Source organism: Bradyrhizobium cenepequi (genome assembly GCF_020329485.1).
In the GTDB taxonomy this organism is placed as follows: Bacteria; Pseudomonadota; Alphaproteobacteria; order Rhizobiales; family Xanthobacteraceae; genus Bradyrhizobium; species Bradyrhizobium cenepequi.
Genome location: NZ_JAGKJI010000006.1, coordinates 1 through 57,051 on the forward strand (window position 1 = coordinate 1; position 57,051 = coordinate 57,051).

General features: G+C 63.1%; 55 protein-coding genes (1 of these 55 only partly in view). 33 read left to right on the forward strand and 22 right to left on the reverse strand.

Annotated features, from left to right (window positions below):
• Positions 1-583: 583 nt before the first annotated feature.
• From leuS to holA, 3 genes are read left to right on the forward strand one after another with little or no spacing between them, the layout of a single operon-like run.
• Complete coding sequence (gene leuS, locus J6497_RS09450; RefSeq protein ID WP_225703992.1) at positions 584-3,208, forward strand: leucine--tRNA ligase; 2,625 nt, start codon at positions 584-586, stop codon at positions 3,206-3,208.
• Positions 3,195-3,749, forward strand: coding sequence for an LPS assembly lipoprotein LptE (lptE, locus tag J6497_RS09455; RefSeq protein WP_225703993.1), 555 nt, complete (start codon positions 3,195-3,197; stop codon positions 3,747-3,749). Before leuS ends, lptE begins: the two co-directional genes overlap by 14 nt.
• Positions 3,750-3,755: 6 nt before the next feature.
• Positions 3,756-4,784 carry a DNA polymerase III subunit delta gene (holA, locus tag J6497_RS09460; RefSeq protein WP_225703994.1) on the forward strand — a complete coding sequence of 343 codons (1,029 nt, stop codon included), beginning with the start codon at positions 3,756-3,758 and terminating at the stop codon, positions 4,782-4,784.
• A 5-nt stretch (positions 4,785-4,789) separates the two neighbouring features.
• Here holA and J6497_RS09465 read toward each other — a convergent pair whose 3' ends face one another.
• The 7 genes from J6497_RS09465 to hemJ all read right to left on the reverse strand — a co-directional run bounded on the left by J6497_RS09465 (position 4,790) and on the right by hemJ (position 13,176).
• Entirely contained in the window at positions 4,790-5,671 is an 882-nt protein-coding gene (locus J6497_RS09465; protein WP_225703995.1) for a ParB/RepB/Spo0J family partition protein, read from the reverse strand.
• A 156-nt stretch (positions 5,672-5,827) separates the two neighbouring features.
• Positions 5,828-6,679, reverse strand: a complete 852-nt coding sequence (locus tag J6497_RS09470; RefSeq protein WP_225703996.1) for a ParA family protein — start codon at positions 6,677-6,679, stop codon at positions 5,828-5,830.
• A 31-nt stretch (positions 6,680-6,710) separates the two neighbouring features.
• Positions 6,711-7,373 (reverse strand): 16S rRNA (guanine(527)-N(7))-methyltransferase RsmG, encoded by a 663-nt coding sequence (gene rsmG, locus J6497_RS09475; protein ID WP_225703997.1) that lies wholly within the window; start codon positions 7,371-7,373, stop codon positions 6,711-6,713.
• Positions 7,374-7,542: 169 nt separating this feature from the next.
• Complete coding sequence (mnmG, locus tag J6497_RS09480) at positions 7,543-9,426, reverse strand: tRNA uridine-5-carboxymethylaminomethyl(34) synthesis enzyme MnmG (protein ID WP_225703998.1); 1,884 nt, start codon at positions 9,424-9,426, stop codon at positions 7,543-7,545.
• Between the two features lie 181 nt (positions 9,427-9,607).
• Entirely contained in the window at positions 9,608-10,942 is a 1,335-nt protein-coding gene (gene mnmE / locus J6497_RS09485; RefSeq protein ID WP_225703999.1) for a tRNA uridine-5-carboxymethylaminomethyl(34) synthesis GTPase MnmE, read from the reverse strand.
• A gap of 284 nt (positions 10,943-11,226) precedes the next feature.
• A complete protein-coding gene (gene rho, locus J6497_RS09490) occupies positions 11,227-12,492 on the reverse strand; it encodes a transcription termination factor Rho (RefSeq protein ID WP_225704000.1) in 1,266 nt (421 codons plus the stop codon).
• A 261-nt stretch (positions 12,493-12,753) separates the two neighbouring features.
• Positions 12,754-13,176, reverse strand: a complete 423-nt coding sequence (gene hemJ, locus J6497_RS09495; RefSeq protein ID WP_225704001.1) for a protoporphyrinogen oxidase HemJ — start codon at positions 13,174-13,176, stop codon at positions 12,754-12,756.
• Between the two features lie 448 nt (positions 13,177-13,624).
• Here hemJ and J6497_RS09500 point away from each other — a divergent pair, with 448 nt between their 5' ends.
• Genes J6497_RS09500 through dnaQ form a run of 4 tightly spaced genes read left to right on the forward strand, consistent with a single transcriptional unit; the run spans position 13,625 to position 16,449 of the window.
• Positions 13,625-14,464: a pyruvate, water dikinase regulatory protein gene (locus J6497_RS09500; protein WP_225704002.1), complete on the forward strand. Its 840-nt coding sequence runs from the start codon at positions 13,625-13,627 to the stop codon at positions 14,462-14,464.
• 10 nt (positions 14,465-14,474) lie between these two features.
• Complete coding sequence (locus J6497_RS09505) at positions 14,475-15,083, forward strand: Maf family protein (protein WP_225704186.1); 609 nt, start codon at positions 14,475-14,477, stop codon at positions 15,081-15,083.
• Positions 15,084-15,109: 26 nt separating this feature from the next.
• Entirely contained in the window at positions 15,110-15,709 is a 600-nt protein-coding gene (coaE, locus tag J6497_RS09510) for a dephospho-CoA kinase (protein ID WP_225704003.1), read from the forward strand.
• A gap of 29 nt (positions 15,710-15,738) precedes the next feature.
• Positions 15,739-16,449: a DNA polymerase III subunit epsilon gene (gene dnaQ, locus J6497_RS09515; RefSeq protein WP_225704004.1), complete on the forward strand. Its 711-nt coding sequence runs from the start codon at positions 15,739-15,741 to the stop codon at positions 16,447-16,449.
• Positions 16,450-16,455: 6 nt separating this feature from the next.
• On the opposite strand, the gene secB is transcribed toward dnaQ, so the two are convergent.
• Positions 16,456-16,950: a protein-export chaperone SecB gene (secB, locus tag J6497_RS09520; RefSeq protein WP_225704005.1), complete on the reverse strand. Its 495-nt coding sequence runs from the start codon at positions 16,948-16,950 to the stop codon at positions 16,456-16,458.
• Positions 16,951-17,367: 417 nt separating this feature from the next.
• Between secB and J6497_RS09525 the strand changes: the two genes are divergently transcribed.
• The 3 genes from J6497_RS09525 to J6497_RS09535 are packed head-to-tail and all read left to right on the forward strand — an operon-like array spanning position 17,368 to position 20,136.
• Positions 17,368-18,069, forward strand: coding sequence for a Tim44/TimA family putative adaptor protein (locus J6497_RS09525; RefSeq protein ID WP_225704006.1), 702 nt, complete (start codon positions 17,368-17,370; stop codon positions 18,067-18,069).
• Complete coding sequence (gene mltA, locus J6497_RS09530; protein WP_512699957.1) at positions 18,047-19,561, forward strand: murein transglycosylase A; 1,515 nt, start codon at positions 18,047-18,049, stop codon at positions 19,559-19,561. The genes J6497_RS09525 and mltA overlap by 23 nt, the downstream gene beginning before the upstream one ends.
• The gene (locus J6497_RS09535) at positions 19,558-20,136 is read left to right on the forward strand and encodes a Smr/MutS family protein (protein ID WP_225704007.1); all 579 of its coding nucleotides are present in this window, start codon (positions 19,558-19,560) and stop codon (positions 20,134-20,136) included. The genes mltA and J6497_RS09535 overlap by 4 nt, the downstream gene beginning before the upstream one ends.
• 111 nt (positions 20,137-20,247) lie before the next feature.
• Here J6497_RS09535 and hslU read toward each other — a convergent pair whose 3' ends face one another.
• The 3 genes from hslU to hslV all read right to left on the reverse strand — a co-directional run bounded on the left by hslU (position 20,248) and on the right by hslV (position 22,685).
• Positions 20,248-21,549: an ATP-dependent protease ATPase subunit HslU gene (gene hslU, locus J6497_RS09540; RefSeq protein ID WP_225704008.1), complete on the reverse strand. Its 1,302-nt coding sequence runs from the start codon at positions 21,547-21,549 to the stop codon at positions 20,248-20,250.
• 89 nt (positions 21,550-21,638) lie between these two features.
• Complete coding sequence (locus tag J6497_RS09545) at positions 21,639-22,124, reverse strand: GNAT family N-acetyltransferase (RefSeq protein ID WP_225704009.1); 486 nt, start codon at positions 22,122-22,124, stop codon at positions 21,639-21,641.
• A 3-nt stretch (positions 22,125-22,127) separates the two neighbouring features.
• On the reverse strand, positions 22,128-22,685 hold the full coding sequence (hslV, locus tag J6497_RS09550; RefSeq protein WP_225704010.1) for an ATP-dependent protease subunit HslV: 558 nt from the start codon (positions 22,683-22,685) through the stop codon (positions 22,128-22,130).
• A gap of 184 nt (positions 22,686-22,869) precedes the next feature.
• Here hslV and hisB point away from each other — a divergent pair, with 184 nt between their 5' ends.
• The 7 genes from hisB (at position 22,870) to coaA (ending at position 27,794) form a co-directional block, all read left to right on the forward strand.
• Complete coding sequence (hisB, locus tag J6497_RS09555; protein ID WP_225704011.1) at positions 22,870-23,463, forward strand: imidazoleglycerol-phosphate dehydratase HisB; 594 nt, start codon at positions 22,870-22,872, stop codon at positions 23,461-23,463.
• 109 nt (positions 23,464-23,572) lie between these two features.
• The gene (locus J6497_RS09560; RefSeq protein WP_225704012.1) at positions 23,573-24,103 is read left to right on the forward strand and encodes a DUF2628 domain-containing protein; all 531 of its coding nucleotides are present in this window, start codon (positions 23,573-23,575) and stop codon (positions 24,101-24,103) included.
• Positions 24,100-24,750 carry an imidazole glycerol phosphate synthase subunit HisH gene (gene hisH / locus J6497_RS09565; protein ID WP_225704013.1) on the forward strand — a complete coding sequence of 217 codons (651 nt, stop codon included), beginning with the start codon at positions 24,100-24,102 and terminating at the stop codon, positions 24,748-24,750. The genes J6497_RS09560 and hisH overlap by 4 nt, the downstream gene beginning before the upstream one ends.
• Positions 24,747-25,478 carry a 1-(5-phosphoribosyl)-5-[(5-phosphoribosylamino)methylideneamino]imidazole-4-carboxamide isomerase gene (hisA, locus tag J6497_RS09570; RefSeq protein WP_225704014.1) on the forward strand — a complete coding sequence of 244 codons (732 nt, stop codon included), beginning with the start codon at positions 24,747-24,749 and terminating at the stop codon, positions 25,476-25,478. Before hisH ends, hisA begins: the two co-directional genes overlap by 4 nt.
• Positions 25,479-25,486: 8 nt before the next feature.
• Positions 25,487-26,263 carry an imidazole glycerol phosphate synthase subunit HisF gene (gene hisF / locus J6497_RS09575; RefSeq protein ID WP_225704015.1) on the forward strand — a complete coding sequence of 259 codons (777 nt, stop codon included), beginning with the start codon at positions 25,487-25,489 and terminating at the stop codon, positions 26,261-26,263.
• A gap of 175 nt (positions 26,264-26,438) precedes the next feature.
• Entirely contained in the window at positions 26,439-26,762 is a 324-nt protein-coding gene (locus J6497_RS09580) for a phosphoribosyl-ATP diphosphatase (RefSeq protein WP_130225516.1), read from the forward strand.
• Positions 26,763-26,837: 75 nt separating this feature from the next.
• Positions 26,838-27,794, forward strand: a complete 957-nt coding sequence (gene coaA / locus J6497_RS09585; RefSeq protein ID WP_225704016.1) for a type I pantothenate kinase — start codon at positions 26,838-26,840, stop codon at positions 27,792-27,794.
• A 134-nt stretch (positions 27,795-27,928) separates the two neighbouring features.
• Here the strand turns inward: coaA and J6497_RS09590 are convergent, their stop codons facing one another.
• From J6497_RS09590 to rsmI, 7 genes are all read right to left on the reverse strand, one after another.
• A complete protein-coding gene (locus J6497_RS09590; RefSeq protein ID WP_225704017.1) occupies positions 27,929-30,172 on the reverse strand; it encodes a PAS domain-containing hybrid sensor histidine kinase/response regulator in 2,244 nt (747 codons plus the stop codon).
• Between the two features lie 155 nt (positions 30,173-30,327).
• On the reverse strand, positions 30,328-30,795 hold the full coding sequence (locus tag J6497_RS09595; RefSeq protein WP_225704018.1) for a hypothetical protein: 468 nt from the start codon (positions 30,793-30,795) through the stop codon (positions 30,328-30,330).
• Positions 30,796-30,928: 133 nt separating this feature from the next.
• Positions 30,929-32,467: a YifB family Mg chelatase-like AAA ATPase gene (locus tag J6497_RS09600; RefSeq protein ID WP_225704019.1), complete on the reverse strand. Its 1,539-nt coding sequence runs from the start codon at positions 32,465-32,467 to the stop codon at positions 30,929-30,931.
• Positions 32,468-32,578: 111 nt separating this feature from the next.
• Entirely contained in the window at positions 32,579-33,550 is a 972-nt protein-coding gene (locus J6497_RS09605; RefSeq protein WP_225704020.1) for an MBL fold metallo-hydrolase, read from the reverse strand.
• A gap of 256 nt (positions 33,551-33,806) precedes the next feature.
• Complete coding sequence (gene gshB, locus J6497_RS09610) at positions 33,807-34,754, reverse strand: glutathione synthase (RefSeq protein WP_225704021.1); 948 nt, start codon at positions 34,752-34,754, stop codon at positions 33,807-33,809.
• 28 nt (positions 34,755-34,782) lie between these two features.
• On the reverse strand, positions 34,783-35,193 hold the full coding sequence (locus J6497_RS09615; RefSeq protein WP_225704022.1) for a YraN family protein: 411 nt from the start codon (positions 35,191-35,193) through the stop codon (positions 34,783-34,785).
• Positions 35,180-36,133 (reverse strand): 16S rRNA (cytidine(1402)-2'-O)-methyltransferase, encoded by a 954-nt coding sequence (gene rsmI, locus J6497_RS09620; protein ID WP_376708190.1) that lies wholly within the window; start codon positions 36,131-36,133, stop codon positions 35,180-35,182. Before rsmI ends, J6497_RS09615 begins: the two co-directional genes overlap by 14 nt.
• A 293-nt stretch (positions 36,134-36,426) precedes the next feature.
• Here rsmI and J6497_RS09625 point away from each other — a divergent pair, with 293 nt between their 5' ends.
• Positions 36,427-37,644 (forward strand): penicillin-binding protein activator, encoded by a 1,218-nt coding sequence (locus J6497_RS09625; RefSeq protein ID WP_225704024.1) that lies wholly within the window; start codon positions 36,427-36,429, stop codon positions 37,642-37,644.
• A 10-nt stretch (positions 37,645-37,654) separates the two neighbouring features.
• Here the strand turns inward: J6497_RS09625 and hemW are convergent, their stop codons facing one another.
• Genes hemW through rph form a run of 3 tightly spaced genes read right to left on the reverse strand, consistent with a single transcriptional unit; the run spans position 37,655 to position 40,158 of the window.
• On the reverse strand, positions 37,655-38,812 hold the full coding sequence (hemW, locus tag J6497_RS09630; protein ID WP_225704025.1) for a radical SAM family heme chaperone HemW: 1,158 nt from the start codon (positions 38,810-38,812) through the stop codon (positions 37,655-37,657).
• On the reverse strand, positions 38,805-39,434 hold the full coding sequence (gene rdgB / locus J6497_RS09635) for an RdgB/HAM1 family non-canonical purine NTP pyrophosphatase (protein WP_225704026.1): 630 nt from the start codon (positions 39,432-39,434) through the stop codon (positions 38,805-38,807). The genes hemW and rdgB overlap by 8 nt, the downstream gene beginning before the upstream one ends.
• 10 nt (positions 39,435-39,444) lie before the next feature.
• Positions 39,445-40,158, reverse strand: a complete 714-nt coding sequence (rph, locus tag J6497_RS09640) for a ribonuclease PH (RefSeq protein ID WP_225704027.1) — start codon at positions 40,156-40,158, stop codon at positions 39,445-39,447.
• A 155-nt stretch (positions 40,159-40,313) separates the two neighbouring features.
• Here rph and hrcA point away from each other — a divergent pair, with 155 nt between their 5' ends.
• Together hrcA and grpE are read left to right on the forward strand one after the other, a co-directional pair.
• Entirely contained in the window at positions 40,314-41,402 is a 1,089-nt protein-coding gene (gene hrcA / locus J6497_RS09645; RefSeq protein WP_225704028.1) for a heat-inducible transcriptional repressor HrcA, read from the forward strand.
• A gap of 110 nt (positions 41,403-41,512) precedes the next feature.
• Positions 41,513-42,127: a nucleotide exchange factor GrpE gene (gene grpE, locus J6497_RS09650; RefSeq protein WP_225704029.1), complete on the forward strand. Its 615-nt coding sequence runs from the start codon at positions 41,513-41,515 to the stop codon at positions 42,125-42,127.
• A gap of 54 nt (positions 42,128-42,181) precedes the next feature.
• Here the strand turns inward: grpE and J6497_RS09655 are convergent, their stop codons facing one another.
• The gene (locus J6497_RS09655; protein ID WP_225704030.1) at positions 42,182-43,117 is read right to left on the reverse strand and encodes a hypothetical protein; all 936 of its coding nucleotides are present in this window, start codon (positions 43,115-43,117) and stop codon (positions 42,182-42,184) included.
• 418 nt (positions 43,118-43,535) lie between these two features.
• Between J6497_RS09655 and dnaK the strand changes: the two genes are divergently transcribed.
• The 13 genes from dnaK to dapB form a co-directional block, all read left to right on the forward strand.
• Complete coding sequence (gene dnaK, locus J6497_RS09660; RefSeq protein WP_225704031.1) at positions 43,536-45,434, forward strand: molecular chaperone DnaK; 1,899 nt, start codon at positions 43,536-43,538, stop codon at positions 45,432-45,434.
• 142 nt (positions 45,435-45,576) lie between these two features.
• Entirely contained in the window at positions 45,577-46,710 is a 1,134-nt protein-coding gene (gene dnaJ, locus J6497_RS09665; protein WP_225704032.1) for a molecular chaperone DnaJ, read from the forward strand.
• 117 nt (positions 46,711-46,827) lie between these two features.
• Positions 46,828-46,989, forward strand: coding sequence for a hypothetical protein (locus tag J6497_RS09670; protein WP_225704033.1), 162 nt, complete (start codon positions 46,828-46,830; stop codon positions 46,987-46,989).
• Between the two features lie 43 nt (positions 46,990-47,032).
• Positions 47,033-47,632 (forward strand): class I SAM-dependent methyltransferase, encoded by a 600-nt coding sequence (locus J6497_RS09675; protein WP_225704034.1) that lies wholly within the window; start codon positions 47,033-47,035, stop codon positions 47,630-47,632.
• Between the two features lie 48 nt (positions 47,633-47,680).
• Complete coding sequence (locus tag J6497_RS09680; protein WP_225704035.1) at positions 47,681-48,259, forward strand: NADPH-dependent FMN reductase; 579 nt, start codon at positions 47,681-47,683, stop codon at positions 48,257-48,259.
• A gap of 6 nt (positions 48,260-48,265) precedes the next feature.
• The gene (pyrF, locus tag J6497_RS09685) at positions 48,266-48,976 is read left to right on the forward strand and encodes an orotidine-5'-phosphate decarboxylase (RefSeq protein ID WP_225704036.1); all 711 of its coding nucleotides are present in this window, start codon (positions 48,266-48,268) and stop codon (positions 48,974-48,976) included.
• Between the two features lie 20 nt (positions 48,977-48,996).
• The gene (locus J6497_RS09690; RefSeq protein WP_225704037.1) at positions 48,997-49,299 is read left to right on the forward strand and encodes a DUF1330 domain-containing protein; all 303 of its coding nucleotides are present in this window, start codon (positions 48,997-48,999) and stop codon (positions 49,297-49,299) included.
• 484 nt (positions 49,300-49,783) lie between these two features.
• Positions 49,784-51,085, forward strand: coding sequence for a calcium-binding protein (locus J6497_RS09695; RefSeq protein WP_225704038.1), 1,302 nt, complete (start codon positions 49,784-49,786; stop codon positions 51,083-51,085).
• A 159-nt stretch (positions 51,086-51,244) separates the two neighbouring features.
• The gene (locus J6497_RS09700) at positions 51,245-52,933 is read left to right on the forward strand and encodes a type I secretion system permease/ATPase (protein WP_312010255.1); all 1,689 of its coding nucleotides are present in this window, start codon (positions 51,245-51,247) and stop codon (positions 52,931-52,933) included.
• A gap of 113 nt (positions 52,934-53,046) precedes the next feature.
• On the forward strand, positions 53,047-54,294 hold the full coding sequence (locus tag J6497_RS09705) for an HlyD family type I secretion periplasmic adaptor subunit (RefSeq protein ID WP_312010256.1): 1,248 nt from the start codon (positions 53,047-53,049) through the stop codon (positions 54,292-54,294).
• A 42-nt stretch (positions 54,295-54,336) separates the two neighbouring features.
• Positions 54,337-55,527: a helix-turn-helix transcriptional regulator gene (locus J6497_RS09710; RefSeq protein ID WP_225704041.1), complete on the forward strand. Its 1,191-nt coding sequence runs from the start codon at positions 54,337-54,339 to the stop codon at positions 55,525-55,527.
• A 50-nt stretch (positions 55,528-55,577) separates the two neighbouring features.
• Positions 55,578-56,555, forward strand: coding sequence for a M23 family metallopeptidase (locus J6497_RS09715; protein WP_225704042.1), 978 nt, complete (start codon positions 55,578-55,580; stop codon positions 56,553-56,555).
• Between the two features lie 158 nt (positions 56,556-56,713).
• Positions 56,714-57,051: the start of a 4-hydroxy-tetrahydrodipicolinate reductase gene (gene dapB, locus J6497_RS09720; protein ID WP_225704043.1), read on the forward strand. The gene runs 478 nt beyond the window's last position; 338 of the gene's 816 nt are visible here — the first part of the coding sequence; its start codon is at positions 56,714-56,716; its stop codon lies beyond the right edge, outside the window.

The following is a 57,051-nucleotide window of genomic DNA, read 5'->3' on the forward strand; positions in this document are numbered from 1 at the left end:
CGAACGTGCGGTGAGATGCGGTGGACGCGGGTGTTGCGACTGACGAGCGTGACTATCCGTGGACGGCGAAGTCGTGTGGTTCTGGCGCCCCGACGCTGGCGCTAAGTTTTTTGCGCGAAGCAAGTTTGCGCGAGAGGCGACGGTGGCAAGAAAGCCCGGTCACCGGGAAGAGCACGAAGTAAGCCGTAAACCACTGCGCAGGGAAAGCCGGAGTTGCTTCGGTTGACCTGTGGTCCTACCCCCGAGCTTTTTGTTGCACGGGGCCCACGGGTGCAACCGGCACCCGGCTTTCCCTGCGTCCTCTGCTATCGAGGAGGGCGAAACGAGACGCAAAGCTCGGGCATCTCATGCCGCGAGAATGCGGACACGCATCTGCGATTTGAATCAAGACGTAGGATGGGTAGAGCGAAGCGAAACCCATCGTTGCGCGGCTTGCTCCGAAGCCGATGGGTTTCGCTTCGCTCTACCCATCCTACGTAACGGGGGAGGGACTAGGCACCCAACCCGTTGACCCCGCAGCCAATTCTATGGCCTAGTCCGCCGTCTTTCTAAACGGCCGAACGGCCCTCAAGAGCCCTGCTCCATGACCTCCGAACGCTACAACGCCCGTGAATCCGAGCCGCGCTGGCAACGCCAGTGGGACGAGAAGGCGATCTTTGCGTCGAAAAACGACGATCCGCGGCCGAAATACTACGTGCTCGAGATGTTCCCGTACCCGTCCGGGCGCATCCATATCGGCCATGTCCGGAACTACACGCTCGGCGACGTACTGGCCCGCTATATGCGCGCCAAGGGGTTCAATGTGCTGCACCCGATGGGCTGGGACGCATTTGGCCTGCCGGCGGAGAACGCCGCGATCGAGCGCAAGGTGGCGCCGAAGGCGTGGACCTATGACAACATCGCGGCAATGAAGAAGCAGCTCCGCTCGATCGGCCTGTCGCTCGACTGGAGCAGAGAATTCGCGACCTGCGACCCCAGCTACTACAAGCATCAGCAGAAGATGTTCCTGGACTTCCTGCGCGCCGGCCTCGTCGAGCGCGAGAAGCGCAAGGTCAATTGGGACCCGGTCGACATGACGGTGCTCGCGAACGAGCAGGTGATCGATGGCCGCGGCTGGCGCTCGGGCGCGGTCATCGAGCAGCGCGAGATGAACCAGTGGGTCTTCAAGATCACCAGATACGCGCAGGATCTCCTGGACGCGCTGGATCGGCTGGATCGCTGGCCCGACAAGGTGCGGCTGATGCAGCGCAACTGGATCGGCCGCTCCGAGGGCCTGTTGATCCGCTTCGCGCTGGATGGCGCGACCACGCCGGCGGGCGAGCGCGAATTGAAGATTTTCACGACGCGGCCGGACACGCTGTTCGGCGCCAAGTTCATGGCGATCTCGGCCGATCATCCGCTGGCGCAGGCGGCCGCTGCGAAGGATCCGAAGCTTGCCGAGTTCATCGCCGAGGTCAAACGGATCGGCACCGCGCAGGAAATCATCGACACCGCCGAGAAGCAGGGTTTTGACACCGGCATCAAGGCAATCCACCCGTTCGATCCGAACTGGAAATTGCCGGTCTATGTCGCGAACTTCGTGCTGATGGAATACGGCACCGGCGCCATCTTCGGCTGCCCGGCGCACGACCAGCGCGACCTCGACTTCGTCAACAAATACGGCCTCGGCAACACGCCCGTCGTGTGCCCCGAAGGTCAGGATCCAAAGACGTTTGTGATCACGGACACCGCCTATGACGGTGAGGGCCACATGATCAATTCGCGCTTCCTCGATGGCATGACCATCGAGCAGGCGAAGGAAGACGTCGCGAAACGCTTGGAGAATGAACTGCGTGGCAATGCGCCCGTCGGCGAGCGCCAGGTAAACTTCCGCCTGCGCGACTGGGGCATTTCGCGCCAGCGCTATTGGGGCTGCCCGATCCCGATCATCCACTGCCCGAAGTGCGACGTGGTGCTGGTGCCCGACAATGCGCTGCCGGTGACGCTGCCGGAGGATGCCACCTTCGACAAGCCCGGCAACGCGCTCGACCACCATCCGACCTGGAAGCACATCACCTGTCCGCAATGCGGCGGACCTGCTAACCGCGAAACCGACACCATGGACACCTTCGTCGACTCGTCCTGGTACTTCGTGCGTTTCACCGATCCCTGGAACGAGAAATCGCCGACCACGCCCGCCGTTGCCAACCGGATGATGCCGGTCGATCAATATATCGGCGGCGTCGAGCACGCGATCCTGCATCTGCTCTATAGCCGCTTCTTCACCCGCGCGATGAAGGCAACCGGCCACATCGCGATGGATGAGCCGTTCGCCGGCATGTTCACGCAGGGCATGGTCGTGCACGAGACCTACCAGAAGGCCGACGGCACCTATGTGACGCCTGCCGAAGTGAAGGTCGAGGTAATCGGCAACGAACGGCGCGCCATGATGATCTACGGTGACGAAGAGATCACGATCGGTCCGATCGAGAAGATGTCGAAGTCGAAGAAGAACACGGTCGATCCCGACGACATCATCGCAACCTATGGCGCCGACGTCGCGCGCTGGTTCATGCTGTCGGACTCCCCGCCCGACCGCGACGTGATCTGGAGCGACGAGCGCGTGCAGGGTGCGGCGCGCTTCGTGCAGCGGCTGTGGCGGCTGGTGAATGAATCCGCCGAGGTCGCAAAGGGTGCGTCGGCGGCCGGGCCGGCGTCATTCGGGGCCGAGGCGCTGGCCTTGCGCAAGGCGGCCCATGGCGCGCTGGACAAGGTGTCTTCCGGAATCGAGCGGCTGCATTTCAATGTCTGCCTCGCCCATATCCGGGAATTCGCCAACGCGGTCGCCGAGACCCTGGCCAAGGGCAATAAGCCCGCGCCCGACGTCGCCTGGGCGGTCCGCGAAGCCGCAGCTATCCTTGTTCAACTGTTCGCGCCCATGATGCCGCACCTGGCTGAGGAATGCTGGCAGGTTTTGGGTCAGGAGGGGCTGATTTCGGAGGCTTCCTGGCCGCAAATCGAACGCGATTTGCTGGTTGAAGACAGCGTGACCCTCGTGGTCCAGGTCAATGGCAAGAAACGGGGTGATGTTACCGTGCCACGGGCGGCCGAAAATCCTCAGATCGAGGCTGCCGTTCTGGCGCTCGATGCTGTAAAAGCCGCTTTGGGCGGCAAGCCCGTCCGCAAGGTGATCGTGGTACCCATGAGGATCGTGAATGTCGTCGGCTAGGATCCGGATCGCTCTCCGGCTCGTCGCGGTGGCCGCTTTGGCGGCGGTGACGGCGGGCTGTTTCCAGCCGATGTATGCCGAGCACACCGACGGCACACCGGCGTTGCGCGAGAAGCTGATGGGTGTCGAGCTGCCGCCGATCGCCGACAAGCCGAACGCATCCCGCGAGGCCCGCATCGGCGTGGAGGTCCGCAATGCGCTGGCGTTCAAGCTCTATGGCAACGCCACCGGCATGCCGCCGACTCATCGACTGGTGATCCGCTTCACGACCAGCCGCTCCTCGCTGATGCTCGATCCGAACACGGCGCTGCCGACCGGCGAAAATTTCGGCATCGACGCGCAGTACAACCTGGTCGAGGTCGCCTCGAACAAGTCGGTGATGACAGGCTCCACCTTCTCGCGCGTGTCCTACGACATGCCGGGCTCCTACCAGCGCTTCACGCGCACGCGCGCCTTGCGCGACGCCGAAGACCGCGCCGCGCAGGAGATCGCGGAGAACATCAATACCCGGCTGGCGTCCTTCTTCACCGCCGGAACCTGATCGCCATTGGTCGCGCTTCGCGGAAAAGAGATCGACGCCTTCCTCGCTCGGCCCGATCCCGGCCGTCCGATCATCCTGCTCTACGGCCCCGATGCCGGTCTGGTGCGCGAGCGCGCCGATGCGCTGATGGCATCCGCGGTCGATGATCCCAACGATCCATTTTCGCTGGTCCGTCTTGACGGCGACGAACTCGCCGCCGAGCCCTCGCGACTGGTTGATGAAGCGATGACGGTGCCGCTGTTCGGCGGACGGCGCGCGATCCGCGTCCGCGCCGGCTCGCGCAATTTTGCCAGCGGCGTCGAGACGCTGACGGATTCCCCGCTGAAGGATTGCCGCATCGTGATCGAGGCCGGCGATATCAGGCCGGACTCGCCGCTGCGCAAGGCCTGCGAGCGCGCCAAGAATGCGGTGGCGATCGGCTGCTACCCGGACACCGAGCGCGATCTCGCCAAGCTGATCGACGACGAGCTGCGGGCCTCCGGCCTGCGCATCGCGCAAGATGCCCGCGCCGTGCTGATGTCACTGCTCGGCGGCGACCGTCAGGCCTCGCGCAACGAGTTGCGCAAGCTCACACTCTACGCCCACGGCCGAGGCGAGGTGACGCTCGAGGATGTGATGACGGTGGTCTCCGACGCATCCGAGCTGAAGCTCGATCCGATCGTGGACAGCGCCTTTGCCGGCAACGCCGCGGCGGTGGAGACCGAATTTGCGAAAGCGATGGTCGCAGGCACCTATCCCGGCGTCATCATCGCGGCCGCGCAGCGGCAGGCGGCCTGGCTGCACAAATCGGCGCTGGCAGTCGCCGATGGCACGCCGACCTCCGCCGTGCTCGAGGGCGGATTTCCGCGGCTGCATTTCTCGCGCAAAGGCGCGGTCGAAATGGCGCTCCGCAATTTCAGCCCGCAGCGGCTGGTCGGCATCATCGACCAGCTCGGCACCGCGGCGCTCGACATGCGCAAGCAGAATTCGCTGGCCGCCGTGATCGCACAACGCGCCCTCCTCTCGATCGCCGCGAATGCACGAAGGAGAGGATGAGCTTGCTAACCGCCTTCGAGCCGCCGCATCACTTCGTCGAGCTGCTCGAGGCTGCGGTAGCTGATCTGCACGGTGCCGCCGGGGTCACGGTGGTTGACGCTGACGGTGAGCCCCAGCGCATCGGAGACGCGCTTCTCCAGCGCAAGCGTGTCGGGGTCCTTCTCCTTGCCACCGCCGCCGCGCGCCTTCTGCGGCTTCCGCACCGGTACGCCCTCGTCATGCGCGAGCGCTTCAGCCTGGCGCACGTTGAGGCCTTCGGCGACGATGCGCTTGGCAGCGCCGAGCGGGTCAGGCACGCCGATCAAAGCGCGCGCGTGGCCGGCGGACAATCCGCCGCTTGCGATGAAGGCCTGCACCTCGGCCGGGAGCTTCGTCAGCCGCATCATGTTGGCGACGTGGCTGCGACTCTTGCCGACGATCTTCGCGATATCTTCCTGGCTGCGTTTGAACTCATCGGCGAGCGCGTGATAGCCTTGCGCCTCTTCCATCGGGTTGAGGTCTTCGCGCTGCACGTTCTCGATGATCGTGATCTCGAGCGCGTCGCTATCGTTGACCTCGACCGGGACAATCGGCACCTCGTGCAGGCCGGCGAGCTGGGACGCGCGCCAGCGCCGCTCGCCGGCGATGATCTCGTAGCGATCCTGCGCGCCCTTGACCAGCCGCACCACGATCGGCTGGATCACGCCACGCTGCTTGATCGAATCGGCGAGCTCACGAAGCTCGGCATCGGCGAAGCTGCGGCGCGGATTGCGCGGGTTGGCTTTGAGGAATTCGATCGGCACCTTGCGGTGCGTGCGCGGCCGGTCGACATGCGCGGCCTCGCCGCCGACATCTCCAATCAGACTTGCAAGCCCGCGGCCCAGTCGCGAACGCGCTTCGTCGGCCATTGTCGCCAGCTCCCTTGGATTCACGTAGCAAACTCCGGAATTCGAATTTCAGGTCGGTCAGATCGTAGGATGGGTAGAGCGCAGCGAAACCCATCACGCTCATCGCGTGCGAAGATGATGGGTTTCGCTGCGCTCTACCCATCCTACGGATCGTTCTCAATGCTCACGCAACTCGCGTTCGCGCTGGATCACTTCAGTGGCGAGCTTCAGGTAAGCCTCGCTGCCGACGCATTTGAGATCGTAGACCAGCACCGGCTTGCCGTAGGACGGCGCTTCGGAGATCCGCACGTTGCGCGGGATCATGGTGTTGTAGACCTTAGCTCCCATGAACTGCCGGACATCGGCGACGACCTGGTTCGACAGGTTGTTGCGGGAATCGAACATCGTCAGCACGATGCCATGGATCGACAGGTTCGGATTGAGCGTCGAGCGCACCTGCTCGACCGTCTGCAACAGCTGCGACAGACCTTCGAGCGCGAAGAACTCGCACTGCAGCGGCACCAGGATCGCGTCCGACGCGGCCATCGCATTCACGGTGAGCAGGTTGAGCGACGGCGGGCAATCGATCAGCACATAGGTGTAGTCGGCATCCGGCGACGTGTTGTTGTTGAGCGCAGCGATCGCATCGCGCAGGCGGAACGCGCGACCCGGCGTGGTGCCAAGTTCAAGTTCGAGGCCGGAGAGATCCATGGTGGAGGGCGCGATGTGAAGCCGCGGCACCGCCGTCGCGACGACAGCCTCGCGCAACGGCGCCTCGCCGACCAGGACGTCATAGGTCGAGCAGTTCCGGTTCCGCCGGTCGATGCCGAGCCCGGTCGATGCGTTGCCCTGCGGGTCGAGATCGACGACCAGGACCCGCTCGCCGATGGCCGCGAGCGCCGTCCCGAGATTGATCGCTGTGGTTGTCTTGCCGACGCCCCCTTTTTGGTTGGCGAGCGACAGAATGCGCGGATGGCCAGCCGGTTGTGGCGCCCTATCCTCTTGATAAACCTCATCAATTACGGTCATAGCGTTGCCCTGCTGATCCCCTGCGGAAAGCTCAACGCCGCCCGACGGAGTTAAGCTCGACAATCCAGCCGAGTCCGCCGGTTCGGCTGGAATGAAGTTTCGGCTCAATTGTCCAATATTTAGTGGCTTCGGTCAATTCGGCCTCTACATCTTGGCCCTTGAGAAACAGCGCTTTTGCACCCTTTCGCACCAGCGGTTCCGCGAAGCCGATGAGTTCATGTAGCGGAGCCAGCGCCCGCGCGGTCACGCAATCGATGGGGCCGCTGATTCTATCCACAATATCCCCGATGTCGGTCAGATGCACCGTCCCCGGCGCGCCGGTCACTCGGAGCGCTTCGCGAAGAAAGGCCGCCTTCTTGGCGTTCCTCTCCACCAGGTGGACGACACCCGGCGTTTCCGCGAGCGCACAGGCGAGCACGCCGCCGGGAAAGCCGCCGCCGCTGCCGAGATCGACCCAGACCGTGGCAGTCGGGGCAAGGTCCAGCAGCTGCAGGGAATCGGCGATGTGGCGGGTCCAGAGCTCGGGCAGCGTCGATGGCGCCACGAGATTGGTCTTGGCCTGCCATTCCAGGAGAAGCGCAACGTAGCGGTCGAGCCGGGCTTCCGTTTCACGTGAAACGGGGGTGAGGGCGAGGGCCGCCGCCTTATCGGTGGCGGTGGCTGCTAGCGCTGTGGTCAGTGATGCCTTGGCCATGATCCGGAATGTCAGTCGGAAACCAAATTGTCATTGCGAGCGCAGCGAAGCAATCCAATAGACGCCCCACGTTGAGGAGAGATGGATTGCTTCGCTGCGCTCCCAATCACGATGGCGGAAGTTGTCCCTGTGACGTTGGGAGCGACTTCACCCGTTTCACGTGAAACGCTTACGCGGTCGCCCTCGCCGTCTTGCGCCGCGCCTCTCGGCGCAGATAAGCGGCCAGGATGCCGAGCGCCGCCGGAGTTATCCCGTCGATCCGCCCTGCTTGGCCGACGGTCCGCGGTAGCGCAACCTTCAGCTTGGCGCGCGCCTCGTTGGAGAGGCCGGGCACGTCGTCATAGTCGACAGCGGTCAGGACAAGTCCTTCGTCGCGGCGGAATGCATCGACGTCAGCAATCTGGCGCTTGAGATAGACGTCGTATTTCGCGTCGATCTCCACGTGAACGGCAATCGGTGGGTCGATGCCCGACAGCTCCGGCCAGATGCCGCGGAGTGTCGACCAGTCCACTTCGGGATACGACAGCAGTTCAAAGGCCGAGCGCCGGACGCCATCACGGTTCAGCGCGAGTCCGTATCGTGTGGCCTCGTTGGGCGTGATGGACAGCGACTTGGCCAGCGCCTTCGCGTCATTCAGCGCCGCCATCTTCGCGGCGTGGCGCTTGACGCGAGCTTCGCCGACGCACCCCAACGCAATTCCCTTATCGGTAAGCCGCTGATCGGCATTGTCGGCCCGCAACGTGAGCCGGTATTCGGCCCGCGAGGTGAACATCCGATAGGGCTCGGTGATCCCTCGCGTAACGAGGTCATCGATCATCACGCCTAGATAGCCGTCCGCGCGATCGAAAACGATCGGATCGGCGCCACCGGCAGAGAGTGCGGCGTTCAGGCCCGCGACAATCCCCTGCCCCGCAGCTTCCTCATATCCAGTTGTGCCGTTGATCTGGCCGGCAAGGAACAGTCCCGGCAATCGCTTGGTCTCGAGCGTCGGCTCAAGCTCGCGCGGGTCAACATGATCGTACTCGATCGCATAACCCGGACGGATCATCTTGACCCGCTCAAGACCGGGAATCGATGCAAGGATCGCCAGTTGGACCTCTTCCGGGAGCGAGGTCGAGATGCCGTTGGGATAGACCGTGTCGTCGTCGAGGCCTTCGGGCTCCAGAAAGATTTGGTGGCCGTCGCGATCCCCGAAGCGGACGATCTTGTCCTCGATCGAGGGGCAATAGCGCGGGCCGGTACTCTTGATCTGACCAGAATACATCGGTGACCGATGCACGTTGGCCCGGATCACCTCATGAGTGGCGGCCGTGGTGCGGGTGATCCCGCACTGGATCTGTGGCGTCGTGATCCGGTCGGTCATAGTCGAGAACGGCTCGGGCGGGTCATCACCGGGCTGCATTTCGACTGCCGACCAGTCGATCGTGGTGCCATCCAGGCGCGGCGGCGTCCCAGTCTTCAATCGGCCCAACGTAAAACCAAGGCGCTCGAATGAGGTTGAAAGTCCCGTGGCCGGCGCCTCACCGACCCGGCCGGCCGGCCAATTCCTCTCGCCAAGATGAATCAAGCCACGCAGGAAGGTGCCCGTCGTGATCACGACGGCGCCGACAGACAGGATCCGTCCATCCCCCAGACGGATGCCGCTGACACGCCCATGGGAGCTCAGGAGGTCATCCGCTTCGCCTTCGATCACGCTCAAATTGGCTGTCTCGAGGATCGCGGCCTGCATGGCAGCGGCATAAAGCTTGCGGTCGGCCTGGGCGCGCGGCCCACGGACAGCAGGACCCTTGCGGCGGTTCAGCATCCGGAACTGAATGCCGCCGGCGTCGGCAACCCGACCCATCAGACCGTCCAATGCATCGACCTCGCGGACCAAGTGACCCTTGCCGAGGCCTCCGATGGCCGGATTGCAGGACATGGCGCCGACGGTCGAAAAACGATGCGTCACCAGCGCCGTCTTCGCGCCCATCCGGGCAGCTGCGCTGGCGGCCTCGCAGCCGGCATGGCCGCCACCGATAACGATGACGTCGAATGAAAGCGGTTGGTTAGACATGCACGACTTCTAGCGCGGAGCGGTAAAAGTCGAAAGACAAGTTTCGACCATCCGACCCCGCGGATGTTTCACGTGAAACGATGGGCGGGTTGTTCCAGGTTTCACATAGAGTGCCGGCCGGATGTTTCACGTGAAACGGCGGCGGCGTTTCGATGACTCAGTGACCTACTGACCCAGCGGCCTACTTCCCGACGCAGAATTCCCGAAAGATGACATCAAGGATGTCCTCAACATCCACGCGGCCAAGAAGCCGGCCAAGGCTATAGGCGGCTGCCCGCAGCTCCTCCGCAGCAAGCTCTTCGCCTGCCCCGATCACGTCGATCGCACGGCGCAACGAGTCGGCTGTCTCCTGTAGCAACTTGCGCTGACGTGTCCGGGTGATCAGACCGCCCTCACTCGACCCAAAATAATCATGGGCAAAGCCGACCAGGGCAGAGATCAGTTCCGAGATCCCGTCCCCGCTCCGAGCCGAGATCCTGAACGTCGCGGACGCAGGTCCCGATTCAGATAACTCGGAGATTGAGGCATCGAGATCGATCTTGTTGCGCACCAGCCAGATCGGCGCCGACCCCTCGTGTGAAACAGCCGCGCTCATCTGGTCCGTGAGCCACAATACCAAATCGGCTTCCTCGGCGCGGGCGCGGGCGCGGCGCACCCCCTCCTGCTCGATGGGATCATCGGTCTCGCGGATGCCGGCGGTGTCAATCACCGTCACCGGATAGCCGTCGAGATCGAGCTGCACTTCAATGATATCGCGTGTAGTGCCGGCATGCGGCGAGACGATCGCGACATCACGCCGCGCAAGCTGGTTGATCAGGGTCGACTTGCCAACGTTCGGGGGGCCTGCGATCGTGACCACCAGGCCGTCGCGGAGCCGTTCGCTCTGCGCCTGGGCGGCCAGCACCCGCTGAATTTCGGTCAGCAGCGCTTTGATTTTCTTGAGAGCCGGCGCGATCAATTCGGCCGGCACATCGCCCTCGTCGGAGAAATCGATACCAGCCTCGATCAGCGCCGACGCTTCGACAATCTGTCCGCGCCAGTCGCGTGCGCGATCGCCGAGCAGGCCCTTCAACTGACGCAGCGCTTGGCGGCGCTGCCGGTCGGTATCGGCATGAATGAGGTCGTCGAGGCCCTCGGCCTCGGTCAGATCAAGCTTGCCGTTCTCGAAAGCGCGGCGGGTGAATTCACCGGCCTCCGCGGGCCGAAGGTCATCAATCGTTGCGAGCGCACTGAGCACCGCACTGAGCACCGCTCGTCCGCCATGGACATGAAATTCAGCAACGTCTTCACCCGTGGCGCTCGCGGGCGAGGGAAACCAGAGGACGATGGCGTCGTCGATCGGCTGGCCGCCGGCATCTTGCAGCAATGCTCTCGTCGCCATCCGCGCCGCCGGGATCTTGCCGGCCAACTTCATCAATGTCGGACCAGCCTGTGGCCCCGATACCCTGACGATGGCGATCGCACTTGGCGGTCGCCCCGAGGACAGCGCAAAGATGGTCTGATCGCGCGGATGCATCGGTTATTTGTTAGCGAACTGGCCGGAAGGCAACGCAGAATTAACGCGCGGGATCGTCCGTACCTATATTAGCGCAATATCGGTACTTTTGCTGCAACAACGGTGCAGCATTTTGCTGCAGTATCCAAGCCGCAGATCCAACAGCAGCCCGCGCATCGATAAAACATTTCAGAAATCAGGTACTTAGACGAATTGCATCAGCACAAGCAACAACCCGTTTATGCTGCAACAGCATAAACGGCGTGTACTGCGCCGCAGCATAAACCGGATCGCGCCGATCGCGCTCACGTGTTCATTGAATCGAAGAATTCCGAGTTGTTCTTCGTGTTGCGGAGCTTGTCGAGCAGGAAGTCGATCGCGTCCATGGTGCCCATCGGATTGAGGATCCGGCGCAGCACGTACATCTTCTTCAGCACCTGCGGATCGGTGATCAGCTCTTCCTTGCGCGTGCCGGAGCGGGAAATGTCGATCGCCGGGAAGGTCCGCTTGTCCGAGACCTTGCGGTCGAGGATCAGTTCGGAGTTACCGGTACCCTTGAACTCTTCGAAGATCACTTCGTCCATGCGGCTGCCGGTATCGACCAGCGCGGTGGCGATGATGGTGAGCGAGCCGCCCTCCTCGATATTGCGGGCGGCACCGAAGAAGCGCTTCGGCCGCTGCAAGGCGTTGGCGTCGACACCACCAGTCAGCACCTTGCCGGATGACGGCACCACCGTGTTGTAGGCACGGCCCAGGCGCGTGATCGAGTCGAGCAGGATCACCACGTCGCGGCCATGCTCCACCAGGCGCTTGGCCTTCTCGATCACCATCTCGGCCACCTGGACGTGACGCACAGCCGGCTCGTCGAAGGTCGAGGACACCACCTCACCTTTCACCGAGCGCTGCATATCGGTGACTTCTTCCGGACGCTCGTCGATCAGAAGCACGATCAGATAGCATTCGGGATGATTGTGCGTGATCGAATGCGCGATGTTCTGCATCAGCACGGTCTTGCCGGTGCGCGGCGGCGCCACGATCAGGGCACGCTGGCCCTTGCCGATCGGTGCCACGATATCGATCACCCTTGCAGAAAGGTCCTTTCGCGTCGGGTCATCGATTTCCATTCGAAAGCGCTGATTGGGAAACAGCGGCGTCAGGTTGTCGAAATTGACCTTGTGCCTGGACTTCTCAGGGTCCTCGAAATTCAGCGAATTGACCTTCAGCAACGCAAAATAGCGCTCGCCCTCTTTCGGGCTGCGGATGTGGCCTTCGATCGTATCGCCGGTCCGCAGGCCGAAGCGGCGGATCTGCGAAGGCGAGACGTAGATGTCGTCAGGGCCCGGCAAATAATTGGCATCGGGCGAACGGAGAAAGCCGAAACCATCGGACAACACCTCGACAACGCCCTCACCGATAATGTCGGTTTCCTGGATCGCGAGCTGTTTGAGGATGGCGAACATCAGCTCCTGCTTGCGCATGGTGCTGGCGTTTTCGACCCCATTTTCCTCGGCAAACGAGACAAGCTCGGCCGGCGTCTTGGACTTGAGGTCTTGAAGTTTGATTTCCCGCATGGGGGTGGTCCTGTGGAGCATTTTTTAGAGAAGAGTCTTGCGAGGTGGCTTTGAGAAAAAGCGGACGCAAAAATGAAGGTCCGCAGGTCTAAGCAAGGAAAGCGCCGGTGGGGCTTCAAACCTGATGTGGCAGCCGGCACCGTTGGTGGAACCGGAACGCGATCACATCCGCCTGCGTGGGGTGGGATTGATCCAAATATAGAAAATCGGTTTGAACTCCGCAAGAAGCACTGAAGCCTGATTCCTGGGCAAACGGCCCGCCTAGAACGGCTTGACCACCACCAGGATCACGATCCCGATCATCAGGACGGCAGGTACCTCATTGATAATTCGATAGAATTTCTGGCTCCGGGTATTCCGGTCGGCGGCAAAGTCCTTCATCCAGCGGGCAAAAAAACCGTGGACGCCGGAGAGCACGAGCACCAGCAGAAGCTTGCCGTGCAGCCAGCCGGAGCTGAACCAGTGGCCAGCCCAGGCGAGATAAAGGCCAGCGGCCCAGGTAATGATCATCGCGGGATTGATGATCGCCCTCAGAAGGCGCCGTTCCATCACCTTGAAGGTCTCAGACTGCTTCGAGCCTTTCTCAGCCTCGCAATGATAGACGAACAGCCGAGGCAGATAGAGCATGCCGGCCATCCATGAGATGACCGCAATGATGTGCAGCGCCTTGATCCACTCGTACATCGTGATCGCTGAGCTCCTGGAACATCTCGGGCAGCCTCACCGTTTCTCAAGGAAGGCCTGCTAGCGAGGTTACGGATACATATCCGCAAGCACTGCTCTCTTAAAACTAATAAATTTTAGAATCTTAGGTTTGAGTCTAAGTGGCCGTGGATTTGACTCACGCAATGCGATCCTGCCGTTTTCGAGCGCTTGTTCACACCGCTCAACAATTCCGCCCCTACAGTCGTGCAGCGAAATATCGTCCAACGTCTCAAGCGCTTGCGGCGTTCTTTGGCCAGCTTATCAAGAGACAAATTCACATATTCTCACTATCATGCCGGCGGCACGGCGGACTTGTCCTCGCAAGGGGCGCTGTGAAGAAAAGGTTTAGATATCCCTAAGGCGGCGACCTCACCCCGATATTTGTAGGCAACCTCCACAGGGATTCACAGGATAGGCAGAGGTTCTTGTGCCCACATCAGGCAATTACTTTCACCTGCATCTGGTGTCGGACTCAACCGGCGAGACGCTGATTACGGTGGCGCGCGCGGTGGCCGCGCAATACGCCAATGTCTCGCCGGTCGAACACGTCTACCCGCTGGTGCGTAGCCAGAAACAGCTCGATCGCGTGCTCGATGAAATCGAGGAGTCGCCCGGGATCGTGCTGTTCACGCTGCTCGAGAAAGATCTCGTCAGCCGGCTGGAAGCCAAATGCAGGGAGATCAATGTTCCGAGTCTCTCGATCATTGGCCCGGTAATGCAGTTGTTCGAGGCGTATCTGGGTGCGGCCACCTCGGGCCGGGTCGGCGCGCAGCACGTGCTGAACGCGGAGTATTTCAAGCGCATCGATGCGCTGAACTACACCATGATGCATGACGACGGTCAGCACGTCGAAGGCCTGGAGGAGGCCGATGTCGTTCTGGTCGGGGTATCCCGCACCTCGAAAACGCCGACGTCGATCTATCTCGCCAACCGTGGCATCCGCACCGCGAATGTCCCGCTTGTGCCAGGCATTCCGCTGCCGCATCAACTCGAGCACCTGAAGAAGCCGCTGGTGGTGAGCCTTCATGCGACACCGGAACGCCTGATCCAGGTCAGGCAGAACCGGCTCTTGAGCATGGGCGCTGCTTCCGGCAATGACGACTATATCGACAAGCAGGCGGTCGCCGATGAAGTGGCGTTCGCGCGCCGCTTGAGTGCAAGATTCAACTGGGCGCTGCTGGATGTCACGCGACGCTCGATCGAGGAGACCGCTGCAGCGGTGATGAAGCTCTATAATGACCGCCAGCGGCAGCGGCCGGTGGAATGATTCGGTGACGATGACGATCTGGCGCGCAAAAGATCCGCTGATTCTCGCTTCCCAAAGTCGCGCGCGAAAAATGCTGCTGGCCAATGCCGGGATCGAATTCGAGGCTTTGCCGGCGGATATCGACGAACGGGCGATCCAGGAAAATTCAGGCCTTTCAGCGCCGGCCGATATCGCCTCGCTCTTGGCGCGAGAAAAGGCTTTGTTTGTTTCTAGGCAACACGAGGGCCGATTCGTCGTCGGCGCCGACCAGACGCTGGCGCTTGGCGATCGCCTGTTCAGCAAGCCCACCGGTCGCGACCATGCGGCCGAACAATTGCGTGCTCTCGCGGGTCGCGTTCACGAATTGCATTCCGCCGTTGCCGTCGCTCATGACGGCAAAATGCTGTTTGCCGACACCAATGTGGCGCGCATGTCCATGCGTCCGCTCCGTGAAGGCAATATCAACGCCTATCTCGACCAGGCTGGAGAGGCTGTGACTAGCAGCGTTGGCGCCTATCAGCTCGAGGGCCTCGGGGTACATCTATTCGAGCGCATCGACGGCGACCATTTCACCATTCTCGGCCTGCCGCTATTTTCGTTGCTCGCCTTCTTGCGTGGCGAGAATCTGCTGGCAATCTGACACCGTTTCCGAGTGGTGACTGAAAAATGCTGATCCTGGGACTGACCGGCTCGATCGGGATGGGGAAATCCACCACGGCGAATCTGTTCGCGGAAGCCGGCGTCCCCGTCTATGACGCTGACGCGGCCGTGCACCAGCTCTACGAAGGCGAAGCGGTGCCGGCGATCGAAGCTGCCTTCCCCGGCACCACGGCGGGCGGCAAGGTGGACCGCGCCAAACTTTCCGCGCGCGTGGTCCACGATCCGGCGGCCATGAAGCAGTTGGAGCAGATCGTTCACCCAATGCTCGGCGCGTCCCGGCGGAAGTTCTTCGAGGACGCGGAAGCCTCCGGCGCACCCGTCGTGGTGGTCGACGTGCCGCTCTTGTTCGAGACCGGCGGTGAGAAGCGCGTCGATGCGGTGGCCGTCGTGACCACCTCGCCGGAAATACAGCGCGAACGCGTGCTGGCACGTGGGACGATGGACGACGAAAAACTCGATGCCATCCTGGCGCGACAATTGCCCGATGCCGAGAAGCGCAGGCGGGCCGATTTCGTGGTGGATACCTCACACGGCCTTGATCCCGTGCGCGCGCAAATCAAGGACATCCTGGCTGAGGTGGTTAAGATGCCGAAGCGGCGAACCTGATTCGCCCATGTTCTCGGTCCTGGAAGTCCATGCGCGAAATCGTTCTCGATACCGAAACCACCGGCCTTGATCCCCTGCGCGGCGATCGGCTGGTCGAGATCGGCTGCATCGAAATCTTCAACCGCATGCCGACCGGCCAAACCTATCACGTGTACATCAATCCCGAGCGGGACATGCCGGCGGAGGCCTTTGCCGTTCACGGTCTCTCGACTGAATTCTTGGCTGGCAAGCCGCTGTTCACCGAAGTGGTCGACGAATTCCTGGCATTCATTGCCGATGCGCCGCTGGTGATCCACAACGCCTCGTTCGACATCAGCTTCATCAATTCCGAACTCGAGCGGATCAAGCGGCCGGTGATCGTCAAGGACCGGCTGGTCGACACCCTGCTCCTGGCACGCCGGAAGCATCCGGGCGTGTCGAACCGGCTCGACGATCTCTGCTCGCGCTACTCGATCGATAATTCCCGCCGCACCAAGCACGGCGCGCTGCTCGACGCCGAACTCCTGGCGGAGGTCTATATCGACCTGATCGGGGCGCGGCAGTCGCAGCTCATCCTGGCCTCGGAAGTCGCGGTCACCCAGGTTGGCCATGGCGATATGCCGCGGCGGCAGCGCGAGATTCCGCTGGTGCCGCGGGTGACAGATGCGGAGCGCGAGGCACACCGGGCTTTCATCGCGACCCTCGGCGACAAGCCGATCTGGAACGATTACCTGCTGCCGCCTGCCGAAGCCGCCGCCTAGATTTCCTTAGCTTGGTTTCGCGCCGGAGGTTTGGGCCGCCTGCGCTGCGGCCTGCCGTTCCATGTTCTGACGGTACAGGCCGACGAAATCGACGGGATCCAGCATCAGGGGCGGGAAGCCGCCATCGCGCACTGCGGTGGCGATGATCTCGCGTGCGAACGGGAACAACAGCCGCGGGCATTCGATCATCACCAGCGGATGCAGGTTCTCCTGCGGCACGTTCAGGATCCGGAACACACCGGCATATTGCAGGTCGAAGCTGAACATCACCTTGCCGGAACTCTCAGCCTTGCCGTCGACCGAAAGCGTCACCTCATATTCGCTCTCGGAGAGGTTCTTGGCCGAAACGTTGATCTGAATGTTGATCGCTGGTTGCTGCTGCTGCGGCCCGAGCGAGGCCGGCGCATTCGGATTCTCGAACGACAGGTCCTTGGTATATTGCGCCAGCACGTTGAGCTGGGGCGGAGCCTGCTCGGGGGGGGCGCCGTTGCCGTTGGTCATGGGAAGCTCTCCTGAGCACTGGCGATCGGAGGCGATCTGACGTCCGAAGCCGCAGTTAAAGTTTTGGAAATGCTGGTGCCGGGCGAGTGGCTATCATAGCCTCACACGGGTCCACAAGGCGACAGTCCTTGATTGGCCAAACCTTCGCCGATTTGCTGCCGAGATCGTCGATCGCAGCCGAAAGGTCGCACCGCTTGCCATCTAAATGTTTGAAGATGCGTGATTTCCAGGCATCATCGGATTTCCCCTTGCCGCCAAAACGCGCTAGAATGGCCGCGCCAAAACGCGCCATTGGCCGCGCGGAGTTTCGTGCCTACATCGTGCGTACTCAATTGGCGAGGTAATCTCCGCCGTTCCCTGAGCGGAACGCCCGCTGGGGCGGACCGTTGCCGGTGCAGATCAGAAAGCGAACACGACGTGGATATCTACACCATCATTTTCCTGGCGCTGGCCGTCTTCATTTTCCTGCGCCTGCGTAGTGTCCTCGGACAGCGCACCGGCAGCGAGCGGCCACCCTATGACCGTGCGGCCCCGAATGTGCTGCAGCGGGACAATAATAATGTCGTCCCGATGCCGGGCTCGGTGATCGATCAGCCGCCGCCGCTGCCGAGCAAGGACGTGACGCCACCCTCCGACCGCTGGAAGGAAATTGCCGAACCCGGCACGGCGCTGGCGCAAGGGCTGGACGCCATTGTTGCCCAGGACTCCTCTTTCGACCCGCGCCATTTCATCTCGGGTGCGCGGAGCGCTTACGAGATGATCGTGCTGGCCTTTGCCAATGGCGACCGCCGTGCGCTGCGCGACCTGTTGTCGAGCGAGGTCTATGAGAGCTTCGATGCCGCGATCAAGGATCGCGAGAAGCACGAGCAGAAGACCGAGACCCGCTTCGTCTCGATCGATAAGGCCGAGATCGTCAGCGCGGAAGCCCGCGATCGTTCGGCGCAGGTCACGGTCAGGTTCGTGTCGCAAATGATTTCTGTCACCCGCGACAAGGCCGGCACCATCGTCGATGGCAACCCGGACAAGGTCGCCGACATCACCGATATTTGGACATTCGCCCGCGATACGGCGTCGCGCGATCCGAACTGGAAACTGGTTGGCACTGGAAGCGCCCACTGATCGGCTTCGCCTCACGCAGCTCACGGCCGCGTGCTGCGTAATCGCTTTTCTTTGCTCGACGGCCGGGCTAGAGGCGCGCCCTCGATCGGCCGCGAAGGCGGCCAGGCACTCGGCCGTCCAGCACACCCGACACCTTCCCTATCCCCGCCTTGAGTTGCCGCTGCAGATCAGCGGTAGCCAGTACGAGCCGCTGGCCTGGACCGAGATGCCGGGCTGGAGCGATGACGATCACGTTGCCGCCTACAAAGCATTTCGCGCCAGCTGCCGGCCGATCGCCGCGCAGCGCGGGCTGCCTTCGGACTCGAAGGCACTCGGCACCTCTCTGCGCGATCCCTGCCGCATCGCCAAGGGGTTGGAACTTACCGACGAGGCCAAGGCGAAAGCATTCTTCGAGGAGCATTTCCTCCCCTTGCGGATTTCGCGACTCGGTGAGGGAGACGGCTTTGTTACCGGTTACTACGAGCCCGTGCTGGATGGGTCGCGGACGCAGACCGACGTCTACAACGTGCCGATTTACCGCCGGCCGTCAAACCTCTTCGTCCGGGGTGTCACGCAGAGCTCGAACGGCCTGCCGAACAAGGGCCAAGTGTTCCGCAAGATCGGCCGCCGCAAGCTCGTGCCGTACTATGATCGTGCAGAGATCGAGGACGGTGCGATTGCCGGGCGGGGCCTCGAGATCTGCTGGCTCAAGGATCAGACCGATCTGTTGTTCGCCCAGATCCAGGGCTCGGCGCGGGTGCGCCTCGAGGATGGCTCGAGCTTGCGCATCAACTATGATGCCCACAACGGCTATCCCTACACGCCGGTCGGCCGCATCCTGATCGACCGCGGCATCATTCCGAAAGAGCAGATGTCGATGCAGAAGATCAGGGAATGGATGGCGCAGAACCCCGATGGCGCCAAGGAATTGCGGCGGCAGAACCGCTCCTATGTGTTCTTCCGCGAAGTGCAGCTTTCCGACAAGGACGAGGCGGTCGGCGCGCAGGGCGTGCCGCTGACGCCGGGCCGCTCGATCGCGGTCGACAAGGCATTGCATGTCTATGGCACGCCGTTCTTCATCGAGGGCGTATTGCCGATCGAATCCGAACAGTCGAAGACGCCGTTCCGCCGCCTGATGATCGCGCAGGATACCGGCTCGGCCATCGTCGGCCCTGCGCGTGCGGACCTCTATTTCGGCGCCGGGGCCGATGCCGGAAGAGTTTCAGGCCGGCTGCGGCACAATGCGCGCTTCGTGATGCTGGTACCGCGAAGCCTCGATCCCATCGCGCGCGGGCGCAGGATGCCGGTGCCGGACGAGCGGCCGTCGGAAAAGATCGCAAAGCTGTTTCCGCAAGTCGATCCGCAAAAGGACAAGAGCGCCGCAAAGCCCATGGATGCTTCCGCTGCGTCGGCCGCAAAGCCGGTGCCGCTGCCGGAGCCGCGGCCCGGCATCAAGGCGGAGAACGAGCCGCGGCGTCATCGGCATTTCCGCCATCACCGCCACTACCGATGAAGCGTCCCGTTCCGATTGCAGATCCGGCGCCGCCGCGGCGGAGGCGTGGGCTCAGCGAAGAGGAACGCGCGCTGTGGGAGAGCGTCGCGAGACAGGTCAAGCCGCTGCGCAAACGCCATTCCGTTGCGAAAGCGCATGCTGCGCCTGAAGCGGAGACCAAGACTACCGCGAAGCCGGTTGTGGCTGCGAAACCAATTCCGGCCAAATCCGCGCCTGCGCCGCCGCCGCCACCGCTCGCGCCGCTCGGCCGCCGCGAGCGCGCGCAACTCTCGCGCGGCAAAAAGGAGATCGATGCCCGGCTGGATCTGCATGGCATGACGCAGACGCGCGCGCATCGCGTGTTGCTTGCGTTCCTCCAGCGCGCGCATAATAGCGGGCTGACTTTTGTGCTCGTCATCACCGGTAAAGGCAAAGCCGGCGGCGCGGATTCTGAGCGCGGCGTGCTGCGCCGCCAGGTGCCGCAATGGCTCAGTCTGCCCGAATTCCGCGCGCTCGTCGTCGGTTTCGAGGAGGCTCATATCGGCCATGGCGGCGAGGGCGCGCTTTATGTGCGGGTACGGCGTGCGAGGATTTAGCTAGTCACTGCAATCCGTAGCCCGGGTGAGGCGAAGCACAACCCGGGACAGTTTCCACCGCGGATCGACCTGCCCTGGATTACGCTTCGCTCCATCCGGGCTACAATTGGCTTACAGAATGAACCGACTCAGGTCGGCGTTCTTGGCGAGGTCGCCGACATGCTTGCGCACATAGTCGGCATCGACTGTGATGGTCTCGCCGTGGCGGTCGGGCGCGGTGAAGGAAATCTCGTCCAGCACCCGCTCCATCACCGTCTGCAGCCGCCGCGCGCCGATATTCTCGACGGTGGAATTGACGGCAACCGCGACGTCGGCGAGTTCGTCGATGGCGTCGTCGCTGATGTCCAACTTCACGCCTTCGGTCTGCATCAGCGCGACATATTGCTTGATCAGGGATGCCTCGGGTTCGGTCAGGATCCGGCGCATGTCGTCTCGCGACAGCGCCTGCAGCTCGACGCGAATCGGCAGGCGGCCCTGCAACTCCGGCAGCAGGTCGGAAGGCTTTGCGATATGGAATGCGCCGGAGGCGATGAAAAGGATGTGATCGGTCTTCACCGGGCCGTGCTTGGTTGTAACAGTGGTGCCCTCGATCAGCGGCAACAGGTCGCGCTGCACGCCTTCGCGCGAGACGTCGCCACCGGCGCGATTCTCGCGCACGCAGATCTTGTCGATCTCGTCGAGGAACACGATGCCGTTGTTCTCGACCGCGTTGATTGCTTCCTGCACCAACTGGTCGGTATCGAGCAGCTTGTCGGATTCCTCGTTGACGAGGATTTCGTGCGAGCCCGCCACCGTCAGACGTCGGGTCTTGGTGCGGCCACCCATCTTGCCGAAGATGTCGCCGATTGAAATGGCGCCCATCTGTGCGCCGGGCATGCCCGGGATCTCGAACATCGGGAAGCCGCCGGAGGACTGCGTCTCGATCTCGATCTCCTTGTCGTTCAATTCGCCGGCGCGCAATTTCTTGCGGAAGGATTCGCGCGTCGCCGGGCTCGAGGCTGGCCCGACCAGGGCATCGAGCACGCGTTCCTCGGCGGCAAGCTGCGCACGCGCCTGCACATCCTTGCGCTTGCGCTCGCGGATCAGCGCGATCGCGACCTCGACGAGATCGCGCACGATCTGCTCGACGTCGCGGCCGACATAGCCGACTTCGGTGAATTTTGTGGCCTCGACCTTGAGGAACGGCGCGCCGGCAAGCTTTGCCAATCGTCGTGCGATTTCCGTCTTGCCGACGCCGGTTGGCCCGATCATCAGGATATTCTTCGGCAGCACTTCCTCGCGCAGGGAACCGGAGAGCTGCAGCCGCCGCCAGCGGTTGCGCAAGGCGATGGAGACTGCGCGCTTGGCGTCGGCCTGTCCGACGATGAAACGGTCGAGTTCGGAAACGATTTCGCGGGGGGAGAAGTCGGTCATGTCATCTAGCTAGGGGTTGAGGGCTGCGAGAGCAAGCTGAGGTTAGATCGCCGGCGGGCCGGAAATCATGTCGAGTTCGTAACCTGCGGTCATGCGTCACAGACCATCAACAGAGCTGGACCGTCAGGCGTGTCGATCATGCGGACTTTCTCAAATCCTGCCTTCTCATAGGCGCGCACGGCGCGGGCGTTGTCAGGATCGGGATCGGTGACGATGCGCGGCGCGCCCTGCCCTAACCGGTCGCTGACGAAGCGGCGGATCAACGCCGAGCCGTGTCCGCGCCCGATCATGTCGGGCTCGCCGATGAAGAGATCGATGCCGCGCGTGCCTTCCGGGTGTGCTCCGAAGCCTTCGTTCCAGGCGGTCAGGTCGTAGCACTGGATGTAGCCGAAATCGCTGCCATCGGCTGACACGATGAACTGGTCCATCGCCGGCTCATCGAGATCACCACTCACCAGCGCATATTGCTCGGATGGATCGCCCCACCATTCCCGGACATGCGGCAGCGCCAGCCAGCGCCCGATCAGCGCAAGGTCGGCCGTCGTCATCTCCCGGAAGGCATAGGCGGGTGTCACGGTTCAGCCGCCCAGCGTCTCGATTGTCACATTCCTGTTGGTGTAGACGCAGATATCGGCGGCGATATCGAGCGCGCGGCGCACGATCGCCTCGGCGTCCTTGTCGCTGTCGATCAGGGCGCGCGCCGCGGCCAGCGCGTAATTGCCGCCGGAGCCGATCGCCATGACGCCGGCCTCCGGCTCCAGCACGTCACCGGTTCCCGTGAGGACGAGGGAGACGTCCCTGTCGGCGACAATCATCATCGCCTCCAGCCGCCGCAGATAGCGGTCGGTCCGCCAGTCCTTGGCCAGCTCCACGGCCGCTCGGGTCAATTGCCCCGGATATTGCTCCAGCTTGCTTTCCAGTCGCTCGAACAGCGTGAAGGCGTCGGCGGTGGCGCCGGCAAAGCCGCCGATCACGTCGCCCTTGCCGATTCTGCGCACTTTCTTCGCATTGGCCTTGATCACGGTCTGGCCGATCGAGACCTGGCCGTCGCCGCCGATCACCACCTTGCCGCCCTTGCGGACGGTTACGATCGTGGTGCCGTGCCAGACGGTCGGCTCGTTTGGGGATGCTTGCATTGGGGATACCTCTTCGTCCGAGCAGATTTAGGCGGTCGGCCAGTGGCTTACAATCGGGCCATTCCAAGCGTTTTTTGGTCACCATGGCCGCAACTTGGCCGTTTTTGGCGTCATCCCGCAGTAGCGAAGGGGTCACCGGCCTGTTAAAAGACGCCCGTTTTCGGCACGGGAAAGCTCAATTTTCATGCGCACGGCGACGATCAAGCGCAAGACCAAGGAGACCGACATCGAGGTGGCGGTAAACCTCGACGGGTCGGGTGTGTCCCAGGTTTCGACCGGGATCGGCTTCTTTGACCATATGCTCGATCTCCTGGCGCGACATTCGCGCATCGACATCACGGTCAACGCCGAGGGTGATCTCCATGTCGACCACCACCACACCACCGAGGATGTCGGGATTGCGCTCGGACAGGCCGTGAAACAGGCACTCGGCAACATGGCCGGGATCACCCGCTATGCCTCGATCCACATGCCAATGGACGAAACACTGTCGCGTGTGGTGATCGACATTTCCGGCCGTCCGGTGCTGGTGTTCAAGGTCGCCTTCTCCCGCGACAAGATCGGCGAGTTCGACACCGAGCTGGTGCGCGAATGGTTCAATGCCTTCGCGATGAACGCCGGCGTGACTTTGCACGTCGAGACCCTATATGGCGAGAACAGCCATCATATCGCCGAATCCTGTTTCAAGGGTCTTGCGAGAGCGCTTCGCGCGGCTGTCGCGATCGATCCGCAGGCCGCGGGCCAAGTGCCCTCCACCAAGGGCCAGCTCGGCGGCTGATCTCCCGAGCATGGTCCGGAAAGCTCAGTCCCGGCTTTCCCTCGCGACAAACGCGAAGCGTTTGCGCGGGGATCATGTCCAAACAAGAAGTTCGCGGCGGAGATTTTTGATGCCGGTCTACACAGTGCATGTCCCCGTGGGGAACAATGTTGATCTTGCGGCGACGGACAAGTTCACCTTCGTGCGGGACGGCTTTCATTTCTGGGCGGCGGTTGCGAGCGTGATCTGGCTGGCTTGGCACCGGCTATGGCTGGCACTGATCGGCTGGGTCGTGCTCATAGCAGCGATTGATTACGGCCTGGCAAAGCTCGGCATCGGCCGCGGCACGATCCTGGCCGTAGATATCGTGCTGGCGTTGCTATTGGGGTTCGAGGCGGCAAGCGTGAAGCGCTGGACATTGTCGCGCGGCAGATGGCGCCAGCTCGACATCGTCGTGGCCGATGACGAGGAATCCGCCGAGCGCCGCTTTTTCGATCGCTGGACCGCAACGCATCGTGGCCTCGTCAACGACCAGCGGTCGGTCGATCGCGGCGGCCCGCCGCCGCCGCGCAACATTCCCGGCCAGCCGTTCTCCAAGCCGCCGCCGCTACCACAGGGCGGCATCATCGGGTTATTTCCAGAGCCGGGAGGATCGCGATGACGGTTGCCATCATCGATTATGGCTCCGGCAACCTGCACTCGGCGGCGAAAGCGTTCGAGCGCGCCGCGCGCAGCATGGAAGATCCGCAGAAGATCATGGTGACGCGCGATCCCGACGCGGTATTCCGGGCCGACCGCATCGTGCTGCCGGGCGTCGGCGCCTTCGCCGATTGCCGCAGGGGCGTCGATTCGCTCGACGGCATGCTCGAGGCTCTCACGGAAGCCGTGCGGGTCAAGGCGCGGCCGTTCTTCGGCATCTGCGTCGGCATGCAGTTGATGGCGACGCGCGGCAAGGAGCATGTGACGACCGAGGGCTTCAACTGGGTCGCTGGCGACGTCGAAAAGATCCAGCCGCGTGAGGAGAACCTGAAGATTCCGCACATGGGCTGGAACACGCTCGAGATGCTCCGCGAGCACCCGGTGCTGGAGCGCCTGCCGCTGGGGCCGGACGGCCGCCACGCTTATTTCGTGCACTCCTATCACCTCAATGCGGCCAACGAGCAGGACGTGCTCGCGCGCGCCGATTACGGCGGGCCGGTCACGGCCGTGGTCGCCAAGGACACCGCGATCGGTACGCAGTTTCACCCCGAGAAGAGCCAGCGCTTCGGATTGGCGCTGATCTCGAATTTCCTGAAGTGGAAGCCGTGATCCTCTTTCCTGCCATTGACCTGAAGAACGGGCAATGCGTGCGCCTGGAGCAGGGCGACATGGCGCGCGCCACCGTGTTCAATCTCGATCCGGCGGCGCAGGCGCGTTCCTTTGCAGCTCAGGGGTTCGAATATCTGCACGTGGTCGATCTCGACGGCGCCTTCGCCGGCAAGCCGATGAATGCGCAGGCCGTCGAGGCGATGCTGAAGGCGGTCACGATGCCGGTGCAGCTTGGCGGCGGCATCCGCGATCTCAGGACAGTGGAAGCCTGGCTGGAGAAGGGCGTTGCGCGCGTCATCATCGGCACCGCGGCGGTGCGTGACCCCGAGCTCGTGAAGGGAGCCGCGAAGAAGTATCCCGGCCGCGTCGCCGTCGGCCTTGATGCGCGTGATGGCAAGGTCGCGGTGCAGGGCTGGGCCGAGACGTCGGAAGTGACTGCGCTCGAGATCGCCCAGCGTTTCGAGGACGCCGGCGTTGCCGCGATCATCTTCACCGACATCGCCCGCGATGGCCTTTTAAAGGGCCTCAACCTCGATGCCACGATCGCCCTCGCCGACAGCATCTCGATCCCCGTGATCGCCTCCGGCGGCTTTGCCTCGATCGATGATGTCAAGGCGCTGCTGGAGCCGCGCGCCAGGAAGCTCGCCGGTGCCATTGTTGGCCGTGCGCTCTACGACGGCCGGCTTGATCCCGACGCGGCGCTGAAGCTGATGCGGGCCGCTGCTTAGGAGACGATATGTTCAAGGTCCGCGTCATCCCCTGCCTCGACGTCAAGGACGGCCGCGTGGTCAAGGGCGTCAATTTCGTCGACCTGCGCGACGCCGGCGATCCCGTGGAAGCGGCGATCGCCTATGACGCCGCTGGCGCCGACGAGCTTTGTTTCCTCGACATCACCGCCACCCATGAGAACCGCGGCATCATGCTGGGCGTGGTGCGTCGGACTGCGGAAGCTTGCTTCATGCCACTCACCGTCGGCGGCGGTGTCCGCACCATCGACGACATCCGCACGCTCCTCCGCTCCGGTGCTGACAAGGTGTCGATCAATTCCGCGGCAGTCAGCCGTCGGGAATTCGTCAAAGAGGGTGCCGAGAAGTTCGGCGAGCAGTGCATCGTGGTCGCGATCGATGCCAAGCGCGTCAACCGTGCCGGCGGCTCCGACCGGTGGGAGATCTTCACCCATGGCGGGCGCAAGCCGACCGGCATCGATGCGATCGAATATGCCCAGGAGGTGGTCTCGCTCGGCGCCGGCGAGATCCTGCTGACGTCGATGGATCGGGATGGCACGCGGCAGGGCTTCGATCTGGAGCTGACCCAGGCGATCGCTGACAGTGTTCCCGTACCGGTTATCGCGTCAGGCGGGGTCGGCAATCTCGACCATCTCGTCGACGGCATCCGGAAGGGTCACGCCACCGCGGTGCTGGCGGCGTCGATATTCCATTTCGGCGAATTTACCATCCGCCAAGCCAAGGAGCACATGGTGCGCGCCGGCCTGCCGATGCGTCTTGATCCCTAGAGCATGATCCGGAAAAGTGGAAACCGGTTTTCCGAAAGGATCATGCTCAAATGAAGAGACGAGATCATGATCCGATTTCATCCAATCGGATCATGATCTAGGACTTCCTGTCACAAAAATGCTAAGTCCCTCTGGGGGGGTGTTGCCGGCGTCCCGCCGGTCTGGGTGCTTGAGTATGTCGCGTTTCACGGTCCACGATCTGGCCGCCATCATCGATGCCCGCGCGGCGTCGGGGGGAGAGGCGTCCTATACGAAGAAGCTGCTCGACAAGGGCGCCGAGCATTGCGCCAAAAAGCTCGGCGAGGAAGCGGTCGAGACCGTGATCGCTGCGATCGAAAACGATCGCAATCATCTCATCGCCGAAAGTGCCGATCTGGTGTTTCACCTGCTGGTGCTGCTCAAGGCCCGCGGCGTGAAGCTCGAGGACGTCGAGGCGGCGCTCGCGCAACGCACATCCATGTCCGGATTGGAAGAGAAAGCGGCGCGCAAGCGCGACTAGGGCATGATCCGGAAAAGTGGGCACCGGTTTTCCGAAAAGATCATGCCCAAGCGATAGTTCAATTAGGGCACGGCCATGGATATTCAGGCACCCGACCAGCAGTATAATCCATACCGGATCTTCTCGCGCGAGCAATGGGCGAAGCTGCGCGACGACACGCCGATGACGCTGGAGCCAGGCGAATTCGAGCGGTTACGCTCGATGCACGATCGGCTCGACATCCACGAAGTCGAGGACATCTATCTGCCGCTGTCGCGCCTGCTTTCGATCTATGTCGACGCCACGCAGCGGCTCTTTTACGCGCAGCGCCAGTTCCTCGCCATCCAGGACCGCAAGATGCCCTATATCATCGGCGTCGCGGGCTCGGTCGCGGTAGGCAAGTCCACCACCGCACGCGTGCTGCAGGCGCTGCTCGCGCGCTGGTCGCCGCGGCCCAAGGTCGACCTCGTTACCACAGACGGCTTCCTCTATCCCAACGCCGTGCTCGAGCGCTTGGGAATGATGCAGAAGAAGGGCTTTCCGGAAAGCTACGACCAGGCGCTGCTGCTGTCGTTCTTGAGCGACATCAAGGCCGGACGGCGTCCGGTGCGCGCGCCGGTTTATTCGCACCTGACCTACGACATCGTTCCGAACCAGTTCGTCGAGATCGATCGTCCCGACATCCTGATCGTCGAGGGCGTCAATGTGCTGCAGACGAGCCGCTTGCCGCGCGACGGCAAGGCCGTGCCGGTGGTTTCCGACTTCTTCGATTTCTCTGTCTATATCGATGCCGACGAGCCGGTGTTGCGCGAGTGGTACGTCACGCGCTTCCTTGCGCTGCGCGACACCGCGTTCCACGATCCTCGATCCTATTTCCACCGCTACGCAGTGCTGTCGGACGAAGAGGCGACCGCCACCGCGATCGCGATCTGGGAACGCACCAACCGCGCCAATCTCGAGGACAACATCCTCCCGACCCGCCCGCGCGCCACGCTGATCCTGAAGAAGGGCGCCGACCACGTGGTGGAGACAGTCGCGCTACGGCGGTTGTAATTCGGTGTCGTCCCCGCGAAAGCGGGAACCCATAACCACAGGCGGTTGTTGTGGTGCGACCGAGCGGTTGCTGCGGGGCATACAACAAAGGCCTGTGGTTATGGGTCGCGGCTCAAGGCCGGGACGACGGTGTGCTACGCCGCGAGATGCCGCGATGCCGCCAATCCTCTCAGCGCTTCTTCCAGCTTCTCGCGATCGAGCGGCTTGATCAGAAAGCCGTCCATGCCGGCTTCGAAGCAGGCGGAGCGATCTTCCGCCAAGGTGTTGGCGGTGAGCGCGAGGATCGGCGTCGGTCGGCCGGACTGGCCGGCTTCGGATTGCCGGATGCGTTTGGTGGTCTCGATGCCGTTGAGCTGCGGCATCTGCACGTCCATCAGCACGAGGTTGTATGGCCTGCCTGCCGATTTCGCCGATAGCCAGGATTGAAGCGCCTCTTCGCCATTGGTGGTGATCACCACCTGGTGGCCGAGGCGCGTCAGCAGCGAGCGCATCAAGAGCGCGTTGATCTCATTGTCCTCCGCGACCAGGATCGACAGCCGCTTGTCGGACCATGAGTCCTGTGCCGGACCGGCCTCGATCTGCTCGACGAGTGACTCCGCGGCGACGCTCGGAGAAGCGATCTCGGGCGTGGCGGTAAGACGGGCGGCGAGCGAGACGGCGCGCAGCGGCTTGACCAGATAGCCGGTGAACGGCGAGTCGGCGGACGGCTGCAGTTCCTGCCGGGTCGCCGGCGTGAACATCACGAGCCGCTGCGTCGCGTGCAGCCGCGCCGCTTCACCGAGGTGGCCGATTTCAGCGGCTCCCAGCGCGTGGTCGATCAGCACGGCGTGCCATGAACTCTCCGGCAACAAGGCCTCCGCCACCATGGCATCCGACACCATGCAGATCTGTGCGCCCCAGCGCTGCAGCCGGTGCGAGATCAAGGTGGCTTCGATGCCTTGCGGCGCAACCAGCATGATCGACCGGCCCGCGAGGTCAGGCGGGCTGAACATCGGCGGTCCGTTGCTGTCGGATGATGCGAGCGGGATCGACACCTCGAAGGTCGAGCCCGCGCCCGGCGTGCTTGCAAGCGCGATACGGCCGCCCATGCGCTTGACGATGCGGTCGCTGATGCTCAGACCAAGTCCGGTGCCGCCATAGCTACGGGCAATTCCCTCGTCGGCCTGCTCGAACTCGCGGAAGATGCGCTGCTGTGCTTCCGGTGCGATACCGATGCCGGTGTCGCGGACCAGGAAGCTGATTTCGTTCGGACGGATGCCGGGCTGGACGACCAAGGCGACACCGCCGGCCGCGGTGAATTTGATCGCGTTGCCGGCGAGGTTGAGCAGCACCTGGCGCAGCCGGGCCGCGTCTCCGACCACGTCGATAGGCAATCGCTCGTCGATGTAGGCGGCGATCTCGATTCCTTTTGCTTCGGCTCGTGGCGCCAGCAGTTCGGTGACGTCCTCGATCAGTTTCGAGAGAGCGAACGGCCGTTCCTCGAGATCGATCTTGCCCGCTTCGATTTTGGAATAGTCCAGGAGCTCCTCGATCAGCGACAACAGCGCGTCGCCGGAGGTCTTCACCGCCTTGGCGTAGGTCATCTGCTCCGGCGTCAGCGGCGTATCCATCAAGAGGCCGCTCATGCCGATGATGCCGTTGAGCGGCGTGCGGATCTCGTGGCTCGCCATGGCGAGGAAGCGGGACTTGGCGCGGTTGGCCGCGTCGGCCTGATCGCGCGCTTCAGCAAGCGCGCGCTCGCTCTCGGTGCGGTCGGTGACGTCGCGGCCGACGCTTTGCATCTCCGCAGGCCGTCCTGCATCGGTTCGGACGAGGCCCTCGCGCCAGGCGATCCAGCGCGGCTCGGAGGGGCTCGCAATCTTCTGGTCGTAGGTGCGGGCGCCGCTCGGCTCCAGCGCGACTTCGCCCTGTTCCAGCACTTCAAATGCGAAATGGCTGCCTATCAGTTCATCGCGCGGCTTTCCTGCGAGGTCGCAATAGGCGTCGTTGACGAAGGTGATCATGCCATCGGAATCGCGCAGGACGATCAGATCGCTTTGCGATTCGAACAGGCTGCGCGCGCGCTGTTCGGCCTCCTGCAGTTCCCAGTTGCGGTCGGCGAGCGCCTCGTTGTGCTCAGCGATCATGCGCAGCTTCCCGCGCGTCAGCCGCAGCCGGACACTCAGCACGACCAGCGCCACGCAGGCGAGCGCGAACAGCAGGCTGGCACCTACACCAAGGGCACGCGGGTCGCGGTCCGAAACGGCGCCAACAAGCAATGCATAGCCGCCGCCAAAGGCCGCGGCGAAGACGATGAAGGCGCGAAGGATGACGACGGTCCAGGGGTGACGCCGCCCGAACCGAAGCAAGCGGAGCTTCAGTCGATAGGTCCACGTCATCGCCGATCCCCTGATCACCTGCTTGAAGGCTGGTGGCTTGAGCCGCCTTTGCATATTGGGTCGACGATGCGTCGGCGACCTTGCAAAGTGCTTGAAACCGCCTTCCGTTCTCACCCGCGATGCGAACAGGGTTGATAAAGGGTTAATGAGTGTTGCTAGAGCGAAGCCGCCTGCAGGCGGCGGTGCCCGCCATGCGCGCCGACGATCAGCGCTGCAGCATCGCGCACCGAGAAGCTCTTCGAACGGACAAAGATCCGGTAATCGGCCGGACCATCCTGGGCAAGATAGATCACAGGGTCGGTCGTGGCGGGATTGGGCGAGATCGCCACCAGTTGCGGCACGCCGTTGCTCTCGCAGGCGCCGGATTCAGTATCGTCGATATCATCGATGACGGCGAAATCGGCGGCTTCCGCGCTATCGGAGATCTCGACCCGCACGGTGGCAGCGGCCGGGTCATCCGTGAAGCCGACATGGAGTTGCGCGAGCCAGGGGAGCGACGCGATCTGGACGGTGGCGCCGCCGGCCTCGATGCAGGGGTGTGGGCCTGGCAGGAACTCACTGCGGGCAACGAGCGCAAAGGCGGCCAGCGGTACGACCGAGGCCAAGATCTTCAAACGCAACATGATACCACTCACTCAACCAAAGCCGGCGAGGACTGCGCAGACTTATGGTTGGTGGAGGGTAAAGCGAACTGGTTACTTTCGCGTTGACGCGTTTTCTTCACGCGAACCGGTGTCCACTTCGCTCGAAAACGCTCTATGCCGCGCGCCTGATGTCGTCGGCCAGCGCGCGATACGACAAGGCTTCCGCGAGATGCAATCGGCCGATCTTCTCCGCGCGGTCGAGGTCGGCAAGCGTGCGCGCGACACGCAGCACGCGGTGATAGCCGCGCGCGGTGAGGCGCATGGTCTCGGCCGCATCGCGGAGCAGCTTCTGTCCCTGCGCGTCCGGCTGGGCGATGGTCTCCAGCAGCGATGCCGGCGCCTCAGCATTGGTGCGGACGTTCGGCATGCCGGCGGCAGCATAGCGCGCAAGCTGGATGTCGCGCGCGGCGGCAACACGGGCGGCCACCTCCGCCGATCCTTCGGAAGGCGGCGGCAGGATCAGGTCGGCGGCGGTCACCGCCGGCACCTCGATGCGGAGATCGATGCGGTCCATCAGCGGACCGGAGATGCGCATTTGGTAGTCGGCCGTGCAGCGGTCGATGGGGCCGCGCTTGCAGGCATAGCCGGGCTCATAGGCATGACCGCAGCGGCACGGATTCATCGCCGCCACCAGCATGAAGCGCGCCGGATAGGTGACGCGGTGATTGGCGCGCGAGACGGAAACCTCGCCCGTCTCCAGCGGCTGGCGCAGCGAATCCAAGACGCGGGGATCGAATTCCGGCAGTTCGTCGAGGAAGAGCACACCCTGATGCGCCAGCGAAATCTCGCCGGGTTTGGCGCGCACGCCGCCGCCAGTGAGCGCCGCCATGCTGGCGGAATGATGCGGGCTGCGGAACGGCCGTCGCGCGGTCAAGGCTCCGTCGCGGATTTCGCCTGCGACCGAGGCGATCATCGACACTTCCAGGAGTTCGGACGGCGACAGCGGCGGCAGGATCGAGGGCAGTCGCGCCGCCAGCATCGATTTTCCGGCGCCGGGCGAGCCCATCATCAACAAGTGATGCCCGCCGGCCGCCGCGATCTCGAGCGCCCGCTTGGCGCTCTCCTGGCCCTTGATGTCGCGCAGGTCGAGCAGCGCCTCCCTCTGTTCGTGCACTTTCGGCGAGGGGCGCGATAGCACCTGCGTACCCTTGAAGTGATTGGCGATCTGGATCAGCGATTGTGCGGCGATGATCTGAATGTCCGGGCTCGCCCACGCCGCTTCGGAGCCGCAGGCTGCGGGGCAGATCAATCCCTCTTCGCGCGAATTGGCGCCGATTGCCGCCGGCAAGACGCCCGCAACCGGCGCAATCGAGCCGTCCAGCCCGAGTTCGCCCAGCACCGTGAAGCCGTTGAGCGCGTCCGACGGGATTGCTCCGATCGCCGCCATCAGCCCGAGCGCGATTGGCAGATCGTAATGGCTGCCTTCCTTGGGCAGGTCGGCCGGCGCCAGATTGACGATGATCCGGCGCGCCGGAAGGGCGAGGCCGGAGGCGATCAGGGCGGAGCGCACCCGCTCCCGCGCCTCGGAAACTGCCTTGTCCGGCAGCCCCACGATCGCAAACGCCGGCAATCCCGGCGCGACCTGCACCTGCACGTCGACCGCGCGAGCCTCGATCCCCTCGAAAGCGACGGTGGAAACGCGTTGAACCATGCTGCCCCCTTGCCGTAATCGAGGGTAGCCGAAGGCAACGCCAAGCGCAAGAACATTACGGGAACGTGGCTCCGGGATCTGCCCGCTCGACCGTCCCGGAGCCTGCGCAGCTTACAGCGTCATCTGCATCGGTTCGGGATAGTAGTGGAAGCCGTCGCCGGCCTTGGCGACGTGGCCATAGCCGGGCCAGGCGAAGTGGTAGGACATCACGGGGGTCTTGTTGGCCGCCAGCATCTCCAGCAACCTCACCCGCGTTGCCGCTGACTGTTTCGGGTCAGTGTCGTACGAGAATTCCATCCTCGGCCGCTCGAGCAGCAGCACCGCGTGGTGCGAGAGATCGCCGAGGAAGGCGAAGGATTTGCCGGCCGAACTCACCATGAAGATATGGTGGCCGACGGTGTGGCCTGGCGCCGCGATCGCCTGCACGCCGGGCAGGAACTCCTGGCCGTCCTTGAAGAACACCAGGCGGTCCCGAACCGGCAGGAGATTCTTGCGCGCGTGAACGACGAAGTCCTTCAGCGGGCTACCCATCTTGCCTTCATCGGTCCAGTAATCGAAGTCGCTCTGGGCGATATAGACCTGCGCGTTCGGAAAGAGCGGCTTGTCGCCAGCGCCGACGATGCCGCCGATGTGGTCGATATGTGCATGCGAGCAGACGACGGCGTCGATGTCCTCAGGCTTGATGCCGGCTTCCGCCATGCTCTTCTGCTGGCGGCCGGTGGTCGGACCGAACGCTTTCGACGTGCCCATGCCGGTGTCGAACAGGATCAGCTTGTCGCCGGTGTTCACGATCGGTGAATTCTGCTCCAGCACGACATTGTCGGGCGACAGGAAGTGGTCCGACAGCATCTTCTTCACTTCTTCCTTCGGCACGCCGGTGAAGGTGCCCGAGGGATCGCCGAGCGGCAGCGGGCCGTCGGAGACGACGGTGACCTCGGCGTCGCCGAGAATGAAGCGGTGCCAATAGGGCGTTTGCGTGCCGAGCTTCGGCGCGCGTGCCAGCGCACTGCCGCCGAGCAGCGTGCTTGCACCAAGGCCGGCGCCGAGCGCGAGCAGAGACCTTCGCGAGACGTTGATTGTCATGCTTTTCCTCCACGGTTTTTATCAAGTTGTGTTTTAAGCAATCGTCGCGTTGCCGCCCGCGTGCAGGTCCTGCCCCACGGCCCGAAGCGGGCCCAGCCATGCTGCGCCCGCCGTGACAAGCTGACAAGAGGTCTCAGAGCGGAAGGAAGGCAGACGCGCTTTAGATCATCATCCGATTAGACGGAATCGGATCACGATCTCATCTCCTTGTTTGAGCATGATCTTTTCGGAAAACCGGTTTCCACTTTATCATGCTCTAGGATTTCGCGCGCTTGGCCTCGATGATGTCCCAGATCCTGGCCGCGGCGTCCGGGCCGCCGAGGCGCGCAATGGCGCGGATGCCGGTCGGCGAGGTGACGTTGATCTCAGTGAGGTAACCGTCGATCACGTCGATGCCGACGAACAAAAGGCCGCGCTCGCGCAAGGCCGGGCCGAGTGTTGCACAGATTTCGCGCTCGCGGTCGGAAAGATCGGTCGACTGCGCCGCCCCACCGCGCACCATGTTGGAGCGCAGGTCATCCGCAGCCGGCACGCGGTTGACGGCGCCGGCGAATTCGCCATCGACCAGGATGATGCGCTTGTCGCCATGTCTGACCTCGGGAAGGAAGCGCTGGATCACCCAGGGCTCCTTGAATGTCACCGCAAACATGTCGAACAGCGAGCCGAAGTTCATGTCCTGGGGCATTACGCGGAATACCGCGGCGCCGCCATGGCCGTGCAACGGTTTCATGACAACAGCGCCGTGCTCGTCGCGGAACGCGTTGATCTCGTCGAGGTCGCGCGAGATCAAAGTCGGCGGCATCAGCTGCGGAAAATTCATCACGAACAGCTTCTCCGGCGCATTGCGGACGCTAGCGGGATCGTTGACGACCAGAGTCTTCGGGTGAATGCGCTCGAGGAAGTGCGTCGAGGTGATGTAGGCAAGATCAAACGGCGGATCCTGTCGCAGCAGGATCACATCGAAATTGGTCAGCGGCTCGCGCTTGGGCTCGCCGAGGGTAAAGTGAGCGCCGACCTCGTCGCGCACGGTGAGGATTTGCGCCGGCGCTATCAGTTCATCGCCGCGCAGCGAGAGCTTGTCCGGCGTGTAATAGGAAAGAGCATGGCCGCGCTTCTGCGCTTCGAGCAGCAGCGCGAACGTCGAATCGCCGCGGATGTTGATGCGCTCAATGGGATCCATCTGGACGGCGACGTTCAATTTCATGAGCTTTAGGTCCGGTCTCTTGAGGAAGTCATGCGCTGGCATCGAACGCTGCCAACAGATGGCGCGGCAAACGCTTGGGCGCAATCAGCATGGCATCGAAACGCATGTCGAATTCCGCATGTTCGGGATGCGCCATCAGCCAGGCCTGGGCGGCGGCGACGATGCGCTGCTGCTGGCGCGGCGTGACGGCATAGGCGGCCTCATCAAAGCTGGCGCGGGCCTTGACCTCGACGAAAGCGAGCAGGTTGCGCTTGCGCACCACAAGGTCGATCTCGCCATAGGGCGTGCGGAAACGCTTGGCGAGGATACGATAGCCCTTGGCCATCAGATAGGCCGCGGCCCGGCTTTCCGCCGATAGCCCGGTGCGAAACGCAGCGACCCGTGCGGGCGAAGCGAGCTTTGCGACCGCTTCCGGCGGCGAGCCATCACTCTTTGCCATCACCACCTCGCATTTCCTTTGCGAGTTCGAGCGCGCGGGCATAGACCTCGCGGCGCGGCCGACCGGAAAGCTCGACTGCATGCGCGACCGCATCCTTGACACTGTCGCGCTGGAGCGAGGTGCGCAGCAGCTCGTCGAGCTGATCCTGCCCCATCGCCTGCGCATCCGCCGGCGGCGGACCGATCACCAGCACAAATTCGCCGCGCGTCTCCAGCGCGTCCTTTTCCGCTGCCAGCTCAGTGATCGGGGCACGCCTGATCTCTTCGTGCAGTTTCGTCAATTCGCGGCAGATCGCGGCATCGCGTCCGGCCATGATCGCGGCAAGGTCGGCAAGGGTTTCCTGCACGCGGTTACCCGATTCAAACAGCACCAGCGTTGCATCGATTCTGGCGAGCTCTACGAGGCGCGTGCGCCGGGCCTGTTCCTTGGCGGGCAGAAAGCCCTCGAAGAAAAAGCGGTCGGTCGGCAGCGCCGCGACCGCGAGCGCCGTCAGCACTGACGACGCTCCAGGCACCGCGATCACCTGATGCCCGGCGGCGCAGGCCTCGCGCACCAGTTTGAAGCCGGGATCGGAAATCAGCGGCGTGCCGGCGTCCGAGACCAACGCGACCGCGGCGCGCTCGGCCAGCCGCTGCAGGATCTTTGGCCGCGCCTGCGCCGCATTGTGCTCGTGATAGGGGGTCAGCTCGGCCGTAATCGCGTAACGCTCGGTCAAGCGGCGTGTGATGCGAGTGTCCTCGCAGGCGATCAGGTCGACGCCGGCAAGCGTCTCCAGCGCGCGCAGGGTGATGTCGGCGAGATTTCCGATCGGTGTTGCGACCAGATACAGGCCGGGAATCGGCTTTGGAGCGTTCAGCACCTGGCCGGCGATGGAAAATGTCCTGTTGGGGACATCCATCCCGGCGTCAGCGCCGTATCTTGAGCTGGCTTTTGCGCGCATAGTGCCAATCTAGAGCATGATCCGGAAAAGTGGACACCGGTTTTCCGAAAGATCATGCTTGAACGAAGAGAGGGGGCAACGCCCACGCCATGACGTGCTTGCGTCTTGCAGAGCGGGGGCGATTGTGCTGCGCAGTTGGTGGAGGGTTCCTGGTCCACAGCGGGAAGGGCACCATCGGACAGTAATCTCTTTGTTTTGGTTAGCTATTCGCCGACAATATGCCTGATTCCATCCCCCATTTGTTCGGCGATTGGAGTCCCGACCGGGCACGGTCGGCCAGGAGAAGAGACGAGATGGTGGGCCCGCATAGTCGCAAACCGCAATCCTCGGGTCTGCAAGGTTCCGCCGCGACCCGCCGGACGGCACTCGGCCTGATGCTAGGTGCCCCCTTGCTGGCCGCCTGCTCGGGCGTGCAGCAGACCCTTAGCCAGTTTTCGAGCTCGTCGCAGCCGGAAGCACCCGCCGGGCCGCAGCAGCAGCCGCAGGCGATCGGTAACGGGCAGGTCAAAGTGGGGCTGATCCTGCCGCTGTCGGCGGCCGGCAATGCCGGCCTCGCTGGGCAGTCGATGAAGAACGCGGCTGAACTGGCGCTGGCGGAATTCCAGAACCCGAACATCCAGCTCCTGATCAAGGATGACGGCGGCAGTCCGCAAGGCGCCTCCCAGGGCGCGCAGCAAGCGATCGGCGAGGGCGCGGAGATCATCCTGGGCCCACTGTTCGCGCAGTCGGTGCCTGCCGTTGCGCAGGTCGCGCGCGGGCGCGGTATCCCGGTGATTGCGTTCTCGACCGATTCGAGCGTCGCGGGACGAGGTGTCTATCTCCTGAGCTTCCTGCCGGAATCCGACATCAACCGGATCGTCGAATATTCGGCGGGCATCGGAAAACGCTCCTTCGCCGCGCTGGTCCCCGACAATGCCTATGGCAATGTAGTCGAGGCCGCGTTCAAGCAGGTGGCTGGCCGCAGGGGCCGCGTTGTCGCCTTCGAAAAATACGGCGCCGATCGCGCCACGCCGGCACGCACGGTGGCGCAGTCGCTCGGCCAGGCGGACGCGCTGTTGCTCGCCGATGACGGTGAGTCGGTGGTGGCGACGGCAGACGCGCTGACAGCGGCCGGCGCCAACCTGCGCAACATCCAGCTCCTGGGGACAGGCCTGTGGGATAATCCGCGCGTGTTCGCGAGCCAGGCCCTGCAGGGCGGCCTGTTCGCCGCGCCGGACCCGTCCGGTTTCCGCGCCTTTGCCGGTCGCTACCGCAGCAAATATGGCTCCGAACCCGTGCGCACCGCAACGCTCGCCTACGACGGCGTTGCGCTGGTCGCCGCGCTGGCGCGGACGCAAGGCCCGCAACGATTCGCGCAGGAAACGCTGACCAATCCTTCCGGCTTTGCCGGTATTGACGGCCTGTTCCGCTTCCGCGCCGACGGCACCAATGAGCGAGGACTTGCCGTGATGAAGGTCGCCGGCGGCGGCACGCAAGCGGTTGCGGGGTCTCCGAAGAGTTTTGGGGCGTAGTTGGTTCGGGCTACGCGGCCAAATCCGCCACCACCGCATCGAGCACCGGGAATCCGGACTTGGTCACGCGCAGCCGTCCGTCGGCGTCGACGGTGATGGCGCCCTCGTCGCGCAGCAGCGCGATGCGGCGCGGGTCGAGCGCGCGACCCGAGAGCGACGCATAGCGCTTGGGGTCGATGCCCTCAGTGAGACGGAGTCCCATCAGCAGGAATTCGTCGGCGCGCTCTTCACTGTTGAGCACCTCGTCGGTGACGACACCGCTGCCGTTGGTCTCGACCCGCATCACCCAGGCTTCCGGCCGCTTCTCGGTCGCGGTGGCGTGGCGCCGGCCGTCGATGTCGAGGCGGCCATGCGCACCCGGACCGATGCCGGCATATTCGTCGCCACGCCAATAGACGAGATTGTGCCGGCACTCCGCACCGGCTCGCGCGTGATTGGAAATCTCGTAGGCCGGCAGACCCGCCCCCGCACAGACTTCTTGCGTCACGTCGTAAAGCGCGCGCGCGACCGCCTCGTCCGGCGTCTGCAATTTGCCTGCGGCATGCAGGCCGAAGAACGGCGTGCCTTCCTCGATCGTGAGCTGATAGAGCGAGAGATGCTCGGCCGCTTCCGCGATCGCATACCTCAACTCGTCGGCCCACATCGCGGGAGTCTGATCGGGCCGGGCGTAGATCAGGTCGAACGAGTAGCGATCAAAGGCCTGGCGCGCGACGCCGACTGCATCCAGCGCTTCGCGGGCGGTGTGCAGTCGGCCCAGCGCCCTCAGCGAGGCATCGTCGAGCGCCTGCACGCCGAGCGATACGCGGTTGACGCCGGCGCTGCGATAGCCGCGAAACCTGGTCGCTTCGACGCTCGTCGGATTGGCTTCCAAGGTCACCTCGACATCGGAAGCGACACGCCAATATTTGCCGATCGCATCCAGGATCGCGCCGACCGTCTGTGGCTGCATCAATGACGGCGTGCCCCCGCCGAGGAAGATCGAGGCCACTTCGCGGCCAGGGATGCGCGCCGCGGTGGTCTCGATCTCGCGCGCAAAGGCGCGGGCAAAGCGCGCCTCATCGATCGGCGCATGCCTGACATGGCTGTTGAAATCGCAATACGGGCATTTCGACAGGCAGAACGGCCAGTGCACATAGACGCCGAAGGCTGCCTGTTCCCGGTCAGTCAAGGCATATCTCCGCCAACTTGACGAAGGCGCGCGCCCGGTGCGACAGGCCGAGCCCGAGCGGCGGCAGCCCGTGCTTCTCGACGCTCGTCATCTCGCCGAAAGTGCGGGAGTGGCCGTCGGGCAGGAACATGGGATCATAACCGAAACCGGCGGTGCCGCGCGGCGGCCACACCAAAGTTCCATCGGCGCGCGCCTCGACCTGTTCGAGATGTCCGTCTGGCCAGGCGACGCACAGCGCGGAGACGAAATGTGCCTTGCGCTGACCGGGCGTGGTCGCACCGTGTTCCTGCAACAGGCGTTCGATCCGCGTCATCGCGGCAGTGAAATCCTTATTCTCGCCGGCCCAGCGTGCGGAATAGATACCGGGGGCGCCATCGAGCGTGTCGACCGCCAGCCCCGAATCATCAGCGAATGCCGGAAGATCGGCGGCACTGGCCGCGGCGATCGCCTTGATCGCGGCATTGGCGCGAAAACTGTCGCCGGTCTCTTCGGGCTCGCCAAGCCCGAGGTCGCTCGCCGAGATCGCCTCTACGCCATGCGGCGCCAGCAATTCGCGCATCTCGGCAAGCTTGCCGGGATTGTGGGTCGCGATCACGAGCTTTCCAGTGATTCGGCGGTGCATGGCTTATTGACTACGCCACCGCCATCTTCTGCAAGTCAACCAGACGCGCCACGCCCTTGCGCGCCAGCGCCATCAGCGCCAGGAACTCGTCCTGCGAAAACGGCGTCTTTTCGGCAGTGCCCTGCACCTCAATGATGCGGCCGTCGCCGGTCATCACGAAATTGGCGTCGGTCTCGGCTTCTGAGTCCTCGGCGTAGTCGAGATCGAGCACCGGCGTGCCGTTATAGATGCCGCAGGAGATGGCCGCGACATGGTCGCGCAACACGTTGGTTTTCAGCATGTTGCGCGCCTTCATCCAGTTGATGCAGTCGGCAAGCGCGACCCAGGCGCCGGTGATCGAGGCGGTGCGCGTGCCGCCGTCGGCCTGCAGCACGTCACAATCGACCGTGATCTGGCGCTCGCCCAGCGCTTCCAGGTCGACGGTGGCGCGGAGCGAACGGCCGATCAGGCGCTGGATCTCGATCGTGCGCCCGCCCTGCTTGCCTGCGGAGGCCTCGCGCCGGGTGCGTTCCAGCGTGGCGCGGGGCAGCATGCCGTATTCGGCGGTGACCCAGCCACGGCCCTGGCCCTTCAGCCACGGCGGCAGGCGGTCCTCCAGAGTCGCGGTCACCAGCACATGGGTATCGCCGAATTTCACCATGCAGGAACCCTCGGCATATTTGACCACGCCGCGTTCCAAGGAGACGGGGCGCAGTTCATCCGGTGCACGGCGGCTTGGCCGCATGGGAATCCTCCGGGAATTCGAGCGAAAGGCTGGCGGTGCTTGTAGGAGCGGGCAGGCGGTGCGGCAAGCCTTTTGGCCAGCTCCCGGGTTGGTAATGCACGCTTGTCATCGGGCGTGTGGATGGTCAAATTACAGGCAGTTGTGAGGGAATTACGGTGGCTCAACACGAACCGATCGGTTTGATCGCGCCGCACGCCGGGCTTGCCCAGCTCAATGAGCGTTCGCGCGACATTTTTCGTCAAATCGTCGAAAGTTATCTGGCGACCGGCGAGCCAGTTGGCTCGCGCAATATCTCGCGCCTGATCGCGCTGCCGCTGTCGCCAGCCTCGGTGCGCAATGTGATGTCCGATCTCGAACAGCTCGGCCTGATCTACGCGCCGCATACGTCCGCCGGCCGGCTGCCAACCGAATTGGGCCTGCGCTTTTTCGTCGATGCCTTGATGCAGGTCGGTCACCTCACGGAGGCGGAACGGCAATCGATCCAAAGCCAACTGGCGACGGTCGGCCGTGCGCAGTCGGTCGAGGCAGCGCTCGACGAAGCCCTGATCCGGCTGTCCGGCCTTACCCGCGCGGCGGCCGTGGTGCTGACGCCGAAATCCAACTCGCGGCTGAAGCATATCGAGTTCGTGCGGCTGGAGCCGGAACGTGCGCTGGTGGTGTTGGTCGGCGAAGACGGCCAGGTCGAGAACCGGGTGCTGAGCTTGCCGCCAGGTGTTCCATCCTCGGCGCTGATCGAGGCCACCAATTTCCTCAATGCGCGCATCCTTGGGCGTACGCTCGCCGAAGCGCGGCTCGAACTCGAGACCGCGCTGGGACAAAGTCGCGCCGAGCTCGATCAGCTGACGCAGAAGGTGATCTCAGCCGGGCTCGCAAGCTGGTCGGGTGGCGACAATGAAGACCGGCAGCTCATCGTGCGTGGGCACGCCAATCTCCTCGAGGATTTGCATGCGCTCGAGGATCTCGAGCGCATCAAGTCGCTGTTCGACGATCTCGAGACCAAGCGCGGCGTGATCGACCTTCTGGGTCGCGCGGAAAGCGCCGATGGCGTGCGGATCTTCATCGGGTCGGAGAACAAACTGTTTTCGCTGTCGGGCTCCTCGACCATCGTTGCACCCTATAGCGACGGTGCGGGCCGTATCGTGGGCGTGCTCGGCGTGATCGGGCCGACCCGGCTGAATTATGCCCGGGTGATCCCGACCGTGGACTATGCGGCGCGCCTCGTCAGCAGGATCCTGGGCGCCTAGTCTTCCCGAAACAGAGCTGGTTGCGCTTGATTTTCGTTGCCTAAAGCACGATATCCCGGCCAACCAATCCCTAAATGTTGACCAGACGCGATTTTTCGAAAAGGCATGCCATGACCGATCCGAACCGGCCGAACGACAACGCCGAGAACCCGGGGCCGACCGGCGAGCCCGTGGTCTCGAAGCCCTACATCATGCCCGACGATCCCGAGCAGGGATCGGTGGAGGCCTTGACCAAGGAGCTTAACGAAGCGCGCGACCGGACGCTGCGCACGCTGGCCGAGATGGAAAATCTGCGCAAGCGCACGACCCGCGAAATCGCGGATGCGCGCGCCTATGGCATCACCGGCTTTGCCCGCGACATCCTCGACATCGCCGACAATCTGCAGCGCGCGCTCGATGCCGTCCCGGCCGAGGCCAAGGCGGCCGCCGACCCCGGTCTGAAGGCCCTGATCGAAGGCGTTGAGCTGACCGAGCGTTCGCTGCATGCCACGCTCGAGAAGAACGGTGTCAAGAAATTCGATCCGACCGGCGAGAAGTTCGATCCGAACTTCCAGCAGGCAATGTACGAGGTTCCCGATCCCTCCGTGCCATCGGGCACGGTGGTGCAGGTGGTACAGGCCGGCTACACGATCGGGGAGCGCGTGCTGCGTCCGGCGCTCGTCGGTGTTTCCAAGGGCGGCGCAAAGTCGGCGTCGGCTTCAGCCTCCTCCGCAGAGCAAAACTGACCAGCTCGAAACAAAATCTAGAGCTTCGGTTCTGATCAAATCAGCGCAGAAGCTTTAGCGGGGCTGAATCCCGTCGCGCACGTTGCGGAAACGCGGGAAGGCGGTCGACCATTGAGTGCGCGGCGAGGAGCCGATGATACGCAGCGAGGTCTGCGCTCCGAACCGCAGCCATTGCACGATCGTGACCGGCGTATTGTCTTTGCCGCTGACCGCATCGATCCGCGTCTCATATCCCGGCTGCCCATCGATGCGGAGCGGCTCCGACATCGTGATTCGCCCATCGCGGACGCCGGGGATCGTGGTTGCGATCTGCTGGGCAAAACGGCCGCGATCATCGGGAGAGGCGGCGGTCGAGCCGATGATGCCGATGATCATGAAGGGCGCCACCTCGAACCCGCTCTTCTCGTCGCCATCGGCGACGATCAGCGCGGCGCCGGGCGCCAGCGTGCGGATGTTCTTGAAGTTCGCCAGCTCGGTTATCTTGAAGGGCATCAGCCCGAGCTGCTCGTCGACCGGAACCTGATCCCGGATCGCGGCGGTCGAGAACATCTGGCGGATGGCGTCGTCGGTATAGATCCTGGCGGCATTCTCCGGGACCTGCATGGCGATATAGCCGGAGAAGGTCGGGCCGGGCAGGATCATCGAATAGCGCCGCACACTGCTGGCGCCATTCTTAGCATTCTCGACTGTGTAATAGGCAAGTCCGGCCGCGGTCTCGATGCTCTCCGGCTTGATCCCGCCGGTCCCGCCCGGGTTCGCCTTGAAAGCGTTGGCGACCTCGCCATAGGCCTCCGCCGGCAAGTCGGTCACCAGCACCTTGACGCCCTGGTCCTCGGTCTCGAAGCCGGTGAAGGCCTTTGCGCGATTGAGCCCAACCAACGGCTTCATCCCGACCCTGGCGCCCGGCGGAAAGACCACGTCCGTGGCAAGGGCGGAAGATGTGGCGGCAATGAACAGGGCGACCACGGCAAGGAAGCGAATGGGGTTCATGTCAAGGATCTACCGGGTTTGGCATTGAAGCCGTTCAATGGGCAACCCTGTGCGGGCCGCAAGCTGTCAGGCCTCAGTCGGCCCGCTTTTAGCGGTTTTGATGGCCCGGCGACAGGGCTGGGCGGCTTCACGCCGCCTGATGGCGCTGGGTGCAATGTCGCAGCTTTCTTGCGCATTCGTTAATATGGATCCCAGGACCAAGCCGGAGGACCAAGCCGGTCCGGGCCCCGACTGATACAATCTTTCAAACGCCAGTCTTTTCAGGCCTCAAGGTTGCGTCCAGTCCTTGCAGGCCTAACCCCCCCTCCTATATGAGGCTCATCGTCGCAATATCGCGAGCATTTGAACGTGTGGGGGTTCGGTTCGGTGCGCCGTCAGGGCCCAGCCAACCTGCCTTAGACAGAAGGAAATCAGAACCATGGGAAAGGTCATAGGGATCGACCTCGGCACCACGAACTCGTGCGTTGCCGTAATGGATGGCAAGAACGCGAAGGTCATCGAGAATTCCGAGGGCATGCGGACGACGCCGTCGATCGTCGCCTTCACCGATGATGGCGAGCGTCTCGTCGGTCAGCCGGCCAAGCGCCAGGCGGTGACCAATCCTGAACGGACATTCTTTGCGGTGAAGCGCCTCATCGGCCGCCGCTATGACGACCCGATGGTCGAAAAGGACAAGAAGCTTGTCCCCTACAAGATCGTGAAGGCATCGAACGGCGACGCCTGGGTCGAGGCCGACGGCAAGACCTATTCGCCCTCCCAGGTCTCCGCCTTCATCCTGCAGAAGATGAAGGAGACCGCGGAAGCGCATCTCGGCCAAAAAGTCGATCAGGCCGTCATCACGGTTCCCGCCTACTTCAACGACGCGCAACGCCAGGCCACCAAGGACGCCGGCAAGATTGCGGGCCTTGAAGTGCTGCGCATCATCAACGAGCCGACCGCGGCCGCGCTCGCTTACGGCCTCGACAAGACGAAGTCCGGCACCATCGCGGTCTACGACCTCGGCGGCGGCACGTTCGATATCTCGATCCTGGAGATCGGCGACGGCGTGTTCGAGGTGAAGTCGACCAACGGCGACACCTTCCTCGGCGGTGAAGACTTCGACATGCGGCTGGTGAATTACCTGGCCGACGAGTTCCAGAAAGAGCAGGGCATCAACCTGCGGAACGACAAGCTTGCCTTGCAGCGCCTGAAAGAGGCCGCCGAAAAGGCCAAGATCGAATTGTCGTCGACGACGCAGACCGAGATCAACCTGCCCTTCATCACGGCCGACCAGACCGGGCCGAAGCATCTGACGATGAAGCTGACCCGCTCCAAGTTCGAAGCGCTGGTCGACGACCTCGTGCAGAAGACGATCGAGCCCTGCCGCAAGGCGCTGAAGGATGCCGGCCTGACCGCCGGCGAGATCGGCGAAGTGGTGCTGGTCGGTGGCATGACCCGCATGCCCAAGATCCAGGAAGTGGTGAAGCAGTTCTTCGGCAAGGAGCCGCACAAGGGCGTGAACCCGGACGAGGTCGTCGCCATCGGTGCTGCGATCCAGGCCGGCGTGCTGCAGGGCGACGTCAAGGACGTCCTGCTGCTCGACGTGACCCCGCTGTCGCTCGGCATCGAGACGCTGGGTGGCGTGTTCACCCGCATCATCGATCGCAACACCACGATCCCGACCAAGAAGAGCCAGGTGTTCTCGACCGCCGAGGATAACCAGAACGCGGTCACCATCCGCGTCTTCCAAGGCGAACGTGAAATGGCGGCCGACAACAAGATGCTCGGCCAGTTCGACCTGATGGGCATTCCGCCTGCCCCGCGCGGTATGCCGCAGATCGAGGTGACCTTCGACATCGACGCCAACGGCATCGTCAACGTCTCGGCCAAGGACAAGGCGACCGGCAAGGAGCAGCAGATCCGGATCCAGGCATCCGGCGGCCTCTCCGAAACCGACATCGAGAAGATGGTCAAGGACGCCGAGGCCAATGCGGCCGAGGACAAGAAGCGGCGTGAGGCGGTCGACGCCAAGAACCATGCGGACGCGCTGGTGCATTCCACCGAGAAGGCGCTGGCCGAGCATGGCTCGAAGATCGCCGACAGCGAGCGCCGGTCCATCGAAGACGCCGTCAGCGACTTGAAGGAAGCGCTGAAGGGCAACGATGCCGAATCGATCAAAGCCAAGACCAACGCACTGGCGCAGGCTTCGATGAAGCTCGGCGAAGCCATGTACAAGCAGCAGGCTGAAGGCGATGCCGCCAAGGACGCTGCAAAAGATGATGTCGTCGACGCGGAGTTCACCGAGGTCGATGACGACAAGAACAAAAAGTCTGCTTAAGACACGGGCGTAGGATGATGACCCCCATGCCAAGAGCGCGCGAAGCGTCTCCAGGGATGGGGGTCATTTTTCGTTAAGCCGAACACTGCGTCTTGCCGAACATATGGTTCAGCGAGAGGATGAATTCGGGCGGGTTTAACTGATGTCCACCAAGCGCTGCTATTACGAGACCCTCGAGGTCGATCGGAACGCGGACGAAACCAAGCTGAAAGCGGCTTTCCGCAAGCTCGCGATGAAATGGCACCCGGACCGCAATCCCGGCGATGCCACGAGCGAGGTGAAGTTCAAGGAAATCAACGAAGCCTACGAGGTCCTGAAGGACAACGACAAGCGCGCCGCCTATGACCGCTATGGCCATGCGGCCTTCGAGCAGGGCATGGGCGGTGGCGCCGGTCCGGGCTTCGGCGCCGGCTTTGCCTCTTCCTTCTCCGATATTTTCGAAGACCTGTTCGGCATGGCCGGGCAGCGTCGTAGCGGCGGCCGCGAACGCGGCGCCGATCTTCGCTACAACATGGAGATCACGCTCGAGGAGGCGTATTTCGGCAAGACCGCGCAGATCGAAATTCCCGTCTCCGTCACCTGCGAATCGTGCTCTGGCACCGGCGCCAAGGCCGGCACCAAGCCGAAGACCTGCTCGATGTGCGGTGGTGCCGGCCGCATCCGCCAGGCGCAGGGCTTCTTCACCCTGGAGCGCACCTGCCCCGGCTGCCAGGGCCGCGGCCAGATGATCGAAGACGCCTGTCCGTCCTGCTCCGGCTCGGGCCGGGTGACGCGCGACCGGACGCTGTCGGTCAATATTCCGCAAGGCGTCGAGGACGGCACCCGCATCCGACTTGCGGGCGAGGGTGAAGCCGGCGTCCGCAGCGGCCCGCCCGGCGACCTCTATATCTTCCTGTCGCTGACCCAGCACCCGTTCTTCCAGCGCGATGGCGCCGACCTGCACTGCCGCGTGCCGATCTCGATGGTCACCGCGGCGCTGGGTGGCGAGTTCGAGGTGCCGACCATCGACAAGGGCAAGACCAAGGTGAAGGTACCGGGGGGGACGCAATCGGGCCGCCGATTCCGCATTGCATCAAAGGGCATGCCGGTGCTGCGGTCGCGCCAGACCGGCGACATGTATGTTCAGGTCGTGGTCGAAACGCCCCAGAATCTGACCAAGAAGCAACAGGAATTGCTGATGGAGTTCGAAAAGCTCTCCTCTGGCGCGACGCAACCAGAGGCAGTGGGTTTCTTCTCCAAGGTCAAGGACTTCTTCGGCACTCGGACGGGTACCTAGCGCATGATCCGGAAAAGTGGGAACCGGTTTTCCCTCGCGACAAGTGCGAATCGTCTGCAGAAAGATCATGCTCAAACAAAGAGACGAGATCGCGATCCGATTTCGTCTAATCGGATCATGATCGAGCGTGACGGCAAAGGCGGCCCCGGCGGTGTGCGCGACAGCGCTGAAATCGAAATTGATGCATGGCCTTATCGCCAAACCGGGTTGCGGTTTGGCGGAACAAACACGCGGCCGATCTGCTTGACCATGACAGTTTCGACCTATACCTCTTTATGACCGTTTTCTGACAGCCGCTCGCGCGGTCCCGCCTGGTAGCGACATGCCCCTGCAATCGTCCGTGCGTCCGCTGAAGAAGCCCCGTCTTGACGACGAGGTCCGCTTCCTCCGGTCATGGATCGAAAAGCCGCTGCATGTAGGCGCGGTGATGCCATCGGGCCGATTGTTGGCGCGTACGATGGCGCAATATGTCGATGTCCGATCGGAAGGTCCCGTCGTCGAACTTGGCCCCGGAACCGGTGCGATCACCAGCGCGCTGATCGAGCATGGCGTAGATCAGAAGCGTCTCGTGCTGGTTGAATACAATCCCGGCTTCTGCGCACTGCTGCGCGAGCGCTACCCGCAGGCCAAGGTGGTGCAGGGTGACGCCTACAAGCTTCGGGACTCGCTCTGGGACGTGTTGACTGCGCCGGCCGCGGCGATGGTTTCCGGTCTGCCGCTGGTCACGAAACCGATGATCACCCGCCTGAGGCTGATCCGCGACGCCTTCGTCGCGCTTGCGCCGGGTGCTCCCTTCGTCCAATTCACCTATTCGGTGGTCCCGCCGATTCCGAAATCGCTGCCGGGCGTGTCCACAGAAGCTTCCGAGCGGATCTGGATGAACCTTCCGCCAGCTCGGGTCTGGGTGTATCGCAAGGGCTGACCGCGCCCGCGCATCGCGCGGCGATTGGCCGAACGCGATTCAAAAATAATGTCTGCGCTGAAAATACTTGTGATCCCGGGGTCGCTGCGATCAGGCTCGCTGAACGCGAAGCTCGCAGCCGTTGCCGCGCATGAGATCGCACAGGCCGGCGCCGAGGTCAGCCGCATCTCGCTGGCCGACTTTCCTTTGCCGATCTATGACGGCGACCTGCAGGCGAAATCCGGCGTGCCGAAGAACGCAGTCAACCTCAAGCGCATGATCGGCGCGCATCATGGCGTCCTGATCGTGACGCCGGAATACAATTCCTCGGTGCCGCCGCTGGTCAAGAACACCATCGACTGGGTGAGCCGGGTGCAGGATCCCCATGAGCTTCGCGGCCAGGTGTTTCGCGATCGTGTCTTCGCCATCGCTGCCGCCTCCGGCGGTCGGCTCGGCGGCAGCCGCGCGCTGGCGGCGCTGCGCCTCATCCTGTCGGCCTGCCAGGCCACCGTGATCCCGAACCAGCTCGCGCTGTCATTTGCCGAACATGCCTATGACGATATGGATCACCTGAAGCATCCTGCCGATATCGAGGCGATGCAGGCCATGGTGCGGCAATTGATCGACCTTTCTCAACGGATGATGTGAGGTGACATGCAGCCAGGCGATATCGCGCAGCAGGACCGCTTGATCGTCGCACTCGATTTGCCCAACGTCGCCGTGGCAGAAGCGATGATCGACAAACTCGGCGACAGCGTGCACTTCTACAAGATCGGCTATCAGCTCGCTTATGCCGGCGGCCTGCCGCTGGCGCGCGCACTCGCAACGGCCGGCAAAAAGGTGTTCATCGATCTCAAGCTGCATGACATCGGCAACACGGTCGCGCGCGGTGTTGAGAGCATCGCGACGCTTGGCGCGACCTTCCTCACCGTGCACGCCTACCCGCAGACCATGAAGGCTGCAGTGGAAGCGCGGGCCGGATCGAACCTCAAGATTCTCGCGGTCACGGTGCTGACCTCCTATGACGACGACGATCTCCACGCCGCAGGCTATCGCTTCAACGTTGCCGATCTCGTCGAGGCGCGCGCGCAGCAGGCGCAGGTGCTCGGCGTCGACGGGCTCGTGAGTTCGCCGGAGGAGGCAGCCTCCTTGCGCAAGATCATCGGACACCAGATGAAGCTGGTCACGCCCGGCATTCGCCCAGCCGGTTCCGCGAGCGGCGACCAGAAGCGCATCATGACGCCGGCGCGTGCGATCGCCGCCGGGGCGGACTATCTGGTGGTGGGCCGGCCGATCCTGGAGGGCGCTGACCCCAAAGTCGCCGCAGAGGCCATCCAGGCTGAGATCGCGCAGGCGATCGGATAATTAACAAAGGAGAAGAAGAGATGGCCAAGGGATACTGGATCGGACGCGTCGACGTTCACAACGAGGAGGCTTACAAGCCCTACATGGCGGCCAACCCGGCGATCTTCCAGAAATTCGGCGGCAAGTTCGTGGTGCGCGGCGGCAGGTTCACCGCAGTCGAGGGCGAGTGCCGCTCCCGCAATGTCGTGATCGAGTTTCCCGACTACGAAACCGCGCTGGCTTGCTATCGCTCGCCGGAATACCAAGCCAACATCAAGGTTCGGCAGCCGCATTCGATCGCCGAGCTCATCATCATCGAAGGCTACGACGCGCCGCAATCCTGAGCGAGTGTTCTTCCCGAGCGGACGCATTCGCGCATTGTTACAGGAATGTCATTGACGTGATCGCATGGTGAGCCGCCGCTGGAGCGGGATGACTTTTCTTCGAATCGTCATCCCGCTCCAGCTCTTTGTTCGAGCATGATCTTTTCGGAAACCGGTCTCCACTCTTCCGGGATCATGCTCTAGTGTCGGCTAGCGGATTTCACGCGATTATCCGCTTACGCGTAACCACAATCCTCATCTTGATCATCCTGGAACAAGCGGGACGAATTGGCGCGTCATGATGCGCGACGCGTCCATATGCACCCTGCGATTCTTTTGTATCCAAATGGGGATTGCGACGCTGCCCCACTTTCATTCAAGGTTGCATCCGTCGACGTCCACATCAATCGGTGATGGACAGTGAAGTAAGCCGGCTCAGCAATCGAGACGTTTTTTGCGGTTCGGAAGTCGACCCGCAAACGTCCATCTGTAGGGAGCGGAAATCATGGCACTCATCAACGGAACAGCAGGCGACGATGTACTACCCGGCACGCCGGATCCCGATGAGATCAACGGTCTGGCCGGCAACGACACCATAACCGGATTGGAGGGGGACGACACCGTAAGCGGCGGCCCAGGCGACGACAACATCGACGGCGGCGCTGACAACGATACGCTCAACGGTAATGCCGGAGCCGACACGATCGTGGGTGGCGATGGCGATGACACGATCAATGGCGGCGCGGGAGTAGATACTCTCTCCGGAGACGCCGGCGCTGACACGATCCACGGCAACGCGGGCAACGACAATATCGACGGCGGAGCGGACAACGATACGCTCTTTGGTGATGCCGGCGACGACACCATCGTCGGCGGTGACGGCGATGACACGATCAATGGCGGCGCGGGCCTCGACACGCTTTCGGGCGACGCTGGCGACGATACGCTGAATGGCGGAGTCGGCGACGACACGCTGAATGGCGGCGACGGCATGGACCTGCTCAATGGCGGCCTCGGCAATGACACCCTGAACGGCGATGCCGGAACCGATACGCTCAACGGCGGTGCGGGTGACGATACGCTGAATGGCGGCGCCGATGACGACGAGCTCAACGGCGGTGCCGGCAATGATACGCTGAACGGCGACGACGGCAACGATACCCTGGACGGCGGTGCCGGGGACGACACCGCGGATGGCGGTGCCGGCGACGATACAGTGTCCGGCGGCACCGGCGATGATGTCCTGGCCGGAGGTGCTGGTATCGACACCGTCAGCGGCGGCGACGGTGATGACGAACTCAGCGGCGGGGACGGCGCCGACACGCTCAATGGCGAAGCCGGCGACGACACGGTCGATGGCGGCAACGGAGCCGACATCATGGATGGCGGCGACGGAGCCGATGCGCTGGCCGGCGGCGCGGGCGGCGATACGCTGAGCGGCTCTGCAGGCGATGATGAGCTCGACGGCGGAAACGGTGCCGACACTCTCGACGGGGGCGAGGGCGATGATGTCCTGACGGGCGGTGCAGGCACTGATATGCACAACTTCGGTGACGGCACGGGTGCCGACTTCGGCAACGATGAAATCACCGATTTGAGCTTCGCCGAAGAGGATGTCGTCAATGTCGACGCGGCCGACGACTTCGATCCGACCACCATTGTTGTCGATGACGACGGAACCAACACCGTGCTCGACTTCGGCTTCGGTACCATCCAGCTCGATGGTATCTCAGGTGGAGCAACGGCGTTCGAATCGATCGACGACATCAACGCTGCCGCGGGATACGACGCTATCACAGTGGTATGACGCTAACTTCAGCGGGGCGGCCAGCCGCCCCGCTGCCGTATTCTGAAGTACTCAGTTCTTAGTGATATTCGGCCGGTCATGCATTCGCGCTGCCATCGTGAGATTCCAGCGTCTGGCCAACGGTCTTTGCTCGGATCGATTCCGGGACGGACTACTTTTGTGTGGATCGTCGCCTTCAGCGTGTCGATCAATATGCTGCTGCTGGTCGTACCCTTTTACTCGATCGAGGTATTCGACCGGGTGCTGAGCAGCGGCAGCGTCGAGACCCTGGTTGGCCTCAGCCTCATTGCCGCAACCGCACTCATCTTCAGTGCCGCATTCGAGACCCTGCGCAACCGCCTGCTCAGTCGCTTTGCCATTCAATTCGAACACCATCTCGCCCCGATCGTCCTTGAAAGCACGATTATGGGCGGCGCCGGGCAGAACGACGGCAGGACCAACCCTCTCGTAAAGGTCCGCGAGCTCCGGAGTTTCCTGTCAGGCGGACCGGTCGGATCCTTGATCGACGCGCCGTTCCTCCCGGGCTTCGTCCTCATTCTCTTCTTTCTGCATCCTTGGTACGGCGTGATAGCCTTGATCGGAACCGCGATCCTGTTGGTGCTGGGCGCCGTAAGCCACCGGATTGCGCGGATGGAAATCGGGCAGGCGACGCAAGCGGCACTCACGACGCAGGCGGCTCTCGACGGAATCGTCCGGCATTCCGACCTGGTGCGGGCGATGGGATGGACCCGCGGCGCGATCCGCCAGTTCATGGATCTGAACGACGAAGCATTGTCGCCGGTGGTCCGCGCCAGCGAGCGCGTCTTTACCATTGCCGCAATCGCACGGATGGTGAGAACCATCTTGCAGGTTACCGCGATCGGCGCGGGTGCCTGGCTCGTGCTTCAGAACGAGGTGCTCTCCGGCAGCTTGATCGCGAGTTCGATCCTGATCGCCCGGACGCTGCAGCCGATGGAAGGCTTGATCTCGGCATGGCGTGCGCTGACATCCGCCCACGAGGCATGGAAGCAGGTCCAGGCGGCAGCGGTTCCGGTTCTCACGCGAAAGAAAAAGACGCTGCTTCCCTCGCCATCCGGAAGGATCAAGGTCGACCGGGTGACATTCCGGACCGGCGCGAGCGATCGCGCGATCCTGGCAGGCGTGACATTCGAGTGTCGCCCTTCCGCGATGGTCGCCGTCATCGGACCGACGGGCGCCGGGAAATCGACACTGCTGCGCCTGATGGCGGGCTTGGAGCGACCGAGCGGCGGCACGATCCGATTGGATCACGCCGCCCTTTCCAACTGGGAGCCCGATCAACTCGGGCAATATGTCGGCTATCTCCCGCAGGACGTGCAGCTTCTGGGCGGCACCGTGGCCGAGGCGATCGCCGGATTCGACGAGCATGCGCGCGATCAGGATATCGTCGCCGCGGCCCTGCTCGCGCAAGCCCATGACATGATCCTGTCTCTCCCCGCCGGCTACCAGACCGAGATCGGCCGCGACGGTAACAAGCTTTCCGGAGGCCAGCGCCAGCGCATCGGATTGGCGCGTGCATTCTTCGGCAATCGCAAGCTGATCCTGCTCGACGAGCCAAATGCGAACCTCGATCCGGACGGCGAGCAGGCGCTGTGTTCCGCAATCGAATTGGCGAAAGCGCGCGGCGCGTCGTTGGTGATCGTCACGCACCGGCCTCGCCTGCTCACCATCGCAGACGCAGTACTGCTGTTGAGGGACGGCAAACAACTCGCCTTCGGCGCACCGTTCGATGTTCTTCGCGTGCCGACAGCGACGGCGCCTCCGGAGGCGCGCGTAATCCGGCGCGAGGCCGCACCCCAGAAGCTCCCAGTAAGGGGGAATGCGCGATGACCCAGGACGGGCATACGGCCGGAGCCATTTGGCCTACGGCAGGCAGCGCCCAGCCGCCGATCGCGAGAGAACGGCCGCGGTCCGGTATCCGGTGGATCATAGGACTGGGATGTGTGCTGCTTGTCATCCAGTTCTGCGGCTTCGGCGTATGGGCGACCACCGTCCCGCTCCGCAGCGCCGTGGTAGCGCCCGGATTCATCAAGGTTCATTCGAAACGCAAAGCCGTGCAGCATCTCGAGGGCGGGATCATCCATTCCATTTACGTCAGGGAGAATGACCGTGTCGAAGCCGGTCAACTCATTGCCCGGCTCGAGACCGCGCAGATCGAGGCAACGCTCGGCTCGCTGGAGACAAAATTCTTCGCCGATCTGGCGATGGAGGCGCGGTTGACGGCCGAGCAAGCTGGCGCGGCCGTAGTCCAGTTTCCGGATGAACTGCAAAAGAACGCAAGCCATCCAGCCGCGCGCATTGCCATGCAAACCCAGGCCGGCGAATTTGCAGCGCGACTGGCCGCGATCGAGAACGAGCGCAAGGTGATCGAGCAGCAGATCGCGCAATCGACAGATTCCATCCAGGGCTTGCAAAGCAACACCAAAGGACTCGAGCAGCAACTTTCGCTGCTGCAGGAGGAGATCGCGGATACAAGCTATCTTTTGGCAAAGGGCCTTGCGCGAAAGCCACGTCTGCTGGCCCTGAAGCGGTCCGAAGCCGACACTGCGGCCCAGATCGCGCGCAATCAGGCCTCGATCGCGGAAAAGCAGGGAAAGATTGCGGAGCTGGAGGATAAGCGGCGCCAACTCGGGTTCAATCAGGATCAGGACGTCGCCAAGCAGCTACATGCCACCAGCGAGGAGATCGGCGATCTTCGACATCGAATCGCCGCGTTGCGCGATCAGCTTAAGCGGTCCGAATTGCGTGCCCCGGAAAGCGGAAGGATCGTCGGTCTCAACACGAGAGACCTCAATGCCGTACTTGCACCTCGCGAAACACTTTTGGAAATTGTCCCAACTGAAGACCGCCTTGTCATAGAGGCAACATTGAAGCCAACGGACCGGGAAGAGGTATATATCGGCCAGATGGCGCGGGTGAGGGTTCATGCCCTCAATATGCGTCGCAGACCGATGCTCGATGGCAAGGTCATTGCGGTTGCTGCGGATGCCCTGACGGACCCCAAGACGGGCGTCAACACGTATATGGCCGAGGTTGAGCTCGATGCCGATGCGCCGACGGCCCCCTATCTCTCGTCCTTGCTGCCCGGAATGCCCGTCGAAGTATTTGTCGAGACAGGAGAAAGAACCTTCGCGGAGTACCTACTGCAGCCAATGGCGCTGCGTATTAGCCGCGCGTTTAGGGAAAATTAGTTGCTGGCGCAGTGCCGGCTGAACCTATAGCGGGAGCCGCCCGTGCATGAGATCAGCAAAGCACCACTTTTCGCACAGACAGGACATTTAGATCACGCCGAATCCCCGCCTCTTGATGCCCAGGATCTCGAACTGCATGGGCCAAGTCCACACCGCAGGATCATGGAACATTTCGGCAAGGCGGTCGCGGAACTTCTTAATTGCGGCAGCTGCTATGTCGCAATCATGTCTCCTTCGGCCGGGGCGCAACTGGAAGAGGTCCGTATCGGGAATGCCATAATCGATCCGTCGTGCACGATGACAGTGGCTCGTATTGCACGCAAAGGTGCTGGTGCGGACTGCGCGCTTCTAGAGCCGATCAATGCGCGCACGGCATTCGTGCGCAAATTGATCGGCTCCGAGCCAGGATCGAAAAGTCATTCGGTGATTGGGCGGTTCGCCTCTCGTGAGCGTACGACGGTCGTGTTCGTCGCGGGATGGCGATCGGCGGCGCTCGTTCAAGCCGAAATTCCCTGCCTTGCGCGCGCGGTTCGGACGCTCTGGGAAACCGTCAATTCAAGCGCGTGGCCATCGCTGACCCCGGATGTAGATGCTCAAGTCTTGCTGGAAGAGCTCGCGTTCCCTGCCCTCGTCACCGACGAAGGCTTGAATATTCATGGCGTCAATCGCGGCGGGCGCGCGCTATTGGCAAAGGGCGAGCTTCTCAAGATGCAGGGTGGCAAGCTCGTCGGCGCAAGCGGTTCTGTGACCGACAGTTTGCGGCGCGCGGTTCGAGAGGCGTTGATGACGCGTGCCGGGCAGGTCTCGTTCGACCGAACGGTGCCTCTGTCGACCGAGCGTCAGCAGTTTGCCTTTGCCAAGATCGGCGCCCTTCCGACGCATCGCGATGCGCAGAAGGCCCTGGTGATCGTGCCGCAATTCGACGAAGTGCTCGGTGCGCAGCGCATCGCGGCCGCATTCGGATTGAACTGGGCCGAAGAGAGAATTATCGCACGGATCCTTCAATTCCAATGTCCGCGCGACATCGGTGCCGACCTGCGTCTGACCGAAGCCACTGTCAGGACTTACACCAAGCGCATCATGCTGAAATTAGGAATTAATCGACAGTCCGAGTTCTTCTTGCTCTATCATCTCACACAATCTCCTTTCGGCGCGGGCAGGCGTGAGACGGCGGTGGGCCACGCTCTGTCCGAATTTCGCCCGAAAGGAAACGACCCTGCGCTGGATAGCTGATAAGCTTCTGCCAAATGATATTCAGGCCGTTCACCATATGCCCGGGATTCGTGCGGGCAGTCTTAGCACTTGCAGCCGCAATCGGTTTTGCCTGCTCCGCTCGCGCGGAGAACATCGAGCTGGGACTGCCGGTCGGCTGCGAGATCGGCCAGACCTGCTATATCCAGAACTATGTTGATGACGACCCCTCGCAGTCGAGCCGCGATTACAAATGCGGCACGCTCACTTACGACAGACACAACGGAACGGACTTTCGCGTACCCTCGCTCGCGGCACAAAGGTCCGGCGTGGACGTGCTCGCTTCCGCAAGCGGCCGCGTTCTTCGCGCGCGCGACGGCGTACCCGACGCTGTCGGCAAGCCGGCCCGTGAGGCCGTACGCGACGTTGAATGCGGCAACGGCATCGTCATCGAGCATCCCGGCGGCTGGGAAACGCAGTACTGCCATATGGCGAACGGCAGCCTGGCGGTGAAGCCCGGCGACGACGTTGCCCGCGGGCAGCGGCTCGGCCGCATCGGTCTCTCCGGCCTGACCGAATATCCTCATTTGCATTTCACCGTCAGGTACCGGGGCGCAATGGTAGACCCCTTCGCCTATGGTGCCGCTCCCGGTTCATGCGGCGGCGGCGAATCTCTCTGGCAGCCGGCGTTCCGTGCGCAGCTTGCCTATCAGGACAGAGCCGTCCTGAACGCCGGATTCATGAGCGGTCCCCCGACCATGGAACTGATTGAGGAGGCACGCGCGGACGAGCAGTCGCTGTCCGCCAATTCCCCGGCACTCGTTGCTTTTGTCCGTGCCATAGGGCTGAAGGCCGGGGACGTTCAAGGGCTCGTGATCAAGGACCCGCAGGGACAAGTCCTCGCCGAAAATCGAGCCGCGCCGCTTCAGAGCAACAAGGCGCAGTACATGTTGTTCGCGGGCAAGAAGCGCCCGCCAAACGGGTGGGACCATGGCACCTACAAGGCGACCTATACCGTCGAACGCGACGGCAAGGTCGTCTTGGAAAAGCGGTTGGAACTAGCGCTATAACCCACGCGGGATGCCGGCTTGGGCGATCCGTCTTCCTCAGGGCTAGGGTGGACGACCTTCTACCGCCCTCGGCTCCCCGGCTCTTGCGCGCCTCTCGGAACGACGACTCGGTTGCCGGAATGGCCCGCGCCCGCTATAGGGCGTGGAGAGGAAGAGTCATGGCCGATATGCGCTTGATCGTTGCGGGGGCCGGCGGCCGGATGGGCCGCGCCTTGACTCGCGCCATCTCGGAGACGCCGGGCGCGGTTCTGACCGGTGCGCTGGAAGCGCCCGGATCCGAGCTCCTCGGGGAGGACGCCGGCGTGCTTGCGGGCCTGCCGGCCAACGGCGTCAGATTGTCGGCTGACCTTTGGACGCTTTCGGCCAATGCCGACGGCATCCTGGATTTCACCGCGCCGGCGGCGACCATTGCCAATGTCGCGATCGCGGTCGAGCGTGGCCTCGTCCATGTCATCGGCACCACCGGGCTCTCGGCGTCCGATGACGCGGTGATCCG

Excerpts from the sequence above, each read along its gene's own strand:
- J6497_RS09655 (WP_225704030.1), bottom strand. The coding sequence starts at position 43,117 with ATGAACCCCATTCGCTTCCTTGCCGTGGTCGCCCTGTTCATTGCCGCC.
- J6497_RS09675 (WP_225704034.1), top strand. The coding sequence starts at position 47,033 with ATGCCCCTGCAATCGTCCGTGCGTCCGCTGAAGAAGCCCCGTCTTGAC.
- rdgB (WP_225704026.1), bottom strand. The coding sequence starts at position 39,434 with ATGCACCGCCGAATCACTGGAAAGCTCGTGATCGCGACCCACAATCCC.
- hisF (WP_225704015.1), top strand. The coding sequence starts at position 25,487 with ATGTTCAAGGTCCGCGTCATCCCCTGCCTCGACGTCAAGGACGGCCGC.
- J6497_RS09670 (WP_225704033.1), top strand. The coding sequence starts at position 46,828 with ATGATCGAGCGTGACGGCAAAGGCGGCCCCGGCGGTGTGCGCGACAGC.
- gshB (WP_225704021.1), bottom strand. The coding sequence starts at position 34,754 with ATGAAATTGAACGTCGCCGTCCAGATGGATCCCATTGAGCGCATCAAC.
- J6497_RS09580 (WP_130225516.1), top strand. The coding sequence starts at position 26,439 with ATGTCGCGTTTCACGGTCCACGATCTGGCCGCCATCATCGATGCCCGC.
- J6497_RS09505 (WP_225704186.1), top strand. The coding sequence starts at position 14,475 with ATGACGATCTGGCGCGCAAAAGATCCGCTGATTCTCGCTTCCCAAAGT.
- rsmI (WP_376708190.1), bottom strand. The coding sequence starts at position 36,133 with ATGCGCGCAAAAGCCAGCTCAAGATACGGCGCTGACGCCGGGATGGAT.
- leuS (WP_225703992.1), top strand. The coding sequence starts at position 584 with ATGACCTCCGAACGCTACAACGCCCGTGAATCCGAGCCGCGCTGGCAA.
- coaA (WP_225704016.1), top strand. The coding sequence starts at position 26,838 with ATGGATATTCAGGCACCCGACCAGCAGTATAATCCATACCGGATCTTC.
- grpE (WP_225704029.1), top strand. The coding sequence starts at position 41,513 with ATGACCGATCCGAACCGGCCGAACGACAACGCCGAGAACCCGGGGCCG.
- secB (WP_225704005.1), bottom strand. The coding sequence starts at position 16,950 with ATGACCAACGGCAACGGCGCCCCCCCCGAGCAGGCTCCGCCCCAGCTC.
- J6497_RS09605 (WP_225704020.1), bottom strand. The coding sequence starts at position 33,550 with ATGACAATCAACGTCTCGCGAAGGTCTCTGCTCGCGCTCGGCGCCGGC.
- dnaQ (WP_225704004.1), top strand. The coding sequence starts at position 15,739 with ATGCGCGAAATCGTTCTCGATACCGAAACCACCGGCCTTGATCCCCTG.
- J6497_RS09690 (WP_225704037.1), top strand. The coding sequence starts at position 48,997 with ATGGCCAAGGGATACTGGATCGGACGCGTCGACGTTCACAACGAGGAG.
- J6497_RS09695 (WP_225704038.1), top strand. The coding sequence starts at position 49,784 with ATGGCACTCATCAACGGAACAGCAGGCGACGATGTACTACCCGGCACG.
- rho (WP_225704000.1), bottom strand. The coding sequence starts at position 12,492 with ATGCGGGAAATCAAACTTCAAGACCTCAAGTCCAAGACGCCGGCCGAG.
- J6497_RS09680 (WP_225704035.1), top strand. The coding sequence starts at position 47,681 with ATGTCTGCGCTGAAAATACTTGTGATCCCGGGGTCGCTGCGATCAGGC.
- mnmG (WP_225703998.1), bottom strand. The coding sequence starts at position 9,426 with ATGTCTAACCAACCGCTTTCATTCGACGTCATCGTTATCGGTGGCGGC.
- rsmG (WP_225703997.1), bottom strand. The coding sequence starts at position 7,373 with ATGGCCAAGGCATCACTGACCACAGCGCTAGCAGCCACCGCCACCGAT.
- hemJ (WP_225704001.1), bottom strand. The coding sequence starts at position 13,176 with ATGTACGAGTGGATCAAGGCGCTGCACATCATTGCGGTCATCTCATGG.
- J6497_RS09600 (WP_225704019.1), bottom strand. The coding sequence starts at position 32,467 with ATGGTTCAACGCGTTTCCACCGTCGCTTTCGAGGGGATCGAGGCTCGC.
- dnaK (WP_225704031.1), top strand. The coding sequence starts at position 43,536 with ATGGGAAAGGTCATAGGGATCGACCTCGGCACCACGAACTCGTGCGTT.
- dnaJ (WP_225704032.1), top strand. The coding sequence starts at position 45,577 with ATGTCCACCAAGCGCTGCTATTACGAGACCCTCGAGGTCGATCGGAAC.
- pyrF (WP_225704036.1), top strand. The coding sequence starts at position 48,266 with ATGCAGCCAGGCGATATCGCGCAGCAGGACCGCTTGATCGTCGCACTC.
- J6497_RS09595 (WP_225704018.1), bottom strand. The coding sequence starts at position 30,795 with ATGTTGCGTTTGAAGATCTTGGCCTCGGTCGTACCGCTGGCCGCCTTT.
- J6497_RS09615 (WP_225704022.1), bottom strand. The coding sequence starts at position 35,193 with ATGGCAAAGAGTGATGGCTCGCCGCCGGAAGCGGTCGCAAAGCTCGCT.
- J6497_RS09470 (WP_225703996.1), bottom strand. The coding sequence starts at position 6,679 with ATGACCGTAATTGATGAGGTTTATCAAGAGGATAGGGCGCCACAACCG.
- J6497_RS09590 (WP_225704017.1), bottom strand. The coding sequence starts at position 30,172 with ATGACGTGGACCTATCGACTGAAGCTCCGCTTGCTTCGGTTCGGGCGG.
- lptE (WP_225703993.1), top strand. The coding sequence starts at position 3,195 with ATGTCGTCGGCTAGGATCCGGATCGCTCTCCGGCTCGTCGCGGTGGCC.
- J6497_RS09465 (WP_225703995.1), bottom strand. The coding sequence starts at position 5,671 with ATGGCCGACGAAGCGCGTTCGCGACTGGGCCGCGGGCTTGCAAGTCTG.
- hisB (WP_225704011.1), top strand. The coding sequence starts at position 22,870 with ATGCGCACGGCGACGATCAAGCGCAAGACCAAGGAGACCGACATCGAG.
- J6497_RS09535 (WP_225704007.1), top strand. The coding sequence starts at position 19,558 with ATGAAGCGTCCCGTTCCGATTGCAGATCCGGCGCCGCCGCGGCGGAGG.
- hslU (WP_225704008.1), bottom strand. The coding sequence starts at position 21,549 with ATGACCGACTTCTCCCCCCGCGAAATCGTTTCCGAACTCGACCGTTTC.
- J6497_RS09560 (WP_225704012.1), top strand. The coding sequence starts at position 23,573 with ATGCCGGTCTACACAGTGCATGTCCCCGTGGGGAACAATGTTGATCTT.
- mnmE (WP_225703999.1), bottom strand. The coding sequence starts at position 10,942 with ATGCATCCGCGCGATCAGACCATCTTTGCGCTGTCCTCGGGGCGACCG.
- hisH (WP_225704013.1), top strand. The coding sequence starts at position 24,100 with ATGACGGTTGCCATCATCGATTATGGCTCCGGCAACCTGCACTCGGCG.
- rph (WP_225704027.1), bottom strand. The coding sequence starts at position 40,158 with ATGCGGCCAAGCCGCCGTGCACCGGATGAACTGCGCCCCGTCTCCTTG.
- J6497_RS09625 (WP_225704024.1), top strand. The coding sequence starts at position 36,427 with ATGGTGGGCCCGCATAGTCGCAAACCGCAATCCTCGGGTCTGCAAGGT.
- coaE (WP_225704003.1), top strand. The coding sequence starts at position 15,110 with ATGCTGATCCTGGGACTGACCGGCTCGATCGGGATGGGGAAATCCACC.
- hslV (WP_225704010.1), bottom strand. The coding sequence starts at position 22,685 with ATGCAAGCATCCCCAAACGAGCCGACCGTCTGGCACGGCACCACGATC.